General features: G+C 62.8%; 45 protein-coding genes. 24 read left to right on the top strand and 21 right to left on the bottom strand.

Going from position 1 to position 41621, the window contains the following annotated elements:
* Positions 1 to 9: 9 nt before the first annotated feature.
* The 9 genes from HX821_RS03465 to HX821_RS03425 form a co-directional block, all read right to left on the bottom strand.
* Complete coding sequence (locus tag HX821_RS03465; RefSeq protein WP_003213776.1) at positions 10 to 333, bottom strand: DUF3392 domain-containing protein; 324 nt, start codon at positions 331 to 333, stop codon at positions 10 to 12.
* Positions 334 to 352: 19 nt separating this feature from the next.
* On the bottom strand, positions 353 to 1555 hold the full coding sequence (gene hemW, locus HX821_RS03460) for a radical SAM family heme chaperone HemW (RefSeq protein ID WP_256344257.1): 1203 nt from the start codon (positions 1553 to 1555) through the stop codon (positions 353 to 355).
* The gene (rdgB, locus tag HX821_RS03455) at positions 1552 to 2148 is read right to left on the bottom strand and encodes an RdgB/HAM1 family non-canonical purine NTP pyrophosphatase (protein WP_008434161.1); all 597 of its coding nucleotides are present in this window, start codon (positions 2146 to 2148) and stop codon (positions 1552 to 1554) included. The genes hemW and rdgB overlap by 4 nt, the downstream gene beginning before the upstream one ends.
* The gene (locus HX821_RS03450) at positions 2145 to 2579 is read right to left on the bottom strand and encodes a DUF4426 domain-containing protein (RefSeq protein WP_003213770.1); all 435 of its coding nucleotides are present in this window, start codon (positions 2577 to 2579) and stop codon (positions 2145 to 2147) included. Before HX821_RS03450 ends, rdgB begins: the two co-directional genes overlap by 4 nt.
* Positions 2580 to 2600: 21 nt before the next feature.
* On the bottom strand, positions 2601 to 3221 hold the full coding sequence (gene metW / locus HX821_RS03445) for a methionine biosynthesis protein MetW (protein WP_003213768.1): 621 nt from the start codon (positions 3219 to 3221) through the stop codon (positions 2601 to 2603).
* 7 nt (positions 3222 to 3228) lie between these two features.
* Positions 3229 to 4368, bottom strand: a complete 1140-nt coding sequence (locus tag HX821_RS03440; RefSeq protein WP_177035298.1) for a homoserine O-acetyltransferase — start codon at positions 4366 to 4368, stop codon at positions 3229 to 3231.
* 230 nt (positions 4369 to 4598) lie between these two features.
* On the bottom strand, positions 4599 to 5186 hold the full coding sequence (locus HX821_RS03435; protein WP_177035297.1) for a YggT family protein: 588 nt from the start codon (positions 5184 to 5186) through the stop codon (positions 4599 to 4601).
* A 24-nt stretch (positions 5187 to 5210) separates the two neighbouring features.
* Positions 5211 to 6029 carry a pyrroline-5-carboxylate reductase gene (gene proC, locus HX821_RS03430; protein ID WP_177035296.1) on the bottom strand — a complete coding sequence of 273 codons (819 nt, stop codon included), beginning with the start codon at positions 6027 to 6029 and terminating at the stop codon, positions 5211 to 5213.
* A gap of 33 nt (positions 6030 to 6062) precedes the next feature.
* Positions 6063 to 6749 carry a YggS family pyridoxal phosphate-dependent enzyme gene (locus tag HX821_RS03425; protein ID WP_134327465.1) on the bottom strand — a complete coding sequence of 229 codons (687 nt, stop codon included), beginning with the start codon at positions 6747 to 6749 and terminating at the stop codon, positions 6063 to 6065.
* A 57-nt stretch (positions 6750 to 6806) separates the two neighbouring features.
* Between HX821_RS03425 and HX821_RS03420 the strand changes: the two genes are divergently transcribed.
* Positions 6807 to 7841 carry a type IV pilus twitching motility protein PilT gene (locus tag HX821_RS03420; protein ID WP_134327464.1) on the top strand — a complete coding sequence of 345 codons (1035 nt, stop codon included), beginning with the start codon at positions 6807 to 6809 and terminating at the stop codon, positions 7839 to 7841.
* 125 nt (positions 7842 to 7966) lie between these two features.
* Here HX821_RS03420 and HX821_RS03415 read toward each other — a convergent pair whose 3' ends face one another.
* A complete protein-coding gene (locus HX821_RS03415) occupies positions 7967 to 8602 on the bottom strand; it encodes a C40 family peptidase (protein ID WP_023659314.1) in 636 nt (211 codons plus the stop codon).
* 250 nt (positions 8603 to 8852) lie between these two features.
* Here HX821_RS03415 and HX821_RS03410 point away from each other — a divergent pair, with 250 nt between their 5' ends.
* Positions 8853 to 9281 (top strand): TM2 domain-containing protein, encoded by a 429-nt coding sequence (locus HX821_RS03410; RefSeq protein WP_003213752.1) that lies wholly within the window; start codon positions 8853 to 8855, stop codon positions 9279 to 9281.
* A 134-nt stretch (positions 9282 to 9415) separates the two neighbouring features.
* Here HX821_RS03410 and HX821_RS03405 read toward each other — a convergent pair whose 3' ends face one another.
* From HX821_RS03405 to gshB, 7 genes are all read right to left on the bottom strand, one after another.
* Entirely contained in the window at positions 9416 to 10687 is a 1272-nt protein-coding gene (locus HX821_RS03405; RefSeq protein ID WP_177035295.1) for a dihydroorotase, read from the bottom strand.
* Positions 10684 to 11688 carry an aspartate carbamoyltransferase catalytic subunit gene (locus HX821_RS03400; RefSeq protein ID WP_003213748.1) on the bottom strand — a complete coding sequence of 335 codons (1005 nt, stop codon included), beginning with the start codon at positions 11686 to 11688 and terminating at the stop codon, positions 10684 to 10686. Before HX821_RS03400 ends, HX821_RS03405 begins: the two co-directional genes overlap by 4 nt.
* 24 nt (positions 11689 to 11712) lie before the next feature.
* Positions 11713 to 12219 carry a bifunctional pyr operon transcriptional regulator/uracil phosphoribosyltransferase PyrR gene (gene pyrR / locus HX821_RS03395; RefSeq protein WP_003213746.1) on the bottom strand — a complete coding sequence of 169 codons (507 nt, stop codon included), beginning with the start codon at positions 12217 to 12219 and terminating at the stop codon, positions 11713 to 11715.
* A 72-nt stretch (positions 12220 to 12291) separates the two neighbouring features.
* On the bottom strand, positions 12292 to 12729 hold the full coding sequence (gene ruvX, locus HX821_RS03390) for a Holliday junction resolvase RuvX (protein WP_003213744.1): 438 nt from the start codon (positions 12727 to 12729) through the stop codon (positions 12292 to 12294).
* Positions 12729 to 13298: a YqgE/AlgH family protein gene (locus HX821_RS03385; protein WP_003213742.1), complete on the bottom strand. Its 570-nt coding sequence runs from the start codon at positions 13296 to 13298 to the stop codon at positions 12729 to 12731. The genes ruvX and HX821_RS03385 overlap by 1 nt, the downstream gene beginning before the upstream one ends.
* A 67-nt stretch (positions 13299 to 13365) precedes the next feature.
* Positions 13366 to 14265 carry an energy transducer TonB gene (locus HX821_RS03380; protein WP_003213740.1) on the bottom strand — a complete coding sequence of 300 codons (900 nt, stop codon included), beginning with the start codon at positions 14263 to 14265 and terminating at the stop codon, positions 13366 to 13368.
* Between the two features lie 77 nt (positions 14266 to 14342).
* Positions 14343 to 15296: a glutathione synthase gene (gene gshB, locus HX821_RS03375; RefSeq protein WP_003213738.1), complete on the bottom strand. Its 954-nt coding sequence runs from the start codon at positions 15294 to 15296 to the stop codon at positions 14343 to 14345.
* A gap of 239 nt (positions 15297 to 15535) precedes the next feature.
* Here gshB and pilG point away from each other — a divergent pair, with 239 nt between their 5' ends.
* From pilG to madM, 18 genes are all read left to right on the top strand, one after another.
* Complete coding sequence (gene pilG / locus HX821_RS03370) at positions 15536 to 15943, top strand: twitching motility response regulator PilG (RefSeq protein ID WP_003213736.1); 408 nt, start codon at positions 15536 to 15538, stop codon at positions 15941 to 15943.
* A 47-nt stretch (positions 15944 to 15990) separates the two neighbouring features.
* Positions 15991 to 16356 carry a twitching motility response regulator PilH gene (gene pilH / locus HX821_RS03365; protein WP_003213734.1) on the top strand — a complete coding sequence of 122 codons (366 nt, stop codon included), beginning with the start codon at positions 15991 to 15993 and terminating at the stop codon, positions 16354 to 16356.
* A 12-nt stretch (positions 16357 to 16368) separates the two neighbouring features.
* Positions 16369 to 16893, top strand: a complete 525-nt coding sequence (locus HX821_RS03360) for a chemotaxis protein CheW (protein ID WP_003213731.1) — start codon at positions 16369 to 16371, stop codon at positions 16891 to 16893.
* A complete protein-coding gene (locus HX821_RS03355) occupies positions 16890 to 18941 on the top strand; it encodes a methyl-accepting chemotaxis protein (RefSeq protein ID WP_177035294.1) in 2052 nt (683 codons plus the stop codon). The genes HX821_RS03360 and HX821_RS03355 overlap by 4 nt, the downstream gene beginning before the upstream one ends.
* A 198-nt stretch (positions 18942 to 19139) precedes the next feature.
* The gene (locus HX821_RS03350; RefSeq protein ID WP_177035293.1) at positions 19140 to 24980 is read left to right on the top strand and encodes an Hpt domain-containing protein; all 5841 of its coding nucleotides are present in this window, start codon (positions 19140 to 19142) and stop codon (positions 24978 to 24980) included.
* Positions 24973 to 25428 carry a chemotaxis protein CheW gene (locus tag HX821_RS03345; RefSeq protein ID WP_003213725.1) on the top strand — a complete coding sequence of 152 codons (456 nt, stop codon included), beginning with the start codon at positions 24973 to 24975 and terminating at the stop codon, positions 25426 to 25428. The genes HX821_RS03350 and HX821_RS03345 overlap by 8 nt, the downstream gene beginning before the upstream one ends.
* A 490-nt stretch (positions 25429 to 25918) precedes the next feature.
* On the top strand, positions 25919 to 26245 hold the full coding sequence (locus HX821_RS03340; RefSeq protein WP_177028013.1) for a DUF6124 family protein: 327 nt from the start codon (positions 25919 to 25921) through the stop codon (positions 26243 to 26245).
* Positions 26246 to 26307: 62 nt separating this feature from the next.
* The gene (locus HX821_RS03335; protein ID WP_177035292.1) at positions 26308 to 26937 is read left to right on the top strand and encodes a nucleotidyltransferase domain-containing protein; all 630 of its coding nucleotides are present in this window, start codon (positions 26308 to 26310) and stop codon (positions 26935 to 26937) included.
* Positions 26900 to 27328: a hypothetical protein gene (locus HX821_RS03330; protein ID WP_003216800.1), complete on the top strand. Its 429-nt coding sequence runs from the start codon at positions 26900 to 26902 to the stop codon at positions 27326 to 27328. The genes HX821_RS03335 and HX821_RS03330 overlap by 38 nt, the downstream gene beginning before the upstream one ends.
* Positions 27329 to 27655: 327 nt before the next feature.
* Entirely contained in the window at positions 27656 to 29326 is a 1671-nt protein-coding gene (mdcA, locus tag HX821_RS03325) for a malonate decarboxylase subunit alpha (RefSeq protein ID WP_023659312.1), read from the top strand.
* Entirely contained in the window at positions 29327 to 30175 is an 849-nt protein-coding gene (locus HX821_RS03320) for a triphosphoribosyl-dephospho-CoA synthase (RefSeq protein ID WP_008434131.1), read from the top strand.
* Positions 30175 to 30474 (top strand): malonate decarboxylase subunit delta, encoded by a 300-nt coding sequence (locus tag HX821_RS03315; RefSeq protein ID WP_003216806.1) that lies wholly within the window; start codon positions 30175 to 30177, stop codon positions 30472 to 30474. The genes HX821_RS03320 and HX821_RS03315 overlap by 1 nt, the downstream gene beginning before the upstream one ends.
* Positions 30467 to 31309, top strand: a complete 843-nt coding sequence (locus HX821_RS03310) for a biotin-independent malonate decarboxylase subunit beta (protein WP_102370090.1) — start codon at positions 30467 to 30469, stop codon at positions 31307 to 31309. The genes HX821_RS03315 and HX821_RS03310 overlap by 8 nt, the downstream gene beginning before the upstream one ends.
* Positions 31306 to 32082: a biotin-independent malonate decarboxylase subunit gamma gene (gene mdcE, locus HX821_RS03305; RefSeq protein ID WP_177035291.1), complete on the top strand. Its 777-nt coding sequence runs from the start codon at positions 31306 to 31308 to the stop codon at positions 32080 to 32082. Before HX821_RS03310 ends, mdcE begins: the two co-directional genes overlap by 4 nt.
* Positions 32076 to 32672 (top strand): malonate decarboxylase holo-ACP synthase, encoded by a 597-nt coding sequence (locus HX821_RS03300; RefSeq protein ID WP_177035290.1) that lies wholly within the window; start codon positions 32076 to 32078, stop codon positions 32670 to 32672. The genes mdcE and HX821_RS03300 overlap by 7 nt, the downstream gene beginning before the upstream one ends.
* Entirely contained in the window at positions 32669 to 33574 is a 906-nt protein-coding gene (mdcH, locus tag HX821_RS03295) for a malonate decarboxylase subunit epsilon (RefSeq protein ID WP_177035289.1), read from the top strand. The genes HX821_RS03300 and mdcH overlap by 4 nt, the downstream gene beginning before the upstream one ends.
* Before the next feature lie 246 nt (positions 33575 to 33820).
* Positions 33821 to 34234 carry a malonate transporter subunit MadL gene (madL, locus tag HX821_RS03290; protein ID WP_177035288.1) on the top strand — a complete coding sequence of 138 codons (414 nt, stop codon included), beginning with the start codon at positions 33821 to 33823 and terminating at the stop codon, positions 34232 to 34234.
* A gap of 1 nt (position 34235) precedes the next feature.
* Complete coding sequence (gene madM, locus HX821_RS03285) at positions 34236 to 35000, top strand: malonate transporter subunit MadM (protein WP_003216820.1); 765 nt, start codon at positions 34236 to 34238, stop codon at positions 34998 to 35000.
* A 156-nt stretch (positions 35001 to 35156) separates the two neighbouring features.
* Here the strand turns inward: madM and HX821_RS03280 are convergent, their stop codons facing one another.
* The 3 genes from HX821_RS03280 to HX821_RS03270 are packed head-to-tail and all read right to left on the bottom strand — an operon-like array spanning position 35157 to position 37217.
* Positions 35157 to 36071 carry a LysR substrate-binding domain-containing protein gene (locus HX821_RS03280; RefSeq protein ID WP_003216822.1) on the bottom strand — a complete coding sequence of 305 codons (915 nt, stop codon included), beginning with the start codon at positions 36069 to 36071 and terminating at the stop codon, positions 35157 to 35159.
* Positions 36072 to 36108: 37 nt separating this feature from the next.
* Entirely contained in the window at positions 36109 to 36651 is a 543-nt protein-coding gene (locus tag HX821_RS03275) for a chromate transporter (RefSeq protein ID WP_134327458.1), read from the bottom strand.
* Positions 36651 to 37217, bottom strand: a complete 567-nt coding sequence (locus HX821_RS03270; protein WP_003216826.1) for a chromate transporter — start codon at positions 37215 to 37217, stop codon at positions 36651 to 36653. Before HX821_RS03270 ends, HX821_RS03275 begins: the two co-directional genes overlap by 1 nt.
* 235 nt (positions 37218 to 37452) lie before the next feature.
* On the opposite strand from HX821_RS03270, the gene HX821_RS03265 reads away from it, so the two are divergent.
* The gene (locus HX821_RS03265) at positions 37453 to 38070 is read left to right on the top strand and encodes a hemolysin III family protein (protein WP_003216828.1); all 618 of its coding nucleotides are present in this window, start codon (positions 37453 to 37455) and stop codon (positions 38068 to 38070) included.
* Here HX821_RS03265 and HX821_RS03260 read toward each other — a convergent pair.
* Entirely contained in the window at positions 38065 to 38967 is a 903-nt protein-coding gene (locus HX821_RS03260; protein ID WP_177020237.1) for a LysR family transcriptional regulator, read from the bottom strand. The genes HX821_RS03265 and HX821_RS03260 overlap by 6 nt on opposite strands.
* A gap of 108 nt (positions 38968 to 39075) precedes the next feature.
* Here HX821_RS03260 and HX821_RS03255 point away from each other — a divergent pair, with 108 nt between their 5' ends.
* From HX821_RS03255 to HX821_RS03245, 3 genes are read left to right on the top strand one after another with little or no spacing between them, the layout of a single operon-like run.
* The gene (locus HX821_RS03255; RefSeq protein WP_177009104.1) at positions 39076 to 40317 is read left to right on the top strand and encodes a D-amino acid dehydrogenase; all 1242 of its coding nucleotides are present in this window, start codon (positions 39076 to 39078) and stop codon (positions 40315 to 40317) included.
* Between the two features lie 10 nt (positions 40318 to 40327).
* A complete protein-coding gene (locus HX821_RS03250; protein ID WP_087693233.1) occupies positions 40328 to 40681 on the top strand; it encodes a RidA family protein in 354 nt (117 codons plus the stop codon).
* 27 nt (positions 40682 to 40708) lie between these two features.
* Positions 40709 to 41611 carry a transporter substrate-binding domain-containing protein gene (locus HX821_RS03245; protein ID WP_177035287.1) on the top strand — a complete coding sequence of 301 codons (903 nt, stop codon included), beginning with the start codon at positions 40709 to 40711 and terminating at the stop codon, positions 41609 to 41611.
* Positions 41612 to 41621 lie beyond the last annotated feature (10 nt).

Genomic DNA, 41621 nt, shown 5'->3' with positions numbered 1-41621 from the left:
GGGCTTGAGTCAGCGGCGATCCGCCACCACCCCAATCAACACCAGCACCACCAACAACACCGGCGCCAGGCTGTAGTTGTTGAACTGGCTCAACCCGCGAACAATCCACGGCGTGGCATAGATCAGCGCAGCGCCGCTGCCGATCATGCACACCAGCGCCATCAGCGGCACGCGCAGCGCACCCGCGATGCTGCCCAGCCGTGCTTCGACCCAGCCCTTGATGTCGGCGCCAAACAGCACCAGCAGGCAACCTACCAACGCCAGGGAGATTTCCGACAGGTTGCTACGGCTCCAGCGGGATACGGTGGCGAGCAGGTCGAGTACCAGATCCATTTGATTTCCTTAAGAGCAATCAGCTCAAAAACTTCTGCAGCAGGTCATTGAGAAAGAGTTGCCCGCGGTCGGTGGCCGCCAGGCGTGACGGTTCGACCTGCATTAAGCCACTTTGTTCTGCCTCACGACGGGCCTCATCGAGACTCGCCAGCTCAAGGCCGGTGCGCTCGGCATAAAGCCTGGCTTCGACGCCGTCGGTGAGGCGCAGGGCGTTCATCAGGAACTCGAACGGTAACTCTTCGTTGGTCAGTTCTTTCGCGCCGGCCTGATAGTTTTTCGCCGGGTTGAGGTAGTCCTTCGGCGCCCGGGTTTTCCAGGTGCGCACGATGCGCCCGTCCGGATGGCTGAGCTTGCCGTGGGCGCCGGCACCGATGCCGATAAAGTCGCCAAAGCTCCAGTAATTCAGGTTATGCCGCGCCGGCCGGCCCGGTTGGGCGTAGGCCGAGACTTCGTACTGGGCGTAACCGTGTTCGGCGAGCAACGCCTGGCCGGCTTCCTGGATGTCCCACAGGGTGTCGTCTTCCGGCAGCACGGGCGGCTGGTTCCAGAACACGGTGTTGGGTTCCAGGGTCAGTTGATACCAGGACAGATGCGTGGGCTTGAGGGCAATGGCCTGGCGCAGGTCGCCCAGGGCGTCCTCCAGGGACTGATCGGGCAAACCGTGCATCAAGTCCAGGTTGAAGTTGTCGAACCCGGCCTGGCGCGCCATGCCGGCGGCACGCACGGCTTCGTCACCGTTGTGGATGCGGCCCAGGGCTTCGAGTTTTTCCTGCTGGAAACTCTGGATGCCAATCGACAGCCGATTGATCCCCAGCTTGCGGTACGCCACGAACTTCTCTTGCTCGAAGGTACCGGGGTTGGCTTCCAGGGTGATCTCGATATCGCCGGCAAACGGGATGCGCGCTTCCACGCTCTTGAGCAACCGGCCCAGGGCAGCGGCGCTGAACAGGCTTGGGGTGCCGCCGCCGAAAAAGATCGAACTCAGCTCACGGCCGTACACCGCGTGCAGGTCCTGATCGAGGTCGGCCAGCAACGCGTCGACGTACTCTTCCTCCGGCAGCACCTTGCTGGCGGTGTGGGAGTTGAAGTCGCAATAGGGGCATTTGCGCACGCACCACGGGATGTGGATATACAGCGCCAGGGGCGGCAGGTGAGGCAGGGCCGCCCGAGGTGTTTGCGCGCCACCGAGAATCAGTGGCTGCGCGGAGGTGTTCTGAGTCATTTCAGGCCCAGGCGCTGGCGCAGCAAATCCATTGCGCGGGCGCGGTGGCTGATCTGGTTCTTGTCGGCCGGGCTCAATTCGGCGCTGGAGACATTGCGCTCCGGCACCCAGAACAACGGGTCATAACCGAAACCGTGCTCGCCGCTGGCCGCATGCAGGATGCGCCCGTGCCACAAGCCTTCGCAGAGGATCGGCAATGGATCATCGGCGTGACGCACCAGGGCCAGCACGCAGACGAACTGCGCGCCGCGCATCGCGTCGGGCACGTCCTTGAGGGCGTCCAGCAGCTTGGCGTTGTTGGCCGCATCGCCTTTACCGTCGGCGTAACGTGCCGAGTAGATGCCAGGCGCGCCGCCCAGGAAGTCCACGGCCAGGCCCGAATCGTCAGCCAGTGCCGGCAGGCCGGAAATACGCGCGGCGTTGCGGGCCTTGAGGATGGCGTTCTCGACAAACGACAGGCCGGTCTCTTCCGGCTCTACCTGGCTGAACTCGCCAATCGAGCGCAGTTGCACCGAGTCGCCGAGCATGGCCTGGAGTTCTTTGAGCTTGCCGGCGTTATGGCTGGCCAGTACGAGTTGAGTAAGGTTCATCATTGCGCCGGAAACAGTTCCTGGTTGAAACTGAAACCGTGGGCTTTGCCACCGGTTTCAACGTTGATGGTGAAAATCTTGGTTTCCTGCTGCGGCACCGGGTACTGGGCGACGTAAAGCGTAGAACCTTTCTGGGTGATTTTCTTGAACGTCAGCATCTCGCTCTTGCCGCCCAGATCCTTGATTGTGCCGGTAACGGTGGCGTCTATCGATTCGACGCCCTTGTTTACGAACACATTGATCATGCCCAGCTCTTTGCTGCGTACGATCCCGGCTTCCTGAGCCATTTCCGGCGTCAGGAAGCTGGTGGTCAGGGTGTTGTAGTGCACCGTGATATCGCCGAATTCTTTCTGACGATTACCATCGATAACATCCGCCGCCATAGCGCTGACGCTCAGGCACGCGGTGAGTAGAAAAACAGCCAGGCGACTCATGATCGTCCTCCTTGAAAATGGTTAGACGGCAATCTGGTGGTCCGTCAGGCCCGGGCTGCTGACCCGGTAGATCCCGATCTCACCCAGCAGGTTGGGCCATAGCTTACTCGCCCAGCCGTGACGATGCTGTTGATCGACGGCAAGGCGGTTGATGACTTTGGCTTCGCGCTCGCCGCACAGCGCTTCGAAGTCTTCAAAGGTGCAGAAGTGGATGTTGGGCGTGTTGTACCAGGTGTACGGCAGGAAGTCCGACACCGGCATGCGGCCCTTGGTGGCCAGGTACCAGCGGCAGCGCCAGTGGCCGAAATTGGGGAAAGTAATGATGCACTGGCGGCCGACGCGCAACATTTCGTCGAGGATCCGGTCCGGGTAGTGCACGGCTTGCAGGGCCTGGGTCATGACCACGATGTCGAAGCTGTTGCTGGCAAAGTTGCCGAGGCCCTTGTCCAGGTCCTGCTCGATCACGTTGATGCCCTTGGCCACGCACTGGGCGATGTTGTCCGGGTCGTTTTCCAGGCCATAGCCGGTGACTTGCTTGTTGTCGCGCAGCCAGCTCAGCAGTTCGCCATCGCCGCAACCCAGGTCGAGCACGCGGCTGCCGGCGGGGATCCAGTCTTGGATGATTTCCAGGTCGGCTCTCATGGCGTTCTCACAGTGCTATTCGGTTCATGTAATTGCTAAAAGCCTGCAAGTAACGCGGGATCGGGATCAGGAAGGCGTCGTGGCCTTGCGGTGCGTCGATCTCCAGGTAGCAGACGTCTTTCTTGGCGGCCATCAGCGCATCCACCAATTCCCGCGAGCGGGCCGGGGAGAAGCGCCAGTCGGTGGTGAACGACATCACGCAGAACTTGGCGGTGGCCGCCTCGAAGGTGCGCGCCAGGTCATCGTCGAAATTCGCCGCCGGGTCGAAGTAGTCCAGGGCCTTGGTCATCAGCAGGTAGGTGTTGGCGTCGAAACGCCCGGAAAACTCCTCGCCCTGATAACGCAGGTAGCTCTCGACCTGGAATTCGACGCTGTGGAAGTCGTAGTTGAGCTTCTCGCTCTTGAGGCCACGGCCGAATTTCTCGCCCATGGAGTCATCCGACAGGTAGGTGATGTGCCCGACCATGCGCGCGAGCATCAGCCCGCGCTTGGGGATCACGCCCGCTTCCTGGAACGAACCGCCGTGGAACTCGGGGTCGGTCAGGATCGCCTGGCGCGCCACTTCGTTGAAGGCGATGTTCTGCGCCGACAGCTTGGGGGCCGAGGCGATGGCCAGGCAATGGCGCACGCGGTCCGGGTAGGTGATGGTCCATTGCAGGGCCTGCATGCCGCCCAGGCTGCCGCCGATCACGGCGGCCCATTGGGCGATGCCCAGTACGTCGGCCAGGCGCGCCTGGCTGTGCACCCAGTCTTCCACGGTCAGCACCGGGAAATCGGCGCCAAACGGCTTGCCGGTTTCCGGGTTGAGGCTGCTGGGGCCGGTGGAGCCGTTGCAGCCGCCGAGGTTGTTCAGGCTGACCACGAAGAACTTGTTGGTGTCGATGGGCTTGCCGGGGCCGATGCAGCTGTCCCACCAGCCGGGCTTGCGCTCGTCCATGCTGTGGAAACCCGCAGCGTGGTGGTGGCCGGACAGGGCGTGGCAGATCAGCACGGCGTTGCTGGCCGTAGCGTTCAGTTGGCCGTAGGTTTCATAGATCAGGTCGTAGGCGGGCAGCGAACGGCCGCAGGCCAGGGCCAGCGGTTCGCTGAAGTGCGCCACTTTGGGCACGACCAGTCCAACAGAATCGGGGGGGAAGGCAGTTGGCATCGACCCTGCTCTCGTTTAAATGAGGCGTAAGTCTAAAGACCGCTGCACCCAGCGGCAAGCAAAGGCCTGCGGCTGGTGTTTTTAAGGCTTTTTGTGGCGAGGAAGCTTGCTCCCGCTGGAGCGCGAAGCGGTCCCGGGCCGGTTGCCGCGATTTCGCAGATGCAACGCGGTCGGCCGTTTTGGGGCTGCTGCGCAGCCCAGCGGGAGCAAGCTCCCTCGCCACATTGTCGTCAGATCAGACCGAACAGTTCTTTGGGCATGAATGCATAGAACGCCAAACGTGGAATCACCCAGCTTTGCAGCAACTGGATCGCGATAAACGCGAAGATCGGCGAGATGTCCAGGCCACCCAGGTTAGGTACCAGGCGACGGAACGGTGCCAGCACCGGCTCAGTGATCTGTGCCATCAGTTCGGCACCCGGGCTGCGGCTGCCCGGAGCGACCCAGGACAGGATCACGCTGATGATCATCGACCAGAAAATGATCTTCAGGAACAGCGAGAAGATCCCGATCAAGGCCCACGGCAGCAACAGCAGCGTGGTGGCCTGATAGCCATTGAGCAGCAGGATGACCGCGAACAGCAGGATCTGCAGCAGCAGCGCCAATACCAGCGACGACATGTCCAGGCCGAACAGGCTCGGGATCACCCGGCGCAGAGGCTTGAGCAGCGGCTGCGTGGCTTTTACCACGAACTGGCACAGCGGGTTGTAGAAGTTCGCCCGCACCAGTTGCAGGATAAAACGCATCAGCACGATCAGCAGGTACAGGCTGCCCAGGGTCTGGATGATGAAAATGGCAGCGTCATTGATTCCGAGCATGTTTGATTCCTATGTGGGGGACGACTATTTGCCCAGCTGCTCGGCCATTTCGGCCGAACGATGTGCTGCGGCACCCAGTGCTTTTTCCACCAGGGCTTCAAAGCCCCCGGCCTGGAACGATTCGATTGCCGCCTGGGTCGTGCCGCCGGGCGAGGTCACGCGACGGCGCAGTTCGGCGGCGTCGACATCACTGGACACGGCCATCTGCGCGGCACCCAGTGCGGTTTGCTCGGCCAGTTGCTCGGCGACTTCCTGCGGCAGGCCGAGTTTCACGCCAGCGGCGGTCATGGCCTCGATCAGCAGGAAGAAATACGCCGGGCCACTGCCGGAGACGGCGGTGACGGCGTCCAGTTGCTGCTCTTGTTCCAGCCACACGGCGAGACCTACGGCGGACAGCAGCTCTTGTGCCTGGTCGCGCTGTTGGGCAGTGACTTCGGATGTGGCGTACAAGCCGCTCACGCCCTTGCGCAGCAGCGCCGGGGTGTTGGGCATGCAACGCACAATCGGCTGGGCGCCGAGCCAGTGGGTCATGCTGGCGCAAGTGATGCCGGCGGCGATGGACACCACCAGTTGATGGGGCTTGAGGCTTGGGCGCAGGCTTTCGCACACGGCTTTCATGGCTTGTGGCTTGACCGCCAGCACTACCACGTCCACGCCTTCAATCGCTTCTGCGTTGTCGGCGAAGGTGTCGATGCCGTGCTCGGCGCTGACGCGGGCGCGGGTGTCGGCGCCCGGGTCGCTGGCGCGAATCTGTTGTGCTTCCAGGCCCTTGGCCCGCAGGCCGCCGATCAGGCTGGCCGCCATGTTGCCGGCGCCGATAAAGGCAATACGCGTGTTGCTCATGACAGGTCCTTACTCAGATGGAAGTCAGCCATTTCAAGGCTGGCCATAGTCGCGGGCACCAAACAGGGCGGTACCGATCCGCACCCAGGTGGCCCCTTGGGCGATGGCCGACTCAAGGTCATGGCTCATGCCCATGGAAAGTGTGTCGAGCCCCAGGTCGAGGCTCGCTTGCAGGTCGCGCACGGTGGCGAAGGCTGCGTCTTGCTCTGCACGGTCGTCGGTCGGCTCGGGAATCGCCATCAGGCCGCGCAGCTTCAGGCGCGGCAGGGCGCTGATGGCTTCGGCCAGGGCGGGCAGGTCGGCGGGTGTACAGCCGGACTTGCTGGCTTCGCCACTGACGTTGACCTGGATGCAGATATTCAGCGGCGGCAGGTCAGACGGGCGTTGTTCGGACAAGCGTTGTGCGATTTTCAGGCGGTCCACGGAATGCACCCAGGCGAAATTCTCGGCGATCGCACGAGTCTTGTTCGATTGAATGGGGCCGATGAAGTGCCAACTCAAGGGCAGGTCGGTTAATTCGGCCTGTTTGCCCAGGGCTTCCTGCAGATAGTTCTCGCCAAAGTCACGCATCCCGGCGGCATAGGCTTCGCGCACGGCCTGTGCGGGTTTGGTCTTGCTCACGGCCAGCAGGTGCACGCTGCCTGCGTCGCGCTGCGCGGCCTCGGCGGCTGCCCGGATCCGCTCGGAAACCAGGCCGATGTTGTCTGCTATGGTCGACATTCAAGTTGCGCCCGTGGATATGGAGTCCGCGGCATTCTACTGGAAATGGAAAGCCCTATGGATATCACTGAACTGCTGGCCGCCGGCGTACGCCTGCGGGCCTCCGACCTGCATCTGTCGGCGGGGTTGGCGCCGATGCTGCGAGTGGATGGCGAGGTCTGGCCACTCGATTGGCCTGTACTTGCGCCGGTGCAAGTGGCGGCGTTGCTCAGCCCTTTGCTGAACAATCACCAGCAAAAGGATTTCGAAACATCTCTTGAAACGGATTTTGCCTTCGAGTTGCCCGAGGTGGCGCGGTTTCGGGTGAACGTGTTCCAGCAGCACCGGGGCATGGGCGCGGTGTTTCGTACCATCCCCTCAACGGTGCAGAGCCTGGAACACCTGGGGTTGGGCGAGGTGTTCCGGCGCATCGCAGACCTGCCACGGGGGCTGGTGCTGGTCACCGGGCCGACCGGTTCCGGCAAGTCCACGACCCTGGCGGCGATGATCGATTACCTCAACACCCATCGCCGTCAGCACATCCTCACCCTTGAAGACCCTATCGAATTTATCCATCAGCCGAAAAGCGCCCTGATCAACCAGCGGCAGGTGCATCGCGACACCCACAGCTTCTCGGCCGCCCTGCGTTCGGCATTGCGGGAGGACCCGGATGTGATCCTGGTTGGCGAATTGCGGGACCTGGAAACCATTCGGCTCGCGCTGACGGCGGCGGAAACCGGGCATCTGGTGTTCGGCACGCTGCACACCACGTCGGCGGCTAAAACCGTGGACCGGGTGGTGGATGTGTTTCCGGCGGGGGAAAAGGCCATGGTCCGCTCGATGCTCTCGGAGTCATTGCAGGCGGTGGTCTCTCAGGTGCTGGTGAAGAAGGTCGGCGGCGGGCGGGTGGCGGCTCACGAAATCATGCTCGGCACACCGGCGATTCGTAATTTGATCCGCGAGGACAAGGTGGCGCAGATGTATTCGGCGATTCAGACCGGCGGGGCGTTGGGGATGACGACGCTGGACATGAGTTTGAAGGCGTTGGTCAGCCAGGGGCTGATCAGCCGGGAACATGCCCGGGAGAAGGCGAGGGTGCCTGGGGATATTTAAGGTCGCGTGGGCGATGAAAAACTAATGTGGGAGCGGGCTTGCTCGCGAATGCGGTGTATCAGTCAAGCATGTATCGACTGACACTCCGCATTCGCGAGCAAGCCCGCTCTCACATCAGCCTGATATCAGCGCTGCACAATCCGCAGGTTGTTCTGCTCTTTAGGCAGGACACGCTTGGCAATCACGTAGTTCTTGTCCCAGAACGGCTTCTTCAGCGTATCGATGCTCACGGACTTGCCACGACGCGGTGCGTGGATGAAACGGTCGTTGCCCAGGTAGATGGCAACGTGGTTCACCTGGCGGCTCTTCAGTTTGAAGAACAGCAGGTCACCCGGTTTCAAATCCTTGCGCTCAACCTTCAGCCCGTGGCCGGCGGCCATGGCGTTGGAAGTGCGCGGCAAATCCACGGCTTTTACGTCGTTAAACGCATATTTCACCAAACCACTGCAGTCGAACCCTTTACTTGGGCTGCTGCCGCCCCAACGATAAGGAGTACCGAGCACGTTGACGGCACGGCTGAGGACGTTGCTGCTTTGCTTGGTGTTGACGGCCATCAGCCCTGGCGCCGCATTACCGTGGGCCTTGCTCAGTTGAGTCGGGCGCTTCACGGTCAGCTTTACCGATTTGGCGGAGCTGGTGGTGGCGTGAACTTTAGGGGTGAAACCGTTAACGTTGGGAAGTCGTTGCTCACGATTGGTGGCGTGGGCGGCCAGTGGCATTAATAGGCAAATGGTTAGCCATGTCTTGAAAAATGGTCGCATTAGGCGTGGCTCTTTTTGGTTTGCGCGCAACTTTATAACAGCTTTTTGTGTCGTGCTAAGGCCGTTTGTCGACTGAACCCTGGGGTCAAATTCAGGAAAACCGTGACGAATTGCCGCGATTGTCCTACACAAGTCAGGCGGTATAAGGCTTTGAGGGAAGCGAAGATACCATTTGCCGCATGTCGGGCGCCCGTAAAAAAGTCACAAAGAAACCAGAAATATTTATCTATCGAGGCTAAAGAGGTACTCCATGAACACCTATCGACAGGATGTTTCGCAACAAGACACCCACAGCAAGGTGATCGGCTACCTGCTTTGGATTTTCGGTTTTACCGGTGCTCACCGCTTTTATTACGGCAAGCCGGTGACCGGGACGATCTGGTTTTTCACCTTCGGTTTGTTCGGGATTGGCTGGTTGATCGACTTGTTCCTGATTCCGGCAATGGACCGCGAAGCGGACCTGCGATTTACCGCCGGGCCGATCGAGTACAACGTGGCCTGGATTCTGTTGGCGTTCCTGGGGGTGTTCGGTTTGCACCGCATGTATCAGGGCAAATGGATCAGCGGGATCATTTACCTGCTGACCGGGGGCTTGTTCCTGATCGGGGTGCTGTATGACTTCTGGACGCTGAATACGCAGATTTCGATCCGCAATGCCGAGCGCAACGGCGGCCGATAAGATTTGTGAAGATCCAAATGTGGGAGCGGGCTTGCTCGCGAATGCGATGTGTCAGTCGACATCTCTATTGACTGACCCACCGCTTTCGCGAGCAAGCCCGCTCCCACATTTACTGTGCCCACTCCGGATTGGATTCAAGCCTGGTAGCTGATCCGCCCATCCACCAGCGTGTACCGCACAGTCGCCGGCAGGCTATGGCCGATGAATGGGCAGTTTTCACCCTTGGACAGCCAGTGTTCCCCGGCAATCGTGGAGCTGGCCGGATCAAACAGCACCAGGTCCGCCGCCGAGCCCACCGCCAGCTTGCCCGCCGGCAGGCGCAGCGCCTCGGCAGGGCCCGCACTGAGACGCGCCAGCAGGGTCGGCAGGTCCAGCAAACCATCTTCCACCAACGTCATTGCCAGCGGCAGCAACAGCTCGACGCTGCTGATGCCTGGCTCCGTCGCGCCGAACGGCGCCAGCTTGGCATCCCGCTCGTGGGGCTGGTGATGGCTGGAGATCGCCGAAACCACCCCGGACTTCACCGCCGCCCGCAAACCGTCACGGTCAGCGCGGGTACGCAGTGGCGGCTGCACGTGATACAGGCTGGAGAAGTCGATCAGCGCCTCATCCGTCAGAATCAGCTGATACAGCGCCACATCCGCCGTCACCGGCAATCCGCGGGCTTGGGCCTGAGCGATCAGGGCCACGCCGCGAGCGCTGGTCAGCTGGCTGAAGTGCGCGCGTACGCCGCTTTGTTCCACCAGCAGCAGGTCGCGGGCCAGGGCCACGGTCTCGGCGGTTTCCGGGATGCCCGGCAGGCCGAGGAAGCTCGCGGTGGCGCCTTCGTGGGCCAGGCCGCCTTCGGCCAGGTCACGGTCCTGGGAGTGGAAAATCACGGTCAGGTCGAAAGTCGCCGCATATTCCAGCGCACGGCACAGGGTGCGGGTGCTGCGAAAGCTCTCCAGGCCGTTGCCGAAGGCCACGCAGCCTGCGTCGCGCAGGGCGATCAGCTCGGCCAGTTGTTCGCCGTCCAGGCCTTTGCTCAGGGCGCCGATGGGGAACACTTTGCAGTTGCCGGCTTCGCGGGCGCGGTCGAGGATCAGTTCGGTCACCGCCGAGGTGTCCAGCACCGGTTTGGTGTGGGGCGGGCAGCACAGGCTGGTCACGCCACCGGCAGCGGCGGCGCGGGTTTCGCTGGTGATGTTGCCCTTGCGGCTGTAGCCCGGCTCACGCAGGGCGACGTTCAGGTCAACCAGGCCAGGCGCGGCGATCAGGCCTTTGGCGTCGATAGTTTCGCTGGCGCTGAAGCTTGCGGGTGCGGCGCCGATGGCAATGATCTTGCCGGCTTCCAGGTGCAGATCGGTGACTTGATCCAGCCCGCTGGCCGGATCGATGACTCGGGCGCCGAGAATGCTGAGCTTCACTGGGCGTTCTCCTGCTCGAATTGACGTTGCGCGGTTTGCCCGCTCATGGCCATGGACAACACCGCCATGCGGATGGCGATGCCGTACGTGACCTGGTTGAGAATCACCGACTGCGCGCCATCGGCCACCGCCGACTCAATCTCCACGCCACGGTTGATTGGCCCCGGGTGCATCACGATGGCGTCCGGCTTGGCGCCGGCCAGGCGTGCGGTGGTCAGGCCGAACAGGCGATAGAACTCGCCTTCGCTCGGCAGCAGGCCGCCCGCCATACGCTCGCGCTGCAGGCGCAGCATGATCACCACGTCCACATCCTTCAGGCCTTCGGCCATGTCGGTGTAGACCTTCACGCCGTACTGCTCGATACCGATCGGCAGCAGGGTCTTGGGGGCGATCACGCGGATGTCCGGGCAACCCAGGGTTTTCAGGGCCAGCATGTTCGAGCGTGCAACCCGCGAGTGCAGGATGTCGCCGACAATGGCCACCGAGAGGTTTTCAAAGCTGCCCTTGTGCCGCCGGATGGTCAGCATGTCGAGCATGCCCTGGGTCGGGTGGGCGTGACGGCCGTCGCCGCCGTTGATGATCGCCACATTCGGGCACACGTGCTCGGCGATGAAGTGCGCAGCACCGGAATCGCCGTGGCGCACCACGAACATGTCGGCGGCCATGGCTTCCAGGTTGCGCAGGGTGTCGAGCAGGGTTTCGCCCTTGCTCGCCGACGAGGTGGACACGTTCAGGGTGATCACGTCAGCCGACAGGCGTTGGGCCGCCAGTTCAAAGGTGGTGCGGGTGCGGGTCGAGTTCTCGAAGAACACGTTGCAGATGGTCTTGCCGCGCAGCAACGGGACTTTCTTCACCGCCCGGCCGCCGACTTCGAGAAACGAGTCGGCCGTGTCGAGGATTTCGGTGAGCAGTTCGCGGGGCAAGCCGTCGAGGGACAGGAAGTGTTGCAGCTGGCCCTGAGCATTGAGCTGCAGCGGGCGCTTGGCATCTAGAGGCGTCATCGCGGGGACTCTTTACAAGGCGGTTTAAAGGGCAAGGTCTTGCAGTTCGAGTTCGAGCGGCGTGGGACCGGACAATTTTACCCGCTGGTGGGCTTCCAGGGACAGGGTGGCGCCGACCACGTCCGGGCTGATCGGCAATTCTCCGGCGTCCAGGTCCAGCAGGCAGACCAGGGTCACGCTGGCCGGGCGGCCGTAGTCGAACAGTTCGTTCATCGCGGCGCGGATGGTGCGACCGCTCATCAGCACGTCATCGATCAGCACCAGGTGCTGGCCTTCGATCTCGAAGGGCAGGGCCGAGGGGCGCACTTGCGGGTGCAGGCCGTTCTGGCTGAAGTCGTCACGGTAGAAAGACACGTCCAGGGTGCCCAGGGGCGAGTCGCTGCCCAGTTCTTCCAGCAGCGCCTGGGCCACCCAGACGCCGCCGGTGCGGATGCCGATAAAGCGTGGCTCGCTGATGGCACGGTGTTCCAGGTGCGCCTTGAGGCGGATCGCCATCTGGCTGATCAGGTCGGCGGGATTGGGCAGGCTCATGGGTGCTCCTTCTAGGCCTCGCGCAGGCAAGGTCCGGGCTCAAACGTAAGAAGACGCGGCAAGCCGCGTCAGTCAGGATTCAAATAAAGCGGTGTTTTCATCCAGCCAGCCCTGCAACAGCAGGGCCGCGGCGATGGCATCCACCGGGTTGTCGCGGTAACTGCCTTTCTGCCCGCCACGGTCACGGCGCTCGCCCTTGGCTTCGAACGTGGTCAGGCGTTCGTCGTGGGTATAGAAGGGCAGGTTGTAGCGGCCGTTCAGGCGGCGGGCGAACTTTTCGGCCCGCAGGCACATCTCGCTCGGGGTGCCGTCCATGTTCAGCGGCAGGCCGACCACCACGGCGTCGGGCTTCCACTCCTTGATCAGGGCTTCGACCTGGTTCCAGTCCGGCACGCCGTTCTGGGCCTTCAGGGTGCACAGCTCGCGGGCCTGGCCGGTAATCACCTGGCCGACGGCGACGCCGATCTGTTTGGTGCCGTAGTCGAAACCGAGGATCAGACGCAAGGCCATCAGGCGTGCCCCGCCTGGCTGGTCAGCAGGCTGAGGTTGATCCGCAGCTTGGCGGCGGCCGCTTCCAGGCGCAGTTCGCTGGGGGTGTTGAACAGGATGTCGGCATCGAACGGGCAGGTCAGCCAGGCATTGCTCGCCAGCTCCGCCTCCAGTTGCCCGGCTTCCCAGCCGGCGTAGCCGAGGGTGATCACACTTTGATCAGGCCCCACGCCGTCGGCAATCGCGAACAGGACGTCCTGGGACGTGGACAGGGACAACCCTTCAAGGTCCACGGTCGCCTGGAATTTCGGCCCGGTGGGGTGCAGCACAAAACCCCGGTCCGTCTGCACCGGCCCGCCGATGTAGATCGGTACGTGCTGGCAGCTGGCGGGTGGGTCGATGTCCGGGCGCAGTTGCTCGAGGATATCGGCCAGGTTCAGGTCTTGCGGGCGGTTGACCACCAACCCCATCGCACCATTGGCGGTGTGCTCGACGATGTAGGTCAAGGTCTGCGCAAAGTTCGGGTCGGCCATATGGGGCATGGCGATCAGGAATTGGTGCTTGAGGTAGGTCGGGCTGACATTTTTCATGTCCGCTAGTGTGGCGTTGGAGGGGCGAACTGACAAGCTGAGGATGCGCAGGAAATCACCGCCAGCATCAATTGCTCGACAGCCGATCACCCTTGGCAAAGCGCCAGGTGCGAATGATTTCCAGGCGGTCGATGTCGTTCAGGTCCCCGGTAAACGGCGCAAAAGGCGCCGCCAGGCGCACGATGCGTTGCGCTGCCTGGTCCAGCAGCGGTTGGCCGGAGGACTCCAGCACCTGCACCTCGTACAAGGTGCCGTCGCGGTTGATCGACACCAGCAGTCGCAAATTGCCGTAGATCTGCTGGCGACGGGCTTCGTCCGGGTAGTTCAGGTTGCCGATGCGCTCGACCTTCTTGCGCCACTCATCCTTATACCAGGCGCCTTTGTCGCGCATGGTGGAGGCGGCGTTGAGGCGGTAGATCCGCGGGCGCTTGGCGTACAGCTGTTGTTCGTGGGCCAGTTCGGCTTCCAGGCTGGAGATCTCACTGGAGAGTTGCGAGCTGTCAAAAGTCGGGGCCGGCGGGGCAGGCGTGGGTTCGGTCTTGGCCTTTTCGCGCTGGGTCGGGGCTTTTTGCGGCTTAGGCGCCACGGTGGTGACCGCCGCCTTGGGTGCGGCCTGTTTCACCTCCGGCTTGGGCGCCGGCGGTGGCGTGACCTTATTGACCTTGTTGTCCTGGAATGGCGCGACTTCAGTGGTCTTGGGCACGGCCTTCTTGTCGAGGGTGCCGCTGCCTTGCTGATTGTCCTGGGCGAGAAAGTCGGCCTTTTCGGGCTTCTTTTCGCTTTTGAACGTGGCGAGGGTGATTTCCAGGGTCTTGGTGATCTGCTTGGGTTCGGCAAAGGTGAAACCCAGGCCGAGGATCAGCGCCAGGTGAATCAACGCCGCCAGAAACAGGGTAAATCCGAGCCGATCAGCCGGGCGCACGCCGCTGTGGGAGAGTTCGGGGGGCAGATCGGACGGGAGCGTCATGACAAGAAAACCAACATCGCGCGTTTCACAGGTGGCGCATGATAACGCAATGTTGGTTTGTGTCCGGCTGTTCTATGTCACTTGGCTTGTAGCTTGGCGGCAATCGCAGCCATCAGCATTTCGCCGATGTTCGTGCCAAATGCGTTGTCGATCTCGCGAATACAGGTCGGGCTGGTGACGTTGATTTCGGTGAGGTTCTCGCCGATTACGTCCAGTCCTACGAACAGCAGGCCTTTTTCGCGCAGGGTCGGGCCGACTTGGGCTGCAATCCAGCGATCCTTGTCCGTCAGCGGGCGGGCTTCACCCCGGCCACCGGCGGCCAGGTTGCCGCGGGTCTCGCCGGCGGCCGGAATGCGCGCCAGGCAGTAAGGCACCGGCTCGCCGTCGATCATCAGGATGCGCTTGTCGCCGTCCTTGATCGCCGGAATGTAGGCCTGGCCCATGATCTGCTGGGTGCCCAGCGCAGTCAGGGTCTCCAGGATCACCGACAGGTTCGGGTCGCCGGCGCGGTGGCGGAAGATCGAGGTACCGCCCATGCCGTCCAGCGGCTTGAGGATCACATCGCCGTGCTTGGCGGCGAATTCGCGCAGCACATCGGCGCGGCGGCTGACCACGGTCGGCGGCGTGCACTGCGGGAACAGCGTGGCGAACAGCTTTTCATTGCAGTCGCGCAGACTCTGGGGCTTGTTGACGATCAGCACGCCCGCGCGCTCGGCCTGCTCCAGCAGGTAGGTGGAGTAGACGAACTCCATGTCGAACGGCGGATCCTTGCGCATCAGGATCACGTCGAGGTCGCTCAGGGGGCTGTCGATTTCGTCTTGCAGCTCGAACCACTTCTCGGGGTTGGCAAACACCTGCAGGGGACGCATCCGCGCCCGCGCTTCACCGTCGCCCTGGTAAAGGTCCGGCTGCTCCATATAGAACAGGCTCCAGCCGCGGGCCTGGGCGGCCAGCAGCATGGCCAGCGAGCTGTCCTTTTTATAGGAAATGCTGGCGATAGGGTCCATGACAATGCCGACGCGAACGCTCATGGGGGATTTCCTCTAGCAAATAAGGGCGCATAAAAGTGGCGTCAGAGTGGCGCTGCGGCTGTTGTGGGTCAAGGAAAAACCACCACGCGGGTCGGCCGATAGATTGCGTTCTGAGACTGTGCTAAAAAGGCTGCCATGGCACATCAGCCCTTGAATTCCGAGGCTTTTGGCGCTCGTCCTGTGCAACATCAGGCAGTACACACCGAAAACCTATTCGCTGTGGCGATGGTAGAGCAGATATGGAACAGCATTCCAACGCCTTGAAAGTGATGGTGATCGACGATTCGAAAACGATTCGCCGCACGGCCGAAACACTGTTGAAGAACGTAGGGTGCGACGTCATCACGGCCATCGACGGTTTCGATGCCCTGGCCAAGATTGTTGACCATCATCCGCACATTATCTTTGTCGACATCATGATGCCGCGCCTGGATGGCTATCAGACCTGCGCGCTGGTGAAGAACAACCCGGCGTTCAAGTCGATCCCGGTAATCATGCTGTCCTCCAAGGATGGTCTGTTCGACAAGGCCAAGGGGCGCATCGTCGGATCTGATCAGTTTTTGACCAAGCCTTTCAGCAAGGAAGAACTGCTGAGCGCGATCAAGGCCTATGTACCGGGCTTCGCCGCAGTAGAACAAGCACACTGACGGGGGCCCCACGAGGGCTTGCGTCTACTAGATAAGTGGGGAAAACCATGGCACGTGTTCTGATCGTCGACGATTCGCCGACTGAAATGTACAAACTGACCGAAATGCTCGAAAAGCACGGTCACACCGTCCTCAAGGCCCAGAACGGCGGCGATGGCGTTGCGCTGGCCCGTCAGGAAAAGCCGGATGCGGTGCTGATGGATATCGTGATGCCGGGCCTCAATGGCTTCCAGGCCACTCGTCAGTTGACCAAGGATGCCGAGACCAGCCACATCCCGGTGATCATCATCACCACCAAGGATCAGGAAACCGACAAGATCTGGGGCGAGCGCCAGGGCGCCAAGGATTACCTGACCAAGCCCGTGGACGAAGAAACCCTGATCGCCACCCTGAACAAGGTGCTGGCCGGCTGACGGCACGTTCCCATGACCGAGTCGCAAACCGCCTTCGAGCTGCTGCTGGACATCGACCGCCGCTGCCGCTTGCTGGCTGCCGACCTGCCGTCCCAGGAAACCCGGCTGCTCAGCTGGAGCGGGATCGGGTTTCGCCTGGGCGAACACTGGTACGTGGCGCCCATGGGCGAGGTGGCGGAAGTGCTGCACGAACCGCGCTGTACCTTGATGCCCGGGGTCAAGCCGTGGATCAAGGGCGTGGCCAACCTGCGCGGGCGCTTGCTGCCGGTGATGGACCTGGGCGGTTTCCTCGGCCTTGAGCTGTCGGTGGCGCGCAAACAACGGCGGGTGCTGGTGGTGGAATATCAGGACGTGTTTGTCGGCCTGTTGGTGGACGAGGTGGTGGGCATGCAGCATTTCGCACAAGACGCGTTGTCGACGAGCACCGCAGGCGGCGCGCCGTTTATCCAGGGCCAGTTCGACGGCGACCAGCTGTGGCAGGTCTTCAGCCCCTTCGCCCTGGCCCAGGCTCCAGGTTTCATGGATGTCGCCGCATGAGTACCGTCACCCCGGTCAAACCCCAGGAAGCCTCCCGCAGCCGCTCGCAGATCATCGTGCTGTTTATCGCGCTGATCGTGTTCATCATGCTGCTGTTCGCCAACTTCGCGTACCTCAACACCCAGTCCACCTACGACAAACAGTACATCGGCCACGCCGGTGAGCTGCGGGTGCTGTCCCAGCGCATCGCCAAGAACGCCACCGAGGCTGCCGCCGGCAAGGCGGCGGCGTTCAAGCTGCTGGGGGATGCGCGCAACGATTTTGCCCAGCGCTGGGGTTACCTGAAAAAAGGCGACCCGGCCACCGGCCTGCCCGCTGCACCCACCGCCGTGCGTGCAGAAATGCGCGCCGTGCAGACCGACTGGGAAGCGCTGCTGAAAAACGCCGATGCGATTCTGGCCAGCGAGCAAACGGTGCTGTCGCTGCATCAAGTGGCCGCGACCCTGGCGGAAACCGTTCCGCAGTTGCAGATGGAGTCGGAAAAGGTTGTCGATATTCTGCTGCAACGCGGCGCACCGGCCAGCCAGGTAGCGTTGGCCCAGCGCCAGTCATTGCTGGCCGAACGCATCCTGGGGGCGGTAAACACCGTGCTGGCGGGGGACGAGACTGCCGTGCAGGCCGCCGATGCCTTTGGCCGCGATGCCAGCCGTTTCGGCGTGGTGCTCAGCGGCATGCTCAACGGCAATCCCGGGCTGCGCATCACCCAGGTTGAAGACCACGACGCCCGCGCCCGGTTGGCGGAGATTTCCGAGCTGTTCGAATTCGTCTCGGGCTCCGTGGACGAAATCCTCGAAACCTCGCCGCAGCTGTTCCAGGTGCGCGCCTCGGCGAGCAATATCTTCAACCTGTCGCAAACCCTGCTGGACGAAGCCTCGCACCTGGCCACCGGCTTTGAAAACCTGGCGGACGGGCGCACTTTCGACACCATCGGCGGCTACGTGCTGGGCTTGCTGGCGCTGGCCTCGATCATCCTGATCGGCCTGGTGATGGTTCGCGAGACCAACCGCCAGTTGCGGGAAACCGCCGAGAAGAACGAGCGCAACCAGAACGCGATCATGCGCCTGCTGGATGAGATTGAAGACTTGGCCGACGGCGACCTGACCGTCACCGCCTCGGTCACCGAAGACTTCACCGGCACCATTGCCGACTCCATCAACTATTCCGTGGACCAACTGCGCGACCTGGTGGCCACCATCAACCTCACTGCCGGCCAGGTGGCTGGTGCGGTGCAGGACACCCAGGCCACCGCCATGCACCTGGCCCAAGCGTCGGAGCATCAGGCACAGCAGATTGCCGAAGCCTCCACGGCGATCAACCAGATGGCCAAGTCCATCGACCAGGTGTCGGCCAACGCCGCTGAATCGTCGGCAGTGGCCGAGCGTTCGGTAGAGATTGCCAACAAGGGCAACGAGGTGGTGCACAACACCATCCACGGCATGGACAACATTCGCGAACAGATCCAGGACACCGCCAAGCGCATCAAGCGCCTGGGGGAATCGTCCCAGGAAATTGGCGACATCGTCAGCCTGATCGATGACATCGCCGAGCAGACCAACATCCTCGCGCTCAACGCCGCGATCCAGGCGAGCATGGCCGGTGATGCCGGGCGTGGTTTTGCGGTAGTGGCCGATGAGGTACAGCGCCTGGCTGAGCGCTCTTCGGCGGCGACCCGACAGATCGAAACCCTGGTGCGAGCGATCCAGACGGATACCAACGAAGCCGTGATTTCCATGGAGCAGACCACCACCGAAGTGGTGCGCGGTGCGCGGCTGGCCCAGGACGCCGGGGTAGCGCTGGAAGAGATCGAAGGCGTGTCGAAAACCCTGGCGGCGCTGATCCAGAGTATCTCCAACGCGGCGCAGCAGCAGACGTCGTCGGCGGGGCAGATTTCCCTGACGATGAACGTGATCCAGCAGATCACCACTCAGACTTCGTCAGGCTCTACGGCCACTGCCGAGAGCATCGGCAACCTGGCAAAAATGGCCAGTCAGTTGCGGCGGTCGGTGTCGGGGTTCACCTTGCCGGCGGCGAAGCGGGTGGATGAGTGAAATGCACCCTCGAAAACACCGAAAAGCAAATGTGGGAGCGGGCTTGCTCGCGAATGCGGTGTGTCAGTCGCCGACGCTTTGTCTGACCCACCGCATTCGCGAGCAAGCCCGCTCCCACAGTTGATCTCCTTTGTTTTGAGATCGGTGTACGCATGACCCAGCACTACCAGCAACTCATGAATTCAGACGGGAGCGGTTATGGTTGATCGGCACGACTACGTGGCCCTCGAATGGGTCAAGGGCGAAATTGCCGAAACCCTGAAACAGGCCCGTTCGGCGCTGGACGCCTATGTTGAAGAAAGCAGCAGCGAGGCCATCGGCCAGTGCCTGGAATGCATCCATCAGGTGCATGGCAGCCTGTTGATGGTCGAGTTCTACGGCGCGGCCCTGTTCGCTGAAGAAATGGAACAACTGGCCCTCGCCCTGCAAGGCGCGCGCGTCAGCCAGCGCGACGAAGGCATTCGCCTGCTGCAACAGGGCCTTGGCCAACTGCCGCTGTACCTCGACCGCGTACACAGCGCCCGGCGCGACCTGCCCCTGGTGGTGCTGCCGCTGCTCAACGACCTGCGCAGCGTGCGCGGCGAAAGCCTGCTCTCGGAAACCAGCCTGTTCAGCCCGCAACTGCTGGTGATCCCGCCGCTGCCCGAAGACGCCCTGGCCCAGCGCACGCCAGAGGATTTCCCCGAACTGCTGCGCCAGTGGCGGCAGATGCTGCAACAGGCGCTGGTCGGTTTGCTGCGCGAAGACCACGGCCCCAGCAACCTGGAAGACATGGCGCGGGTCTTCGCCCGCCTCGAAGCCCTGTGCCATGGTGCGCCGCTGCTACCGTTGTGGCAGGTGACCTCGGCGCTGGTGGAAGGCATGCTCATTGGCGTGGTTGCCAACAGCCCGGCGTTGCGCAGTTTGCTCAAGGCCTGCGACAAGCAACTCAAGCGCCTGCTGATCCAGGGCATCAACGGCATCAACACCCCGGCCCCGGATGAGCTGCTCAAGAGCCTGTTGTTCTACGTCGCCAAAGTCACCCGACCGACTCCACGGATGCAAAGTTTGAAAGAACGATATGGCCTCGATGAAGCTTTGCCCGACAGCGCCGTGGTGGACGCCGAACGCGCCCGCCTGGCCGGCCCGGACCGCGACGCGATGGGCTCGGTGCTCGGCGCGTTGTGCGAGGAGCTGGTGCGGGTCAAGGAACGCCTGGACCTGTTCGTACGCAGCGACCGTCAGCACGCCTCGGACCTTGAGGCGTTGCTGGCGCCGCTGCGGCAGATCGCCGATACCCTCGCCGTATTGGGCTTCGGCCAGCCGCGCAAAGTGATCATCGACCAACTGGCGGTGGTACTCGGCCTGGCCCAGGGGCAGCGCGAACCCAACGATGCGGTATTGATGGACGTTGCCGGTGCGTTGCTCTACGTCGAGGCCACGCTGGCCGGGATGGTCGGCACTGTCGAGCCGGAACGCCGCGAAGAAAGCCGCCTGCCTACCACCGACCTGACGCAGATCCATCACCTCGTCATCCGCGAATCCTGCCAGTGCCTGACCCAGGCCAAAGAGTTGGTGATCGACTGCATCGAGGCTCACTGGGACCGCCAGCGCCTGGAGTCGCTGCCCGAGTTGCTGACCCAGGTGCGCGGCGCGCTGGCGATGATTCCGCTGCCCCGTGCGGCGAGCCTGATGCGTGGCTGCAATGACTACGTCAACGAGCAACTGATGGTCGGCGACGCCGCACCTTCCGAGGCGCAGCTTGAGCATTTTGCCGATGTGCTCACCAGCCTCGAGTACTACCTGGAACGCATGCTCCAGGACCACGACGCCCCGGGCGAACGGGTGCTGGAAGTCGCCGCTGAAGGCCTGGCCGCGCTGGGCTATTTGCCGGCCGAAAAACCCTGGCGCCAGGCACTGCTTGAGCAGGGTGATACGCCCACGGAGCAAACCCCGTTCCTCGCCGATGCGTTGGCCAGCCCCACCTCGCGCCTCAACCCGCCGGCACTCCAGCGTCCCGGCAGCCTGCTGCCGCCGCCCGCCGGTGAAGAAGCCATCGATGATGAACTGCGGGAAGTCTTCCTTGAAGAAACCGCCGAAGTTCTCGACGTGCTGCATCGCTATGTGCCTGCCGGCACCGCCAGCCTGGTAGACAAGGCCACCCTGAGCGAAATGCGCCGCGCCTTCCACACCTTGAAAGGCAGTGGCCGCATGGTGCGCGCCCTGGTGTTGGCGGAGCTGGCCTGGGCCGTGGAAAACCTGCTCAACCGCGTGCTGGAACGCAGCGTCGCGCCGGGCCCGGATGTGCAAGCAGTGCTGGATGACGTGTTGGAATTGCTGCCGGAGCTGATCACCGATTTTGCCGACAATGCCCAGCGCCAGCGCGATGACGTAGACGAACTGGCGGCGCGGGCGCACGCCCTGGCCAGCCGTGTCGAACCGTCGGCCACAGACCCGGCCGCCCTGGACCCGCAGTTGCTGGAAATCTTCCGCAACGAAGCCCAGAGCCACCTCGACAGCCTCAACCGCTTCCTGCAACAGGCCACCGAGCACCTGCCGCTGCAAGTCAGTGATGACCTGCAACGCGCACTGCACACCCTCAAAGGCAGCGCCTATATGGCCGGTGTGTTGCCCATCGCCGAACTGGCGCGCCCGCTGGATCACCTGACCCGCGAATACAAGGCCCACCGCCTGCCGCTGGACCTGGATGAAATCGAATTGCTGCTGGAGGCCGAAGCGTTGTTCCAGCGCGGCGTGCGCCAGCTGGACAGTGACCCTCACGCGGCCATCAATGGTGCAGCAGGGCTGATCGAGCGCACGCAAAACCTGCTGAACAGCCAGCTTGAAGCCTTGCTGAATGCGCCCAACACCGGCCTGCGGATCAAGCGCGACCCGCAGTTGATCGCCAACTTCCTGGCCCAGGGCATGGACATCCTGCTGGACGCCGAAAGCCTGCTGCGCCGCTGGCAGCAGCACCCCGGCGAACGCCAGGAACTGAGCGCGCTGCTGGACGAACTGACCACCCTCGGCGAAGGCGCGCACCTCGCCGACCTGCACCCGATGGACGAATTGTGCGAAGCCTTGCTCGACCTCTACGGCGCAGTGGAAGAAAGCAGCCTGGCGGTCAGCGAGCGCTTCTTCCACGAGGCCGAACAGGCCCACGAAGCCCTGATCAACATGCTCGACCAACTGGCCGCCGGCCAGGAAATCAGCGCGGCGCCGGCCCGGGTACGCGCCCTGCGCGAGCTGCTGGATGAAGGCCTCGACCCGTCCGCCACCGGCCTGATCAAGACCGATGGCAGCCGCGCGCTGAGCATCTCCGAGCTGGGCGCCGCTACGGCGAAGCTCGATCAGGGTTTTGCGGTGGATGACGAGATCGTCGAGATCTTCCTTGAGGAAGCGGTGGACATCCTCGACAGCGCCGGCCAGTCCTTGAAGCGTTGGCTGCTGGACCCGGATAACGCAGCGCCGCTGTCATCGTTGCAGCGGGATTTGCACACCCTCAAGGGTGGCGCGCGCATGGCTGAAATCGGCGCGGTGGGCGACCTGGCCCTTGAGCTGGAAAACCTTTACGAAGGTTTGGTGGACCGTCGCTACAGCTATTCCAGCGAGCTGGCCAATGTGTTGATGGCCAGTCATGAGCGGCTGGCGCTGTTGCTTGAGCAACTGCAACACCAGCAACCGTTGAGCGACTCCTCCGACCTGATCAGCCACTTGCGTGAGTTGCGCCAAGGCACCGGACAAGCGGCGCCCGTAGCGGCCGCCGAAGTCGAGACGCCGGGCAGTGATCCCGAGCTGCTGGATATCTTTCTCGAAGAGGCCGCCGACATCCTCGACAGCTCCGGCGCCGCGCTGTTGCGCTGGCAGGCCGAGCCGAAAAATCGCCAGGAAGTCGAGACACTGCTGCGCGACCTGCACACCCTCAAGGGCGGCGCTCGCATGGTCGAGATCGGCCCGATTGGCGACCTGGCCCATGAGCTGGAGTTTCTCTATGAGGGCTTGTCGGCAGGTTTGCTGGCGCCCTCGGCGGAGCTGTTCGCCTTGCTGCAAGGCTGCCACGACCGCCTGGCGCAGATGATCGATGCGGTGGCGGCGGGCATGCCGGTGGGCTCGGTGGACCTGCTGATCGAGCGCATCAAGAGCCTGGTGCGTCCGGCTGAAGTGACGGACGCACCGCTGGCGTTGACGGCAACCAAAACCGAGGCGGTGCCGGCCAGCGATCCGGCCGCCGACATGGTGAAGATCTCTGCCGACTTGCTGGATGACCTGGTCAACCTGGCGGGTGAAACTTCGATTTTCCGTGGGCGTATCGAGCAGCAGGTCAACGATGCGAGCGTTGCCCTCAACGAGGTGGAAACCACCATCGAGCGTATGCGCGATCAACTGCGCCGCCTCGACACCGAGACCCAGGGCCGCATCCTCAGCCGCCAGCAGGCCGAGGCCGAACGCCTGGGCTACGAAGAATTTGACCCGCTGGAAATGGACCGCCATTCCCAGTTGCAACAACTGTCCCGGGCCTTGTTCGAATCGGCTTCCGACCTGCTCGACCTCAAGGAAACCCTCGACCGCCGCAACCAGGATGCCCACAACCTGCTGCAGCAACAGGCGCGCATCAACACCGAGTTGCAGGAAGGCCTGATGCGCACGCGCATGGTGCCCTTCGAACGCATGCTGCCACGGCTTAAACGCATCGTGCGGCAGGTGGCGGGCGAGCTGGGCAAGGACGTGGAATTTATCGTCGGCAATGCCGAAGGCGAGATGGACCGCAACGTGCTGGAGCGCATGGTCGCGCCGCTGGAACACATGCTGCGCAACGCCGTCGACCACGGCCTGGAATCCCGCGATGCACGATTGCTGGCCGGTAAACCCGAGAAAGGCCGCATCACCCTGGACCTGACCCACGAAGGCGGCGACATCGTTTTCGACATGCGCGACGACGGCGCCGGCGTGCCGCTTGAAGCCGTGCGGCGCAAGGCGATCAAGCGTGGCTTGCTCGACCCCAACCTGGAAATCAGCGACCGCGACGTGTTGCAGTTCATCCTGCAACCGGGGTTTTCCACTGCCGAAAAAATCACCCAGATTTCCGGGCGTGGCGTGGGCATGGACGTGGTGCATGAAGAAGTGCGCCAGCTGGGCGGCTCGATGGTCATCGACTCGACGCCGGGAGAGGGCGTGCACTTTCGCATTCGCCTGCCGTTCACTGTGTCGGTCAACCGGGCGATGATGGTGCAGTGTGCCGACGATCAATACGCGATCCCGCTGAACACCATCGAAGGCCTGGTGCGGGTCATGCCCCATGAGCTGGAAGGGCACTATCAGCAGGACCCGCCGCGCTACGAATACGCCGGCCAACGCTACGAACTGTTCTACCTCGGCGACCTGCTGCACACCGTCGGCCGGCCGAACCTGCTGGGCCAGTACCAGCCGCTGCCGGTGCTGCTGGTGCAATGCAACGAACGGCGCGTGGCGGTGCAAGTGGACGCCATGGCCGGCACCCGGGAGATCGTGGTCAAGGGCCTGGGGCCGCAGTTTGCCGGGGTGAAGGGCGTGTCTGGCGCAACCATCCTTGGCGATGGCCGCGTGGTGCTGATCATCGACCTGATGGCGCATATCCGCGCCCGGCCACCGGCGTTGCCGGCCCAGGCGGCGGACGCTCCGTTGATCCTCAACGACCCGCTGAAAAAGCGCCCGCTGCTGGTGCTGGTGGTGGACGACTCGGTCACCGTGCGCAAAGTCACCAGCCGCCTGCTGGAGCGCAACGGCATGAACGTGCTCACCGCCAAGGACGGCATCGACGCCATGGCCGTGCTGGAAGAGCACACCCCGGACCTGATGCTGCTCGACATCGAAATGCCGCGCATGGACGGCTTCGAAGTGGCCATCCAGGTGCGCGACGACCCGCGGCTGATGCGCATGCCCATCATCATGATCACCTCCCGCACCGGGCAAAAACACCGTGATCGTGCGATGGCGATTGGCGTCAACGACTACCTCGGCAAGCCTTATCAAGAGTCGGTGCTGCTGGAAAGCATCGCTTACTGGAGCAAGTCCCGTGCTTGATCACCGCGCAACTCAACTCACCGGCTTGCTGCTGCCATTGGCCGACCGTCACCTGTTGTTGCCCAACGTCGCCGTGGCCGAGCTGATCGACTTCCAGCGCGGCGAACCGGCCAGTGATGCGCCGCCGTGGTATTTGCGGCAGGTTACCTGGCGGGATCGGCAGTTGCCGTTGATCAGCTTTGAGGCCGCGTGTGGCGAGTCGGGCGTGGTGGGAGAGCGGGCGCGGATTGTGGTGTTGAACACCCTCGGAGGACGGCCGACGTTGAAGTTTATTGCGTTGGTGATCCAGGGGATTCCGCGTTCGTACAAGCTCGATAGCCAGTTGAGTTATGTGGACGTGCCGTTGTGCCCGCTGGAGTTGGCGGCGGTGCAGGTGGGGGAGCATGTGGCCAGGGTGCCGGACTTGATGGGATTGGAGGCGTTGTTGGTCGAAGCCGGATTGGCCTGAGCTACACATGTTGATGATCGTTCCCACGCTCCGCGTGGGAATGAAGCCTCGGACGCTCTGCGTCCAACTGGCGATGCAAGGCTCAAGTCTTGCGCTGTGGTGACGCGGAGCGTCACGGGATGCATTCCCACGCAGAGCGTGGGAACGATCGCATCGGCGTGCGCTTTACAGTCGGATTTTTCCTGCAACCTCTCGCGCTGTGCATGAACTTGTTGTGCCCTGCGATCGCGCCTAGTCTTCGTCCGTCATCGCAAAAAACGGTGACACGGACGTGCAAGTCCGGTTACATGTCGGCGCACCAACGCCCATAGCCATTCAACGGGCGTTTTTTATGCCTGCTGTATTTCTTATGGCGGCTGTGCGTGGGAGATCCCTTGGGGTCTGCCGGGGTCCGATATGCCCGGTCTTGCACACCTGCGCACAGCTGCCACCTTATTCGCGTGCAAGCGGACGGTGTCAGCTTCCCTAATACATATCGGAGCTGCACATCATGTTCAAACCTACCCCCAATCCGCCCCACAACACCGAAATCGAACACCGCAAACTCCAGGCCGCCGCCGAGCGTGCCATGGATCATTACTTTCCGCCTTCGGCTTCATCTTCACTCTTTACCGTCACCCCCTCTCAATCCACCGAAGCCCTGCTGGCCAACGCTTCTGAAACCTTTGCCTCACTCAACGCCCTGACTTCCAACCTGGCCTTTGAATTGGAAGGTTCCCAGCGCGGCGTGGTGCTGGCCATTCAGCAGATGAGTGAGCTGGGGCAGTTACTGGTTGATCAGGCACTGGAGCAGGTTGCTCCTTCTTGCGCAGCCTAAAAACTTGATCGTTCCCAAAAAGGGACCTATCGTTCCCTTTTTGGGACTCTTCGGTCGCTGCCATGCAAACCCTGCCCCTTAGCACTGCGCTATTCACCGTGACTCAGCAGAAAGTCTTGGGTTTGCTCTTTGGCAAGCCCGACCATAGCTTCTTCACCAATGAAATCGCCCGCTGGGCAAAGGTGGGCAAGGGCAGCCTGACCCGCGAGCTGGAGCGTTTGCAGTTGGCAGGCATCCTGACGGTGACGCGCCAGGGCAACCAAACCCACTACCAGGCCAACCCGCAGTGCCCCGTTTACTCGGAGCTGTTGGCCATCGTGCGCAAGACCCTGAGCCTGGATGAGCCATTGCGCAACGCACTGGCTCCATTTGCCACGCAACTGAAGTGGGCATTTATCTACGGTTCCATCGCCAAGGGCGAGGCGCACTCATCCAGTGACATAGATCTGATGCTGATCGGCGAAAGCCTCAACTACAGTGAAGTCATGGAGCAGCTCATGCCGCTGGAAGAGCAACTGGGCCGCACCATCAACCCGACGCTCTATACCCCCGAAGACTGGATCGGCAAATGGAATGCCGGTCATAGTTTTGTGCAGCGGGTGGCGGAGCAGGACAAGATCAACCTGATTGGGGAAAACCCCGTGGAGTCCAAGGATGGACAGCAAGGCCAACCTGGAGAACCTGCAACGTAGTGGTGGCTTGAAGGCTGAGCCGCCGGATCGCACGGAATGTGATGGGTTGATGCGCTCTGCCCGTGATCGATTGAAGGACGCCAAAACCCCGCAATTATCTTTCGCCAGCCGTTTTGATTTGGCTTACAACGCGGCCCACGCAATCGCCCTCACAGCCTTGCGCTTGCACGGCTATCGCTCGGACAAGCGCTATCTGGTGTTCCAATGCCTGCTTCATACCACCGCAGCCAACAAGGTTCAGGTAAGACTGTTTGCGCTATGCCACGAGCGCCGCAACCTGGCGGAATATGAAGGGTATATGGATGAGGATGAGGGGTTGTTGGAGCAACTGATTGCGCATACTCAAGCGCTATTGAAGGAGGTCGAACAGTGGGTGACTAACCAGAAATAGCGGCTTGGGTGATGAAGCGAGATCAGTCCCAAAAAGGGACTGATCGTTCCCATTTTGGGACTTCTGCGTACGTTCTCCCGAACAGCGCTGAGCAAATGTGGGAGCGGGCTTGCTCGCGAATGCGGTGTGTCAGTACCCGATTTATCAACTGACCCACCGCATTCGCGAGCAAGCCCGCTCCCACATTTGAACTGTGTTGAGCCCGAGCCTCAGCGTTTGCTAATGAACCATTACTCCAATCGTAACGGTTCACCGCCCAGCTTGATTGATGCCCCCCCAATACCCTCCTAAGGTACAGCCCACGACAGCAAATCCCGTGGAGCGACCATGACAACAACAACTTCCCCCGACTCGCGCTGGACGCGGCGGCGCGATGAGAAGCAGCGCCGCCTCGCATTGGTGCGATCCTTCGCCGATGGCGCCGTGCTCCCCAGCGAGCGCATTGTCGAAGCCCTGGAAGCCCTGATCCTCCCCGGCGACCGCGTGGTGCTGGAAGGCAACAACCAGAAGCAGGCCGATTTCCTCTCGCGCTCCCTGGCCAAGGCCGACCCCGCCAAGCTCCACGACCTGCACATGATCATGCCCAGCGTCGGCCGCTCCGAGCACCTGGACCTGTTTGAAAAGGGCATCGCCCGCAAGCTGGATTTCTCCTTCGCCGGCACCCAGTCCCTGCGCATCAGCCAGTTGCTGGAAGACGGCCTGTTGGAAATCGGCGCGATCCACACCTACATCGAACTCTACGCACGGCTGGTGGTGGACCTGATCCCCAACGTGGTCCTGTCGGCCGGCTTCATGGCCGACCGCGCCGGTAATATCTACACCGGCCCCAGCACTGAAGACACGCCAGCGCTGATCGAGCCGGCCGCCTTCAGCGATGGCATCGTCATCGTCCAGGTCAACCAACTGGTGGATGACGTCACCGACCTGCCTCGCGTCGACATCCCCGCGAGCTGGGTCGATTTCGTGGTGGTCGCTGACAAGCCCTTCTACATCGAACCGCTGTTCACCCGCGACCCACGCCACATCAAGCCCGTGCATGTGTTGATGGCGATGATGGCGATCCGCGGCATCTATGAAAAACACAACGTTCAATCGCTGAACCACGGCATCGGTTTCAACACCGCCGCCATCGAATTGATCCTGCCGACCTACGGTGAATCCCTGGGCCTGAAGGGCAAGATCTGTCGCAACTGGACCCTCAACCCGCACCCAACCTTGATCCCGGCCATCGAAAGCGGCTGGGTCGAAAGCGTGCATTGCTTCGGCACCGAACTGGGCATGGAGAACTACATCGCCGCCCGGCCGGATGTGTTCTTCACGGGTCGCGACGGCTCGCTGCGTTCCAACCGGATGTTCTGCCAACTGGCCGGCCAATACGCGGTGGACCTGTTTATCGGCGCCACCTTACAGGTCGATGGGGACGGGCATTCCTCCACCGTTACCCGTGGCCGCCTCGCCGGTTTTGGTGGTGCGCCGAACATGGGCCACGACCCGCGCGGTCGCCGCCATGGCACACCCGCCTGGCTCGACATGCGCCACGACGACGCTCCCGAGGCCTTGCTCGAACGCGGCAAAAAGCTCGTGGTGCAGATGGTCGAGACCTTCCAGGAAGGCGGCAAACCCACCTTTGTCGAAACCCTCGACGCGGTGGAAGTCGCCCGCAAAAGCGGCATGCCCCTGGCGCCGATCATGATCTACGGCGATGACGTCACGCACCTGCTCACCGAAGAAGGCATCGCCTACCTGTACAAGGCCCGTTCCCTGGAAGAGCGCCAGGCGATGATCGCCGCCGTGGCCGGGGTGACCGCCATCGGCTTGCGCCACAACCCCAAGGACACCGCACGCATGCGTCGCGAAGGCTTGATTGCGCTGCCCGAAGACCTCGGCATCCGCCGCACCGATGCCACCCGCGAGCTGCTGGCCGCCAAGAGCGTGGCCGATCTGGTGGAGTGGTCCGGTGGCTTGTACAACCCGCCCGCCAAGTTCAGGAGCTGGTAAATGCACGCACTCAAACTGCACGACCTGACGCTGGCCGAACGCCTGGCCGACATGGCCGTCGACGCCTTGATTGATGAGGCGGACCTGTCGCCGAAACCCGCCCTGGTAGACCGTCGCGGCAACGGCGCCCATACCGATTTGCACCTCGGCTTGATGCACGCCTCGGCGCTGTCGCTGTGGCCGGCGTTCAAGGAAATGGCCGAGGCCGCTGTCGAATTTGGCGAAGTCGGTTTGCCCCTGCGTGAAGCCCTCGGGCGCATCGGTCGCGAAGGTGAACAGGCGATGCTCGTCACCACCAGCGGCGTAAATACCCATCGCGGCGCGATCTGGGCCCTCGGCCTGTTAGTCGCCGCTGCCGCACTGCAACCCGAATCCTGCACTGCCAGCGCGGTGACGTTGCGCGCCGCCCGCCTGGCCTTGCTCAACGACCGTTACGCACCGCAACCGCTGAGCCACGGCGCCCAGGTCGCACAACGCTACGGCGCACGCGGTGCTCGCGAAGAAGCGCAATTGGGCTTCCCGTCAGTGCTACAGCGCGGCCTGCCACAGCTGAAAAAAAGCCGCCTGCAACAACACGGCGAACAGAACGCGCGCCTCGACGCCTTGCTGGCGATCATGACGGACCTGGCCGACACCTGCGTGCTCTACCGCGCCGGCCCTGAAGGCTTGCAGGCCATGCAGCAGGGCGCCCAAGCCGTACTGGACGCCGGCGGCAGCGCAAGCCTCGCCGGCCGCCGCCAACTGCATGAGCTGGACCAGCAACTGCTGGCGCTGAATGCCTCCCCCGGTGGCGCCGCCGACCTGTTGGCCGCCTGCCTGTTTATCGACCGCCTCGACGGAGCGCTGTGATGGAAACCTTATCCTTTGAATTCCCCGCCGGGCAGCCCGCCAAGGGCCGCGCGCTGGTAGGCTGCGTCGGCTCCGGCGACCTCGAAGTGCTGCTGGAACCGGGCACCGCCGGCACCCTGACGATCCAGGTGCAGACCTCGGTGAACGGTGCGCAGCTGCGTTGGCAGCATCTGTTCGAACGGATCTTCCAGGAACAGACACCCCCCGCATTGAACATCGATATCCACGACTTCGGCGCCACACCCGGCGTGGTGCGCTTGCGCCTGGAGCAAGGCTTCGAGGAGATCGGTCATGACTGACTTGCTGAACAAACACAGCTTCGTCGAACTCGGCGCCCGGCAACGAGCCAAGGCCTTGCTCGACGCGGGCAGCTATCGCGAACTGATCGACCCGTTCCAGCGCGTCATGTCGCCGTGGCTGAGCCGCCAGGGCGTGGTGCCGCAGGCAGATGACGGCGTGGTGATCGCCAAGGGCAGCATCGCCGGCTTGCCGGTGGTCATCGCGGCCATCGAAGGCAATTTCCAGGGCGGCAGTCTCGGTGAAGTCGGCGGCGCAAAGATGGCCGGTGCACTGGAGTTGGCTGCTGAAGACAACCGCAACGGTATCCCTACTCGCGCGATCCTGCTGCTGGAAACCGGCGGCGTGCGCTTGCAGGAAGCCAACCTGGGCTTGGCTGCCATCGCCGATATCCATGCGGCGATTGTCGACCTGCGCCAGTACCAGCCGGTGATCGGCGTGGTGGCGGGCAGCGTCGGTTGTTTTGGCGGCATGTCCATCGCGGCAGGCTTGTGCAGTTATCTGCTGGTGACCCGTGAGGCGCGCCTTGGCCTGAACGGCCCGCAGGTGATCGAGCAGGAAGCCGGCCTTGAAGAATACGACTCCCGTGACCGGCCCTTCATCTGGAGCCTGACCGGCGGTGAGCAGCGTTTCAACAGTGGCTTGGCCGACCGGTATGTGGCCGACGACGTGGCGCAGATTCAGCAGCAGATCACTGAGTTGCTGCAACAAGGCTTGCCGGAAAACCAGCGCAGCCGTCAGGTTGATCACTATCTGGAACGCCTGGCCGCACTGAACGCCGAACCGCAAATCGACCCGGCGACGGTTCGCGATCTGTATCAGGGAGAACGCTCATGAGAGGTTTGCAGTGGTTCAACGCATTGAGCGGCGACGCAGCGCCAGTGAGCGGTTTGCCGAACTCGCTGAAAGTTGCCGACGGTGTGCTCGGTGATCAGCCAGTGCGCTTTATCGCGGTGGTCACCGACCCGCAAAACCGCTTCCCTCGCGCTCGCAACGGTGAAGTCGGTTTGCTGGAAGGCTGGGGTTTGGCCAAGGCGGTTGATGAAGCGATCGATACCGGCGACAAGCGTCCGCTGATTGCCATCGTGGATGTGCCGAGCCAGGCCTACGGTCGTCGCGAAGAGGCGTTGGGCATTCACCAGGCATTGGCCGCCGCTGCTGACAGCTACGCCCGTGCCCGCCTGGCCGGTCACCCAGTGATCGCGCTGCTGGTGGGCAAGGCGATGTCCGGCGCCTTCCTCGCCCATGGTTACCAGGCCAACCGCCTGATTGCCCTGCGCGACCCCGGCGTGATGGTGCATGCCATGGGCAAGGCTTCGGCGGCGCGGGTAACCCTGCGCAGTGTTGAAGAGCTGGAAACCCTGGCCGCCAGCGTGCCGCCGATGGCCTATGACATCGACAACTATGCCAGCCTCGGCTTGCTCTGGGAGACCTTGTCGGTCAGCCAGATCGAGCAGCCCACCAGCGAAGATGTGGCGCGGGTCAGCGATTGCCTGGTGCAGGCGATCAAGGATGTGCAGGCCGGCGGTCGGGACCTGAGCGGTCGCCTGGGCGCCACTAACCGCGCGGCCTCCAGCCACGTGCGCCAACTGCTGCGGGAGCAATGGTGAACGCTCACGACTTGCTCTGGGGCATGACCCCGGCGCATGCGCCCGCTGATGCGCCGGCCTGGGTGCTGGAAGCATTGGCCGCTGGGCATCCGGTGGTGGTGCGGCGTGCCGTCGCGTCGCCGGGCCAAGTAGCGGTGGGGGTACGCGGGCGCTTGCGCGAGCAGCGCTTCGCCGCCGTGATGCCGATGGCGGCGGTGCAGCGGCGCGTGGTGCCGGAAGACCTGCGCGGTGTGATCTCGCCAAGGGATTTGCCGGCGTTGCAGGCCCTCGCTCAGTTGCAACCGGTGCTGGCGGGAGAGAGTTGGGGCGTCACCGGCAGTGCGGGTTTCGAGTTGGCCAGCGGCGTCGAAGCGCTGCATGCCAAGAGCGATCTGGATTTGATTCTGCGCACGCCCGAGCGCCTTGATCGCAGCGATGCAGAGGACCTGCTGGCGATACTGGATACGGCGGTGTGCGCCGTCGACCTGCAACTGCAAACGCCTTTTGGCGCGGTCGCGTTGCGTGAATGGGCCGGTGGTTCGCGTCGCGTGCTGCTGAAGAACGCCAGCGGCGCGCAGTTGGTGCTCGATCCTTGGCAGGCCTTGGCATGAGCAGCCTCCTGGCATTCCCGGGGCAGGGCGCCCAGCGTCCCGGCATGCTCCAGCAACTGCCGCGTGCGGTGCTGGACGAAGCCAGTGCTGCCCTCAATGAGGATGTGCTTACCCTGGATTCTGCCGAAGCGCTGGCCTCGACCCGTGCCGTGCAGCTCTGCCTGTTGATTGCCGGTGTGGCCAGTGCGCGTTTGCTGGAACACACCCCCGATTACGTCGCCGGCCTGTCCATTGGTGCCTATCCGGCCGCCGTGATCGCCGGCTCGCTGGACTTTGCCGACGCGTTGAAACTCGTCAGCCTGCGCGGCGAATTGATGCAACAAGCGTATCCCCACGGCTACGGCATGACCGCCCTTATCGGCCCGGACCTGTCCACCGTCGAAGCCTTGCTTGCTCAGGTCCACAGCCCGCAAGCCCCGGTTTACCTGGCCAATATCAATGCCGACAACCAGACGGTCATCGCCGGCAGCGATGAGGCCATGAAGGCGGTCGCCAATCTGGTGCGCGGCAACGGCGTCGCCAAACGCCTGGCCGTCAGCGTGCCGTCTCATTGCGTACTGCTGGAAAAACCCGCCGAGGCCCTGGCCGAAGCATTCGCCCAAGTGACACTGAAACCGCCGAGCATCACCTACCTGAGCAGCACCCGCGCCCGGCCGATCCACAACAGCGAACACCTGCGCGACGACCTCGCCTTCAACATGTGCCGCATCGTCGACTGGCGCGGCACCGTGCAAAGCGCCTTCGAGCGCGGTGTGCGCCTGCATATCGAACTGCCTCCCGGTGCCGTGCTTACAGGCCTTGCGCGCCGGGTGTTCGAGCAAGGCACCGCCATCGCCTTCGAAGGCGCCCGCCTGGACACCTTGCAGGCCTTGCTGCGAGAGGAGGGAAACCATCACCGATAGAGCTCCACCAAGGCTGATGCTGGTCGGTCAAGAGATAGAGCGGGTCACCAACGACCTGTGGCGAGGGAGCGTGCTCCCGTTGGAGTGCGCAGCGCTCCGAGGATTTCAGGGCCGCTACGCAGCCCAACGGGAGCAAGCTCCCTCGCCACAGGTACGGTATTCATCTTTATCGGATCGGCATTGCCGCCCAAGGCTTTCGAAGCACAAAAACAACAATTTCGATGAAGCACTTTGAGGACAACCATCATGATTATTTACGGTGTGGCGTTGCTGGCGATCTGCATGTTGGCCGGCGTGATTCTGGGCGACATGCTCGGCGTGTTGCTGGGAGTCAAATCCAACGTGGGCGGGGTGGGCATCGCAATGATCCTGCTGATCTGCGCACGGTTGTGGATGCACAAACACGGCGGCATGACCAAGGAATGTGAGATGGGTGTCGGCTTCTGGGGTGCCATGTACATCCCGGTGGTGGTGGCGATGGCGGCGCAACAGAACGTGGTCACCGCGCTGCACGGCGGCCCGGTGGCGGTGCTGGCGGCGATTGGTTCGGTGGTGGTGTGCGGTTGCACGATTGCCTTGATCAGCCGCACGTACAAGGGCGAACCGTTGCCCGATGAAGAGCCGCTGATTGCGGCTGCACCTGTCGCGGGAGGTCGCTGATATGTGGGAACTCATCGAGAAAGGCCTGGCAAATAACGGCTTGGTCACCGCCTTTGCATTTGTCGGCGTGGTGATGTGGATTTCGGTGGTGCTGTCCAAGCGCCTGACCTTCGGACGCATCCACGGCTCAGCCATCGCGATTGTGATCGGGCTGGTGCTGGCCTGGGTGGGCGGTACCTTGACCGGCGGGCAGAAAGGCCTGGCGGATGTGGCGCTGTTTTCCGGGATCGGCTTGATGGGCGGCGCCATGCTGCGGGACTTTGCCATCGTGGCCACGGCGTTTGAAGTACAGGCCACCGAGGCGCGCAAGGCCGGCTTGATTGGTGCGATTGCCTTGCTGTTGGGGACGGTGCTGCCGTTTATCGTGGGCGCGAGTATCGCCTGGGCGTTTGGTTATCGCGATGCGATCAGCATGACCACCATCGGCGCGGGCGCGGTGACGTACATCGTCGGGCCGGTGACCGGGGCGGCGTTGGGTGCAAGCTCGGATGTGGTGGCGCTGTCCATCGCGACTGGGTTGATCAAGGCGATCCTGGTGATGGTGGGCACGCCCATGGCGGCACGCTGGATGGGCTTGGATAACCCGCGCTCGGCGATGGTGTTCGGTGGTTTGGCCGGCACGGTGAGCGGTGTGACGGCAGGCCTGGCGGCGACGGACCGGCGGTTGGTGCCGTATGGCGCACTGACCGCCACCTTTCACACCGGGCTTGGGTGCTTGCTGGGGCCGTCGGTGCTGTACTTCATCGTGCGCGGGATTGTCGGCTGACCCGAGAGGTGTCGACCGCTTTTGTGGCGAGGGAGCTTGCTCCCGCTGGAGCGCGAAGCGGTCCCAATGCATTCTTCCTGAAACAACGCGGGCGCTGATTTTACGACTGCTGCGCAGCCGAGCGGGAGCAAGCTCCCTCGCCACAGGGGATCATTGTCAGGTTTGGCGGTTCGCATACATCCGGCACTCCGCCAACAGCGCGAGCAGGTTCGGGTCGCGCTCCTTGGCTTTCAGAAACACCACGCCAATGTGCTGCTGCAAACGGTAGCGCGGTTGCAGGGGAATCAGCTTGACCCGGTTCTCGTACACCGCCGCAATCCGTCCCGGCAGCAGCGCATAACCCACGCCCGAGCTGACCATGCTCAGCAGGGTGAAGATGTCGTTGACCTGCATCGCCACCTTCGGCTCGAACCCTGCCTGCTTGAATACGCGGTTGCCGTCCTGGTGGGTGGCGAAGCCTTGGGTGAGGGTGATGAAGGTGGCGTCGCGCACGTCCGCCAGGTCGATTTCCTGTTCACGGTCGAAGGGTGAATCGGCCGGGGTGGCGAGGAAGATGTCGTCGGAAAACAGCGCGATCTGCTCGCAGTCCGGATCGTTGGCGTGCTCGTCGAGGGAGATCAGGATCGCATCGACTTCCATGTTCTTCAGCTTGTACAGCAGGTCGAAATTGGAGCCGAGGATCAGGTCGATATTCAGCTCGCTACGGCGAATCTTCAGCCCCATGATCAACTGCGGCACGGTCTTCACCGTCAGCGAATACAGCGAGCCCAGCTTGAAGCGCTCGGCGGAAAAGCCGGCGGCCTCGCGGGTCACCCGCACACTGTCCACCACATCCTGCACCAGCTTCTGCGCACGCTCTTCCAGCACATAGGCGCTTTCCAGCGGCGTGAGGTTGCGCCCTTCGTGCTTGAACAGCGGGCAGCGCAGGGCGTTTTCCAGGGAGTGGATCGCCCGGTGCACGCTGACGTTGCTGGTCTGCAATTCAGCCGCCGCCCGCGCCAGGTTGCCGGTGCGCATGAACGCCAGGAAGATTTCCAGCTTCTTGAGGGTGAACTCTTCGTCGATCAGCATGGGCGTGACTCTTGTTCGAATGCCGTCGATTGTGCCCCTAAAACCAGTTCACTCCCAGCCATGCACTGCACAGGCCTAACACTACGCCGAGGATGATCAGCCAGATCGCGTTGAGTCTTGTGTAATACACCACGGCAGCGCTGGCCAGGGTCAGTACCAGGCTGGTGGCGTTGTTTTCCAGGCTGTTCATCAGGATGTAGCTGGCGGCCAGGATCAGCCCGATGGAGATCGGCAGCAGGCTGCCTTTGACCCGCTGCACCCACGGGGTTTTGCTGTGTTTTTCCAGCCAGCCGGCGCCGAGGTAGGTGAGCACCGAGCAGGGCACCAGCTTGGCGGTCAGGGCCACCAGGGCGCCGGGCAACCCGGCGGCTTGCTGGCCGATAAATACCAGGAACATGCCATTGGGCCCCGGCAAGGCCTGGGACAAGGCGAAGAAGGCGACGAACTGGGCGTCGGTGATCCAGTTCATGTCGGTGACGGTGTAGCGGTGGATATCGCTCAGGGCCACGGTGTTGCCGCCAATCGCCATCAGCGACCACAGCGCGCATTGGATCATCAGGTGAAACAGCACGCTCTGCATCAGCCAGCCACCTTCTGCTTGCCCATGAAACTCAAGGCCAGGGAGCTAGGAATGCAGATCAGCAGGACCATCCACAACGGCAGCACCAGCACCGCCATCAATACGAAGGTCAGGACGAACGCGCTGTAGTTGGCCAGGGTCCGCGGCATGGCCTTGAGCAGGCGCAAGGTGGTGCCGAGCATCAGCCCGGTGGCGATTGGCATCACCGCGCCGAAGATCTGCTGCACCACGTCATGGCTCCACCATTTGGCATAGGCGAAGCCGGCCAGCACGGTGATCAGCGAGGGGAACAGATACAAGCCGACCACGGTCACAACCGCACCCGGCAAACCGTGCAGGCGCCGACCGTAGATGATGCCGACGTTGGCGATATTCGGCCCGGGGAAGAATTGGCCGGTGGTCAGCAACTCGTTGAAGCCTTGTTCGCTGACCCACTGCCGGCGGTCGACCATCATCTGCCGCGCCCAGGGCATCACGCCGCCGAAGCCAAACAGGCCGACCATGGCGAAGTTGTAAAACAACTGCCACAGACTCGGGTGGGGCTGGGCAGGTTCGAGGTCGGGCATGGGCGTTACCGATGAGGGGCTTTTATGTAGGAGCTGGCTTGCCTGCGATAGCGTTGGGTCAGACATGCATCTGCTGCTGATACACCGCTATCGCCGGCAAGCCAGCTCCCACAGGATGAAGCGAATCATCCATCGGTGTGTGTATTTGGGCAAATGAAGAAAGGTTGTTACCTGATATTCGGTGGGTGACGTCAGAATGGTCGAGGTGATAACCGTTATTCGAGGTGAGTGACACATGTATCACGGGGAACGATTCAACGCCTGGAGCCACTTGCTCGGGGCGGTTGCGGCTTTTGTGGGTGCGGTATGGATGTTGGTGGTGGCCAGTATGGATGGCAACCCCTGGAAGATTGTCAGCGTGGCCATTTACGGTTTCACGTTGCTGGTGCTGTACAGCGCGTCGACCGTGTACCACAGCGTGCGCGGGCGCAAGAAAGCGATCATGCAGAAGGTCGATCACTTTTCGATCTACCTGCTGATCGCAGGCAGTTACACGCCGTTTTGCCTGGTGACGCTGCGCGGGCCGTGGGGCTGGACGCTGTTCGGGATTGTGTGGGGGCTGGCGGTGATCGGCATCCTGCAGGAGATCAAGCCACGCTCCGAGGCGCGGATCCTGTCGATCGTGATCTACGCCGTGATGGGCTGGATCGTGCTGGTGGCGGTCAAGCCGCTGATTGCTGCGCTGGGCCCCACGGGTTTTGCCTGGCTGGCGTCGGGCGGGGTGCTGTACACCGTGGGCATTATTTTCTTTGCCCTGGAGGACCGCCTGCGGCACTCCCACGGGATCTGGCATTTGTTCGTGATTGGCGGCAGCCTGCTGCATTTCGTGGCGATCATGGGGTACGTGTTATAGCCGGTCCAATTGCTCCTGGGCCCGGCTGCCGAAGATCTCCAACAGGCTCGCCAGCATATGCGGCGGCGGTTCGTCGGCGCGGGTCAGGGCGTACAAGGTGATTGGCAGCGGCGGCGCAAGGGGGCGAATGCAAGTAGTGGCCGGTGATGCGCCGAGGGCGGTGAACGGATCAATCACCGCCAGCCCGGCGCCGGATTCGACCATGGCCCTGGCCAGGGAATAGGTCTGCACCGCGATGCTGACCCGTGGCGGCGGGTCGACCGCTTCCAGGTAGCTGTCCAGCTTCGCCGACAACGGGTCGGCGCTGGACAGGCCAATCAACGGCGCGCCCGCCAGGGCCATCAGCGGCAACGGTTTGCCCAGCTCGTTTTCCTTCCAGTAACCCTGCGGCGCCAGCGCCACCAGCACGCCGTGGGCCAACGGCTGGGCGTTCAGCCCTGGGTGATCGGGCGGTTGCAGGGTCAGTGCCACGTCGACCTCACGCATCAACAGGTTTTGCACCAGCTCGCGGCTGTGGGCGCTGGACAGCTCGCAGGCGATGTCCGGGTAGCGTTGGGTCCATTCGCGGATGGCCGGCGGCAGCAACGACAGGGCCAGCGCCGGTGTTGCGCCGATACGCAGGCTCTGGCCCGGCTCGCGGCGCAGGTTCTGCGCCAGGCGCCGCACGCCTTGCAGGCTTTCGGTCACCTTGTCGACTTCGCGCTCCAGCGCCAGCGCTTCCGGGGTTGGCTGCAGCTTGCCGCGTATACGCAGGAACAGCGGGAACCCCAACTGCAACTCGGCGTGCTGCAGCACCTTGCTCACCGCCGGCTGCGAGACATGCAGCAACTGGGCGGCGGCGCTGATGGAACCGGTCTGGCGGATGGCCTGGAAGATTTCGATATGACGCAAGCGCATGGGCAGTCCATAACCTTTGTTTATGGGTGACCCATCTTTATTCATTGTCCCGCCGCTGTCACCTGCCTCTAACCTTCAAGCCTGACATCGCACGGTTAAGGGACGCACATGGCTCAGCAGGTTTGCATCATCGGTGGCGGGGTTATCGGCCTGGCGAGTGCCTACGCGCTGGTGCGTGCCGGCATGCAGGTGACGGTGGTCGAAGCCCGGGAAACCCTGGGCAGCGAGACCAGCTTCGCCAACGGCGGGCAATTGTCCTACCGCTATGTCGCACCGCTGGCCGACAAGGGTGTGCCGTTGCAAGCCATCGGCTGGATGCTGCGCGGTGACTCGCCGCTGAAGCTGCGCCCGCGCATGGACCCGGCGCAGTGGCGCTGGATGGCCTCGTTCCTGGGCGCCTGCCGTGGCTCGGTGAACCAGCGCAATGCGGCCCACCTGCTGCGCCTGGCGTCCTTGAGCCAGGGCACCCTGCAACGCTGGCGTGAAGAAGACCAACTGGGCGGTTTCCACTGGCGGCGCAACGGCAAGCTGGTGACCTTTCGCAGCCTCGACAGCTATGAACGCGCCTTGAATAAAGTGACCGACCCGCTGCAACAGCAAGTGCTCTCGGCGGCGGACTGCGCACGGCTGGAACCGACCCTGGACAGCGCCAGTTTTGCCGGCGGCATCTATACGCCCAATGAAGAGGTCGGCGACTGCCATGGGTTCTGCCAACAACTGGCGGCGCGCCTTGAAGCGTCGGGGCGTTGCACGTTCCTGTTGGGGCGCAAGGTGACGGCGATTCGTCACCGCGCAGGCGCCGTGCAGGCTATCGAAATGGGCAGTGAAGTCTTGCCGGTGCAGCACCTGGTGCTGGCTGCCGGGCACCGCAGCCCCGAGCTGGCCTTGCCGGGGATGTCGTTGCCGCTGTATCCCCTCAAGGGTTACAGCCTGAGCGTGCCGATTGGCGCGCAGCATCAGGCGCCGAACATCAGCATCACCGATTACGACCGCAAGATCGTCTACGCGCGCATCGGTGAGCAACTGCGGGTGGCGGCGATGGTGGATATTGTCGGCTTCGACACCCGCCTGGAACCCAAGCGCCTGGCGCTGATTAAACGCCAGGCACTTGAGACGTTCCCGCTGGCCGGTGACTACCAGCACGCGGTCGAATGGGCCGGTATGCGCCCGGCCACGCCGACCGGCGTGCCGTTGATTGGTGCCAGCGCCTACAGCAACCTGTGGCTTAACCTCGGCCACGGCGCCCTCGGGTTTACCCTGGCTTGCGGCAGCGGCCAGGTACTGGCCGAGTTGATTGGCCGGCACACCACTTCCATTGATATGCAGGGCTTCGCGCCCCGTGCCGCTTGAGGATATTTCGATGACCATCACCCGAATCAACAGCAACAGCCGCTTGTCTGGCGCCGTGGTGTTTCAGGACCTGGTGTTTTTGTCCGGCCAGGTGCCGGGCGAAGGCCGTGATGTAAAGACCCAGACCGAACAGGTGCTGGCCAGGATTGATGCGCTGCTGGCCGAGGCCGGCAGCGACAAGGATCATCTGCTGAATGCGACCATCTACCTGAACAATATCCAGGAGGGTTTTGCGCCGATGAATGAAGTCTGGTCCGCCTGGCTATCGCCGGGGCAGGCACCGACGCGTACCACGTTGCAGGCGCAGTTGGCGCGACCGGACGTGCTGGTCGAGATCAGTGTCATTGCAGTGCGCCGTACCTGAACCTTTAACCACCAACGGAGAATAACAATGCAAAAAATCACGTTGATCGGCTGCACCCTGGGGCTGTTGTTGGGGGCTCAGGCCCATGCCACCGAGGCCCCCTTGGACGGCACGCTGAGCAAGATCGCCAACGCCAGGAGCATCACCCTCGGCTACCGCGATGCCTCGGTGCCGTTTTCCTATGTGGGGGATCACAGCGGCAAGCCCATGGGCTATTCGGTGGAGCTGGCGAACAAGATCGTCGAGCGTATCCAGCAGAAAACCGGTGTGCCGAAGCTCAACGTGAAGTACAACCTGGTGACTTCCCAGACCCGCATAGCCCTGGTGCAAAACGGCACCGTGGACCTGGAATGCGGTTCCACCGGCGTGACCGCCGAGCGGCAGAAGCAGGTGGCGTTTTCCTACGGGTTTATCTACGTGAAGGGCCAGTTGCTGACCGCCAACGATAGCGGCATCAAAAGTTTCGCCGACCTGCGGGACAAGAACGTGGTGACCACTGCCGGCACCACCAACGAACGCTTTCTCAAGAGCTACAACGTAGATCACAAACTGAACATGTCGGTGATCAGCGCCAAGGACCACGGCGAAGCCTTCCAGATGCTGCAATCCGGCCGGGCGGCGGCGTTCTACATGGATGACGCGTTGCTCTACGGCGAGCGCGCCAAGGCGAGGGACCCGCACAAGTGGGTGGTGGTCGGGGAAGAACAGTCGCGGGAAATCTACAGCTGCATGGTGCGCAAGGACGACCCGCAGTTTCTCGCGGTGGTCAATGAGACCCTGGCCGGGCTGTACAGCTCGGGGGAGATCAACGGCATTTACCAGCGCTGGTTTGAGCAGCCGATCCCGCCCAAGGGCCTGAACCTGGAATTCCCGATGACCAGTGAGTTGAAGGCGATTATTGCGACGCCTGTGAGTGACCCAGTGGAGTAGCGGAGTGCAA

The sequence above is a fragment of the Pseudomonas sp. B6001 genome (assembly GCF_013386015.1).
Classification (GTDB): Bacteria; Pseudomonadota; Gammaproteobacteria; order Pseudomonadales; family Pseudomonadaceae; genus Aquipseudomonas.
The sequence above is the reverse complement of the archived record's forward strand: the minus strand, read 5'-3'. Positions and strand labels throughout refer to the sequence as shown.

Coding starts and splice junctions, on each gene's coding strand:
- HX821_RS03270 (WP_003216826.1), bottom strand. CDS start 37,217: ATGCCCGACCTCGAACCTGCCCAGCCCCACCCGAGTCTGTGGCAGTTG.
- HX821_RS03255 (WP_177009104.1), top strand. CDS start 39,076: ATGGCTCAGCAGGTTTGCATCATCGGTGGCGGGGTTATCGGCCTGGCG.
- hemW (WP_256344257.1), bottom strand. CDS start 1,555: ATGACTCAGAACACCTCCGCGCAGCCACTGATTCTCGGTGGCGCGCAA.
- HX821_RS03265 (WP_003216828.1), top strand. CDS start 37,453: ATGTATCACGGGGAACGATTCAACGCCTGGAGCCACTTGCTCGGGGCG.
- mdcE (WP_177035291.1), top strand. CDS start 31,306: ATGAGAGGTTTGCAGTGGTTCAACGCATTGAGCGGCGACGCAGCGCCA.
- HX821_RS03410 (WP_003213752.1), top strand. CDS start 8,853: ATGAACACCTATCGACAGGATGTTTCGCAACAAGACACCCACAGCAAG.
- HX821_RS03450 (WP_003213770.1), bottom strand. CDS start 2,579: ATGAGTCGCCTGGCTGTTTTTCTACTCACCGCGTGCCTGAGCGTCAGC.
- HX821_RS03355 (WP_177035294.1), top strand. CDS start 16,890: ATGAGTACCGTCACCCCGGTCAAACCCCAGGAAGCCTCCCGCAGCCGC.
- pyrR (WP_003213746.1), bottom strand. CDS start 12,219: ATGAGCCTGCCCAATCCCGCCGACCTGATCAGCCAGATGGCGATCCGC.
- mdcA (WP_023659312.1), top strand. CDS start 27,656: ATGACAACAACAACTTCCCCCGACTCGCGCTGGACGCGGCGGCGCGAT.
- HX821_RS03350 (WP_177035293.1), top strand. CDS start 19,140: ATGGTTGATCGGCACGACTACGTGGCCCTCGAATGGGTCAAGGGCGAA.
- HX821_RS03400 (WP_003213748.1), bottom strand. CDS start 11,688: ATGACGCCTCTAGATGCCAAGCGCCCGCTGCAGCTCAATGCTCAGGGC.
- proC (WP_177035296.1), bottom strand. CDS start 6,029: ATGAGCAACACGCGTATTGCCTTTATCGGCGCCGGCAACATGGCGGCC.
- HX821_RS03275 (WP_134327458.1), bottom strand. CDS start 36,651: ATGCAGAGCGTGCTGTTTCACCTGATGATCCAATGCGCGCTGTGGTCG.
- HX821_RS03380 (WP_003213740.1), bottom strand. CDS start 14,265: ATGACGCTCCCGTCCGATCTGCCCCCCGAACTCTCCCACAGCGGCGTG.
- HX821_RS03420 (WP_134327464.1), top strand. CDS start 6,807: ATGGATATCACTGAACTGCTGGCCGCCGGCGTACGCCTGCGGGCCTCC.
- pilH (WP_003213734.1), top strand. CDS start 15,991: ATGGCACGTGTTCTGATCGTCGACGATTCGCCGACTGAAATGTACAAA.
- HX821_RS03280 (WP_003216822.1), bottom strand. CDS start 36,071: ATGCTGATCGACGAAGAGTTCACCCTCAAGAAGCTGGAAATCTTCCTG.
- HX821_RS03385 (WP_003213742.1), bottom strand. CDS start 13,298: ATGAAAAATGTCAGCCCGACCTACCTCAAGCACCAATTCCTGATCGCC.
- HX821_RS03315 (WP_003216806.1), top strand. CDS start 30,175: ATGGAAACCTTATCCTTTGAATTCCCCGCCGGGCAGCCCGCCAAGGGC.
- madM (WP_003216820.1), top strand. CDS start 34,236: ATGTGGGAACTCATCGAGAAAGGCCTGGCAAATAACGGCTTGGTCACC.
- HX821_RS03440 (WP_177035298.1), bottom strand. CDS start 4,368: ATGCCAACTGCCTTCCCCCCCGATTCTGTTGGACTGGTCGTGCCCAAA.
- pilG (WP_003213736.1), top strand. CDS start 15,536: ATGGAACAGCATTCCAACGCCTTGAAAGTGATGGTGATCGACGATTCG.
- mdcH (WP_177035289.1), top strand. CDS start 32,669: ATGAGCAGCCTCCTGGCATTCCCGGGGCAGGGCGCCCAGCGTCCCGGC.
- HX821_RS03300 (WP_177035290.1), top strand. CDS start 32,076: ATGGTGAACGCTCACGACTTGCTCTGGGGCATGACCCCGGCGCATGCG.
- HX821_RS03260 (WP_177020237.1), bottom strand. CDS start 38,967: ATGCGCTTGCGTCATATCGAAATCTTCCAGGCCATCCGCCAGACCGGT.
- HX821_RS03245 (WP_177035287.1), top strand. CDS start 40,709: ATGCAAAAAATCACGTTGATCGGCTGCACCCTGGGGCTGTTGTTGGGG.
- HX821_RS03415 (WP_023659314.1), bottom strand. CDS start 8,602: ATGCGACCATTTTTCAAGACATGGCTAACCATTTGCCTATTAATGCCA.
- ruvX (WP_003213744.1), bottom strand. CDS start 12,729: ATGGCCTTGCGTCTGATCCTCGGTTTCGACTACGGCACCAAACAGATC.
- HX821_RS03250 (WP_087693233.1), top strand. CDS start 40,328: ATGACCATCACCCGAATCAACAGCAACAGCCGCTTGTCTGGCGCCGTG.
- HX821_RS03360 (WP_003213731.1), top strand. CDS start 16,369: ATGACCGAGTCGCAAACCGCCTTCGAGCTGCTGCTGGACATCGACCGC.
- metW (WP_003213768.1), bottom strand. CDS start 3,221: ATGAGAGCCGACCTGGAAATCATCCAAGACTGGATCCCCGCCGGCAGC.
- HX821_RS03330 (WP_003216800.1), top strand. CDS start 26,900: ATGGACAGCAAGGCCAACCTGGAGAACCTGCAACGTAGTGGTGGCTTG.
- HX821_RS03310 (WP_102370090.1), top strand. CDS start 30,467: ATGACTGACTTGCTGAACAAACACAGCTTCGTCGAACTCGGCGCCCGG.
- gshB (WP_003213738.1), bottom strand. CDS start 15,296: ATGAGCGTTCGCGTCGGCATTGTCATGGACCCTATCGCCAGCATTTCC.
- HX821_RS03435 (WP_177035297.1), bottom strand. CDS start 5,186: ATGCTCGGAATCAATGACGCTGCCATTTTCATCATCCAGACCCTGGGC.
- HX821_RS03320 (WP_008434131.1), top strand. CDS start 29,327: ATGCACGCACTCAAACTGCACGACCTGACGCTGGCCGAACGCCTGGCC.
- HX821_RS03340 (WP_177028013.1), top strand. CDS start 25,919: ATGTTCAAACCTACCCCCAATCCGCCCCACAACACCGAAATCGAACAC.
- rdgB (WP_008434161.1), bottom strand. CDS start 2,148: ATGATGAACCTTACTCAACTCGTACTGGCCAGCCATAACGCCGGCAAG.
- madL (WP_177035288.1), top strand. CDS start 33,821: ATGATTATTTACGGTGTGGCGTTGCTGGCGATCTGCATGTTGGCCGGC.
- HX821_RS03335 (WP_177035292.1), top strand. CDS start 26,308: ATGCAAACCCTGCCCCTTAGCACTGCGCTATTCACCGTGACTCAGCAG.
- HX821_RS03465 (WP_003213776.1), bottom strand. CDS start 333: ATGGATCTGGTACTCGACCTGCTCGCCACCGTATCCCGCTGGAGCCGT.
- HX821_RS03425 (WP_134327465.1), bottom strand. CDS start 6,749: ATGTCGACCATAGCAGACAACATCGGCCTGGTTTCCGAGCGGATCCGG.